The organism is Methylotenera sp. (assembly GCF_036401095.1).
Taxonomy (GTDB): domain Bacteria; phylum Pseudomonadota; class Gammaproteobacteria; order Burkholderiales; family Methylophilaceae; genus Methylotenera.
Map to the genome: position 1 here is coordinate 115343 of NZ_DASWWA010000007.1, position 55369 is coordinate 170711.

Annotated in this window: 72 protein-coding genes, 1 tRNA gene and 1 pseudogene (2 of these 74 cut by a window edge); 55 read left to right on the forward strand and 19 right to left on the reverse strand. The window is 43.6% G+C overall.

All coding sequences use genetic code 11. The features are described from left to right. The 18 genes from VGD82_RS06315 to VGD82_RS06400 all read left to right on the forward strand — a co-directional run. Positions 1-145 carry the final stretch of an NADH-quinone oxidoreductase subunit C gene (locus tag VGD82_RS06315; RefSeq protein ID WP_331019593.1) on the forward strand. The gene continues 452 nt to the left of window position 1, outside the view, so only the last 145 of its 597 coding nucleotides appear in the window; its start codon lies off the left edge, out of view; it ends in the stop codon at positions 143-145. Beyond that, positions 138-1391 carry an NADH-quinone oxidoreductase subunit D gene (locus VGD82_RS06320; RefSeq protein ID WP_331019594.1) on the forward strand — a complete coding sequence of 418 codons (1254 nt, stop codon included), beginning with the start codon at positions 138-140 and terminating at the stop codon, positions 1389-1391. Before VGD82_RS06315 ends, VGD82_RS06320 begins: the two co-directional genes overlap by 8 nt. 89 nt (positions 1392-1480) lie before the next feature. Continuing rightward, positions 1481-1954, forward strand: a complete 474-nt coding sequence (gene nuoE / locus VGD82_RS06325) for an NADH-quinone oxidoreductase subunit NuoE (RefSeq protein ID WP_331019595.1) — start codon at positions 1481-1483, stop codon at positions 1952-1954. Beyond that, positions 1954-3270: an NADH-quinone oxidoreductase subunit NuoF gene (gene nuoF, locus VGD82_RS06330; protein ID WP_331019596.1), complete on the forward strand. Its 1317-nt coding sequence runs from the start codon at positions 1954-1956 to the stop codon at positions 3268-3270. The genes nuoE and nuoF overlap by 1 nt, the downstream gene beginning before the upstream one ends. A gap of 24 nt (positions 3271-3294) precedes the next feature. Beyond that, positions 3295-5730 (forward strand): NADH-quinone oxidoreductase subunit NuoG, encoded by a 2436-nt coding sequence (gene nuoG / locus VGD82_RS06335; protein WP_331019597.1) that lies wholly within the window; start codon positions 3295-3297, stop codon positions 5728-5730. Further along, positions 5730-6758 (forward strand): NADH-quinone oxidoreductase subunit NuoH, encoded by a 1029-nt coding sequence (gene nuoH, locus VGD82_RS06340; RefSeq protein WP_331019598.1) that lies wholly within the window; start codon positions 5730-5732, stop codon positions 6756-6758. Before nuoG ends, nuoH begins: the two co-directional genes overlap by 1 nt. A 55-nt stretch (positions 6759-6813) precedes the next feature. Then, positions 6814-7305 carry an NADH-quinone oxidoreductase subunit NuoI gene (gene nuoI / locus VGD82_RS06345; RefSeq protein ID WP_331019599.1) on the forward strand — a complete coding sequence of 164 codons (492 nt, stop codon included), beginning with the start codon at positions 6814-6816 and terminating at the stop codon, positions 7303-7305. A gap of 103 nt (positions 7306-7408) precedes the next feature. Beyond that, positions 7409-8077 carry an NADH-quinone oxidoreductase subunit J gene (locus tag VGD82_RS06350; RefSeq protein WP_331019600.1) on the forward strand — a complete coding sequence of 223 codons (669 nt, stop codon included), beginning with the start codon at positions 7409-7411 and terminating at the stop codon, positions 8075-8077. Then, positions 8077-8382, forward strand: coding sequence for an NADH-quinone oxidoreductase subunit NuoK (nuoK, locus tag VGD82_RS06355; RefSeq protein WP_135278285.1), 306 nt, complete (start codon positions 8077-8079; stop codon positions 8380-8382). The genes VGD82_RS06350 and nuoK overlap by 1 nt, the downstream gene beginning before the upstream one ends. A 9-nt stretch (positions 8383-8391) precedes the next feature. Next, complete coding sequence (gene nuoL / locus VGD82_RS06360) at positions 8392-10437, forward strand: NADH-quinone oxidoreductase subunit L (RefSeq protein WP_331019601.1); 2046 nt, start codon at positions 8392-8394, stop codon at positions 10435-10437. A 21-nt stretch (positions 10438-10458) separates the two neighbouring features. Further along, complete coding sequence (locus VGD82_RS06365; protein WP_331019602.1) at positions 10459-11958, forward strand: NADH-quinone oxidoreductase subunit M; 1500 nt, start codon at positions 10459-10461, stop codon at positions 11956-11958. Between the two features lie 3 nt (positions 11959-11961). Next, complete coding sequence (gene nuoN / locus VGD82_RS06370; protein ID WP_331019603.1) at positions 11962-13410, forward strand: NADH-quinone oxidoreductase subunit NuoN; 1449 nt, start codon at positions 11962-11964, stop codon at positions 13408-13410. After that, positions 13411-13713, forward strand: coding sequence for a DUF2818 family protein (locus VGD82_RS06375; protein WP_331019604.1), 303 nt, complete (start codon positions 13411-13413; stop codon positions 13711-13713). 189 nt (positions 13714-13902) lie between these two features. Continuing rightward, on the forward strand, positions 13903-14445 hold the full coding sequence (locus VGD82_RS06380; RefSeq protein ID WP_331019605.1) for an NUDIX hydrolase: 543 nt from the start codon (positions 13903-13905) through the stop codon (positions 14443-14445). Continuing rightward, entirely contained in the window at positions 14438-15292 is an 855-nt protein-coding gene (locus tag VGD82_RS06385) for an SDR family oxidoreductase (protein WP_331019606.1), read from the forward strand. Before VGD82_RS06380 ends, VGD82_RS06385 begins: the two co-directional genes overlap by 8 nt. Beyond that, positions 15285-16598 (forward strand): lytic murein transglycosylase, encoded by a 1314-nt coding sequence (locus tag VGD82_RS06390; RefSeq protein ID WP_331019607.1) that lies wholly within the window; start codon positions 15285-15287, stop codon positions 16596-16598. Before VGD82_RS06385 ends, VGD82_RS06390 begins: the two co-directional genes overlap by 8 nt. 213 nt (positions 16599-16811) lie before the next feature. Continuing rightward, positions 16812-16888, forward strand: a tRNA-Val gene (locus VGD82_RS06395). 204 nt (positions 16889-17092) lie between these two features. Then, positions 17093-18274: a tyrosine-type recombinase/integrase gene (locus VGD82_RS06400; RefSeq protein WP_331019608.1), complete on the forward strand. Its 1182-nt coding sequence runs from the start codon at positions 17093-17095 to the stop codon at positions 18272-18274. Positions 18275-18411: 137 nt separating this feature from the next. Here the strand turns inward: VGD82_RS06400 and VGD82_RS06405 are convergent, their stop codons facing one another. The 19 genes and pseudogenes from VGD82_RS06405 to VGD82_RS06495 all read right to left on the reverse strand — a co-directional run bounded on the left by VGD82_RS06405 (position 18412) and on the right by VGD82_RS06495 (position 28306). Next, positions 18412-18564: a hypothetical protein gene (locus VGD82_RS06405; RefSeq protein ID WP_331019609.1), complete on the reverse strand. Its 153-nt coding sequence runs from the start codon at positions 18562-18564 to the stop codon at positions 18412-18414. Beyond that, positions 18561-19079: a hypothetical protein gene (locus VGD82_RS06410; protein ID WP_331019610.1), complete on the reverse strand. Its 519-nt coding sequence runs from the start codon at positions 19077-19079 to the stop codon at positions 18561-18563. The genes VGD82_RS06405 and VGD82_RS06410 overlap by 4 nt, the downstream gene beginning before the upstream one ends. Then, positions 19076-19471 (reverse strand): zinc-finger-containing protein, encoded by a 396-nt coding sequence (locus tag VGD82_RS06415; RefSeq protein ID WP_331019611.1) that lies wholly within the window; start codon positions 19469-19471, stop codon positions 19076-19078. Before VGD82_RS06415 ends, VGD82_RS06410 begins: the two co-directional genes overlap by 4 nt. Continuing rightward, complete coding sequence (locus tag VGD82_RS06420) at positions 19468-19917, reverse strand: hypothetical protein (RefSeq protein WP_331019612.1); 450 nt, start codon at positions 19915-19917, stop codon at positions 19468-19470. Before VGD82_RS06420 ends, VGD82_RS06415 begins: the two co-directional genes overlap by 4 nt. Then, the gene (locus tag VGD82_RS06425; protein ID WP_331019613.1) at positions 19914-20297 is read right to left on the reverse strand and encodes a hypothetical protein; all 384 of its coding nucleotides are present in this window, start codon (positions 20295-20297) and stop codon (positions 19914-19916) included. The genes VGD82_RS06420 and VGD82_RS06425 overlap by 4 nt, the downstream gene beginning before the upstream one ends. After that, positions 20281-20631 (reverse strand): hypothetical protein, encoded by a 351-nt coding sequence (locus VGD82_RS06430; RefSeq protein ID WP_331019614.1) that lies wholly within the window; start codon positions 20629-20631, stop codon positions 20281-20283. The genes VGD82_RS06425 and VGD82_RS06430 overlap by 17 nt, the downstream gene beginning before the upstream one ends. Position 20632: 1 nt before the next feature. Next, positions 20633-21163: a hypothetical protein gene (locus VGD82_RS06435; protein ID WP_331019615.1), complete on the reverse strand. Its 531-nt coding sequence runs from the start codon at positions 21161-21163 to the stop codon at positions 20633-20635. 1 nt (position 21164) lies between these two features. Continuing rightward, a complete protein-coding gene (locus VGD82_RS06440; protein ID WP_331019616.1) occupies positions 21165-21440 on the reverse strand; it encodes a hypothetical protein in 276 nt (91 codons plus the stop codon). 111 nt (positions 21441-21551) lie between these two features. Further along, positions 21552-22034 (reverse strand): hypothetical protein, encoded by a 483-nt coding sequence (locus VGD82_RS06445; protein ID WP_331019617.1) that lies wholly within the window; start codon positions 22032-22034, stop codon positions 21552-21554. Between the two features lie 73 nt (positions 22035-22107). Beyond that, on the reverse strand, positions 22108-22281 hold the full coding sequence (locus VGD82_RS06450) for a hypothetical protein (protein ID WP_331019618.1): 174 nt from the start codon (positions 22279-22281) through the stop codon (positions 22108-22110). 254 nt (positions 22282-22535) lie between these two features. Then, positions 22536-23237, reverse strand: a complete 702-nt coding sequence (locus tag VGD82_RS06455; RefSeq protein WP_331019619.1) for a hypothetical protein — start codon at positions 23235-23237, stop codon at positions 22536-22538. Between the two features lie 121 nt (positions 23238-23358). Then, a complete protein-coding gene (locus VGD82_RS06460) occupies positions 23359-25044 on the reverse strand; it encodes a YqaJ viral recombinase family protein (RefSeq protein ID WP_331019620.1) in 1686 nt (561 codons plus the stop codon). Positions 25045-25325: 281 nt separating this feature from the next. Continuing rightward, positions 25326-25931: pseudogene (gene bet / locus VGD82_RS06465) on the reverse strand (phage recombination protein Bet); the annotation flags it as partial. 106 nt (positions 25932-26037) lie between these two features. Next, entirely contained in the window at positions 26038-26166 is a 129-nt protein-coding gene (locus VGD82_RS06470) for a hypothetical protein (protein ID WP_331019621.1), read from the reverse strand. A gap of 2 nt (positions 26167-26168) precedes the next feature. Further along, entirely contained in the window at positions 26169-26360 is a 192-nt protein-coding gene (locus tag VGD82_RS06475; RefSeq protein WP_331019622.1) for a hypothetical protein, read from the reverse strand. Between the two features lie 2 nt (positions 26361-26362). Continuing rightward, entirely contained in the window at positions 26363-26536 is a 174-nt protein-coding gene (locus VGD82_RS06480) for a hypothetical protein (protein WP_331019623.1), read from the reverse strand. Positions 26537-26767: 231 nt separating this feature from the next. Then, positions 26768-27199, reverse strand: a complete 432-nt coding sequence (locus VGD82_RS06485) for a hypothetical protein (protein WP_331019624.1) — start codon at positions 27197-27199, stop codon at positions 26768-26770. Further along, positions 27196-27630 carry a hypothetical protein gene (locus VGD82_RS06490; protein ID WP_331019625.1) on the reverse strand — a complete coding sequence of 145 codons (435 nt, stop codon included), beginning with the start codon at positions 27628-27630 and terminating at the stop codon, positions 27196-27198. Before VGD82_RS06490 ends, VGD82_RS06485 begins: the two co-directional genes overlap by 4 nt. A 1-nt stretch (position 27631) precedes the next feature. Then, complete coding sequence (locus VGD82_RS06495; protein ID WP_331019626.1) at positions 27632-28306, reverse strand: LexA family transcriptional regulator; 675 nt, start codon at positions 28304-28306, stop codon at positions 27632-27634. A gap of 81 nt (positions 28307-28387) precedes the next feature. Between VGD82_RS06495 and VGD82_RS06500 the strand changes: the two genes are divergently transcribed. The 37 genes from VGD82_RS06500 to VGD82_RS06680 form a co-directional block, all read left to right on the forward strand. Next, on the forward strand, positions 28388-28615 hold the full coding sequence (locus VGD82_RS06500; RefSeq protein WP_331019627.1) for a transcriptional regulator: 228 nt from the start codon (positions 28388-28390) through the stop codon (positions 28613-28615). A gap of 25 nt (positions 28616-28640) precedes the next feature. After that, positions 28641-28895: a hypothetical protein gene (locus tag VGD82_RS06505; RefSeq protein ID WP_331019628.1), complete on the forward strand. Its 255-nt coding sequence runs from the start codon at positions 28641-28643 to the stop codon at positions 28893-28895. Further along, positions 28885-29160, forward strand: coding sequence for a hypothetical protein (locus VGD82_RS06510; RefSeq protein WP_331019629.1), 276 nt, complete (start codon positions 28885-28887; stop codon positions 29158-29160). Before VGD82_RS06505 ends, VGD82_RS06510 begins: the two co-directional genes overlap by 11 nt. Continuing rightward, positions 29161-29985 carry a helix-turn-helix domain-containing protein gene (locus VGD82_RS06515; RefSeq protein ID WP_331019630.1) on the forward strand — a complete coding sequence of 275 codons (825 nt, stop codon included), beginning with the start codon at positions 29161-29163 and terminating at the stop codon, positions 29983-29985. It abuts the gene before it with no gap. Then, a complete protein-coding gene (locus VGD82_RS06520) occupies positions 29966-30601 on the forward strand; it encodes a DUF6475 domain-containing protein (protein ID WP_331019631.1) in 636 nt (211 codons plus the stop codon). Before VGD82_RS06515 ends, VGD82_RS06520 begins: the two co-directional genes overlap by 20 nt. After that, positions 30598-30855: a hypothetical protein gene (locus VGD82_RS06525; protein WP_331019632.1), complete on the forward strand. Its 258-nt coding sequence runs from the start codon at positions 30598-30600 to the stop codon at positions 30853-30855. Before VGD82_RS06520 ends, VGD82_RS06525 begins: the two co-directional genes overlap by 4 nt. 69 nt (positions 30856-30924) lie before the next feature. Beyond that, on the forward strand, positions 30925-31455 hold the full coding sequence (locus VGD82_RS06530) for a hypothetical protein (protein ID WP_331019633.1): 531 nt from the start codon (positions 30925-30927) through the stop codon (positions 31453-31455). Next, positions 31452-31643 carry a hypothetical protein gene (locus tag VGD82_RS06535; RefSeq protein ID WP_331019634.1) on the forward strand — a complete coding sequence of 64 codons (192 nt, stop codon included), beginning with the start codon at positions 31452-31454 and terminating at the stop codon, positions 31641-31643. The genes VGD82_RS06530 and VGD82_RS06535 overlap by 4 nt, the downstream gene beginning before the upstream one ends. Positions 31644-31645: 2 nt before the next feature. Beyond that, entirely contained in the window at positions 31646-31951 is a 306-nt protein-coding gene (locus VGD82_RS06540) for a hypothetical protein (RefSeq protein ID WP_331019635.1), read from the forward strand. 2 nt (positions 31952-31953) lie between these two features. After that, positions 31954-32160 (forward strand): hypothetical protein, encoded by a 207-nt coding sequence (locus VGD82_RS06545; protein WP_331019636.1) that lies wholly within the window; start codon positions 31954-31956, stop codon positions 32158-32160. Positions 32161-32162: 2 nt separating this feature from the next. Further along, entirely contained in the window at positions 32163-32399 is a 237-nt protein-coding gene (locus tag VGD82_RS06550) for a hypothetical protein (RefSeq protein WP_331019637.1), read from the forward strand. Then, positions 32396-32887, forward strand: a complete 492-nt coding sequence (locus VGD82_RS06555) for a DUF1367 family protein (RefSeq protein WP_331019638.1) — start codon at positions 32396-32398, stop codon at positions 32885-32887. Before VGD82_RS06550 ends, VGD82_RS06555 begins: the two co-directional genes overlap by 4 nt. Next, entirely contained in the window at positions 32884-33174 is a 291-nt protein-coding gene (locus VGD82_RS06560) for a DUF1364 domain-containing protein (protein WP_331019639.1), read from the forward strand. Before VGD82_RS06555 ends, VGD82_RS06560 begins: the two co-directional genes overlap by 4 nt. Then, positions 33171-33548, forward strand: a complete 378-nt coding sequence (locus VGD82_RS06565; protein ID WP_331019640.1) for a hypothetical protein — start codon at positions 33171-33173, stop codon at positions 33546-33548. Before VGD82_RS06560 ends, VGD82_RS06565 begins: the two co-directional genes overlap by 4 nt. Before the next feature lie 29 nt (positions 33549-33577). Continuing rightward, positions 33578-33982, forward strand: coding sequence for a hypothetical protein (locus VGD82_RS06570; protein WP_331019641.1), 405 nt, complete (start codon positions 33578-33580; stop codon positions 33980-33982). Next, the gene (locus VGD82_RS06575) at positions 33983-34195 is read left to right on the forward strand and encodes a hypothetical protein (protein ID WP_331019642.1); all 213 of its coding nucleotides are present in this window, start codon (positions 33983-33985) and stop codon (positions 34193-34195) included. Between the two features lies 1 nt (position 34196). After that, positions 34197-34376 carry a hypothetical protein gene (locus VGD82_RS06580; protein WP_331019643.1) on the forward strand — a complete coding sequence of 60 codons (180 nt, stop codon included), beginning with the start codon at positions 34197-34199 and terminating at the stop codon, positions 34374-34376. 11 nt (positions 34377-34387) lie between these two features. Further along, a complete protein-coding gene (locus tag VGD82_RS06585) occupies positions 34388-34720 on the forward strand; it encodes a hypothetical protein (RefSeq protein WP_331019644.1) in 333 nt (110 codons plus the stop codon). 41 nt (positions 34721-34761) lie between these two features. Then, complete coding sequence (locus tag VGD82_RS06590) at positions 34762-35154, forward strand: terminase small subunit (RefSeq protein ID WP_331019645.1); 393 nt, start codon at positions 34762-34764, stop codon at positions 35152-35154. After that, positions 35144-36664 carry a terminase gene (locus VGD82_RS06595; RefSeq protein ID WP_331019646.1) on the forward strand — a complete coding sequence of 507 codons (1521 nt, stop codon included), beginning with the start codon at positions 35144-35146 and terminating at the stop codon, positions 36662-36664. The genes VGD82_RS06590 and VGD82_RS06595 overlap by 11 nt, the downstream gene beginning before the upstream one ends. A 61-nt stretch (positions 36665-36725) precedes the next feature. Continuing rightward, complete coding sequence (locus VGD82_RS06600; protein ID WP_331019647.1) at positions 36726-36938, forward strand: hypothetical protein; 213 nt, start codon at positions 36726-36728, stop codon at positions 36936-36938. Between the two features lie 2 nt (positions 36939-36940). Further along, positions 36941-37516 (forward strand): hypothetical protein, encoded by a 576-nt coding sequence (locus VGD82_RS06605; RefSeq protein ID WP_331019648.1) that lies wholly within the window; start codon positions 36941-36943, stop codon positions 37514-37516. Continuing rightward, positions 37516-39189, forward strand: coding sequence for a portal protein (locus VGD82_RS06610; RefSeq protein WP_331019649.1), 1674 nt, complete (start codon positions 37516-37518; stop codon positions 39187-39189). The genes VGD82_RS06605 and VGD82_RS06610 overlap by 1 nt, the downstream gene beginning before the upstream one ends. A gap of 14 nt (positions 39190-39203) precedes the next feature. After that, positions 39204-39458, forward strand: a complete 255-nt coding sequence (locus VGD82_RS06615; RefSeq protein WP_331019650.1) for a hypothetical protein — start codon at positions 39204-39206, stop codon at positions 39456-39458. 93 nt (positions 39459-39551) lie between these two features. Beyond that, complete coding sequence (locus VGD82_RS06620; RefSeq protein ID WP_331019651.1) at positions 39552-39860, forward strand: hypothetical protein; 309 nt, start codon at positions 39552-39554, stop codon at positions 39858-39860. After that, positions 39850-40467 (forward strand): hypothetical protein, encoded by a 618-nt coding sequence (locus VGD82_RS06625; RefSeq protein WP_331019652.1) that lies wholly within the window; start codon positions 39850-39852, stop codon positions 40465-40467. Before VGD82_RS06620 ends, VGD82_RS06625 begins: the two co-directional genes overlap by 11 nt. Positions 40468-40482: 15 nt before the next feature. Then, complete coding sequence (locus VGD82_RS06630) at positions 40483-41478, forward strand: major capsid protein (RefSeq protein WP_331019653.1); 996 nt, start codon at positions 40483-40485, stop codon at positions 41476-41478. A 27-nt stretch (positions 41479-41505) separates the two neighbouring features. Then, positions 41506-41973: a Bbp16 family capsid cement protein gene (locus VGD82_RS06635; RefSeq protein ID WP_331019654.1), complete on the forward strand. Its 468-nt coding sequence runs from the start codon at positions 41506-41508 to the stop codon at positions 41971-41973. Positions 41974-41980: 7 nt separating this feature from the next. Further along, positions 41981-42295, forward strand: a complete 315-nt coding sequence (locus tag VGD82_RS06640; protein ID WP_331019655.1) for a hypothetical protein — start codon at positions 41981-41983, stop codon at positions 42293-42295. A gap of 82 nt (positions 42296-42377) precedes the next feature. Continuing rightward, positions 42378-42626: a hypothetical protein gene (locus VGD82_RS06645; RefSeq protein WP_331019656.1), complete on the forward strand. Its 249-nt coding sequence runs from the start codon at positions 42378-42380 to the stop codon at positions 42624-42626. A gap of 8 nt (positions 42627-42634) precedes the next feature. Then, on the forward strand, positions 42635-43303 hold the full coding sequence (locus tag VGD82_RS06650; protein ID WP_331019657.1) for a hypothetical protein: 669 nt from the start codon (positions 42635-42637) through the stop codon (positions 43301-43303). A gap of 2 nt (positions 43304-43305) precedes the next feature. After that, positions 43306-43632, forward strand: a complete 327-nt coding sequence (locus VGD82_RS06655; RefSeq protein ID WP_331019658.1) for a hypothetical protein — start codon at positions 43306-43308, stop codon at positions 43630-43632. Then, positions 43632-45914: a hypothetical protein gene (locus VGD82_RS06660; protein WP_331019659.1), complete on the forward strand. Its 2283-nt coding sequence runs from the start codon at positions 43632-43634 to the stop codon at positions 45912-45914. Before VGD82_RS06655 ends, VGD82_RS06660 begins: the two co-directional genes overlap by 1 nt. Beyond that, positions 45907-46377, forward strand: coding sequence for a phage protein Gp13 family protein (locus VGD82_RS06665; protein WP_331019660.1), 471 nt, complete (start codon positions 45907-45909; stop codon positions 46375-46377). The genes VGD82_RS06660 and VGD82_RS06665 overlap by 8 nt, the downstream gene beginning before the upstream one ends. A 2-nt stretch (positions 46378-46379) precedes the next feature. After that, complete coding sequence (locus VGD82_RS06670) at positions 46380-46946, forward strand: virion core protein, T7 gp14 family (RefSeq protein ID WP_331019661.1); 567 nt, start codon at positions 46380-46382, stop codon at positions 46944-46946. Next, on the forward strand, positions 46946-48607 hold the full coding sequence (locus VGD82_RS06675) for a hypothetical protein (RefSeq protein WP_331019662.1): 1662 nt from the start codon (positions 46946-46948) through the stop codon (positions 48605-48607). Before VGD82_RS06670 ends, VGD82_RS06675 begins: the two co-directional genes overlap by 1 nt. Before the next feature lie 3 nt (positions 48608-48610). Continuing rightward, positions 48611-55369, forward strand: the 5' portion of a protein-coding gene (locus VGD82_RS06680; RefSeq protein ID WP_331019663.1) for a hypothetical protein. It continues 183 nt past the right edge of the window; only the first 6759 of its 6942 coding nucleotides appear in the window; it begins with the start codon at positions 48611-48613; its stop codon lies off the right edge, out of view.

The window sequence follows — 55369 nt, forward strand, 5'->3', positions numbered from 1 at the left end:
GTTCCGTAAAGATTTCCCTATGATAGGTAACGTCGAGATGCGTTATGACCCTGAGCAGCAGCGTGTAATTTATCAGCCAGTTTCTATTGAGTTGCGCAATAACGTACCGCGCGTGATTCGTAGCGAAGGAGCGCACCGTGGCTGAGATTAGAAATTACACCATGAACTTTGGTCCGCAGCACCCGGCAGCGCACGGTGTGTTGCGCTTGGTGCTGGAGTTGGACGGTGAAGTGATTCAACGTGCTGACCCGCATATTGGTTTGTTACATCGCGGTACTGAAAAGTTAGCTGAAAATCGTACTTACTTACAAAGCGTGCCCTATATGGACAGGTTGGATTATGTGTCCATGATGTCCAATGAGCATGCATATGTAATGGCGATTGAAAAAATGCTGGGGTTGGAAGTTCCGTTGCGCGCACAATATATTCGTGTGATGTTCGATGAAATTACCCGTGTGCTAAACCATTTGCTGTGGCTGGGTGCACATGCGCTGGATGTGGGCGCAATGACGGTGTTCTTGTATGCGTTCCGCGAGCGTGAAGATTTGTTTGATGTGTATGAGGCGGTTTCTGGTGCGCGTATGCATGCTGCTTACTATCGTCCAGGTGGCGTTTATCGCGACTTGCCGAACTCAATGCCGCAATATCAAGTGTCATCCATGCGCAATGCTAAAACAGTTAAAGCGCAAAATGAGAACCGCCAAGGTTCACTTTTAGATTTTATTGAAGATTTCACCAACCGTTTCCCTACTTATATCGATGAGTATGAAACATTGCTGACCGATAATCGTATCTGGAAGCAACGTACCGTTGGTATCGGTGTGGTAAGCCCAGAACGTGCGTTAGCGCTTGGTATGACTGGCCCTATGTTGCGTGGCTCGGGTATTGAGTGGGATTTGCGTAAGAAGCAGCCTTATGAAGTCTATGCAAATTTAGATTTTGATATCCCAGTAGGCGTGAATGGCGATTGTTACGATCGTTACTTGGTGCGTATGGAAGAGTTTAGGCAATCTAACCGCATCATCAAGCAATGTGTGGATTGGTTACGTAAAAATCCAGGCCCGGTGATTACTTCAGATAATAAAGTAGCACCTCCAAACCGTGAAGGTATGAAAACCAACATGGAAGACCTGATTCACCACTTTAAACTTTTCACTGAAGGCTTTCATGTGCCAGTCGGCGAAGCGTATGCTGCGGTTGAGCATCCTAAGGGCGAATTTGGTATTTATATGGTGTCAGATGGTGCCAATAAGCCATACCGCTTGAAAATCCGTGCACCAGGGTTCCCGCATTTGGCAGCATTGGATGAAATGACCAAAGGTCATATGATTGCCGACTTGGTTGCGATTATCGGTACCCAAGATATCGTTTTCGGGGAAATTGACCGATGAGTGCAGTCTGTAATACTTCTTCGTTGTTATTAGTGTTTTCGTCATTGCCATGTGCGCTGTTGCGCTGCTTGGAGTAGGAATTAATTAGTATGTTAAGCCCAGAAGCAACCACAAAAATAGATTATGAGTTGACCAAGTATCCTGCTGATCAAAGGCAGGCTGCGGTGATGAGTGCGTTACGTATCGTGCAAACTGAACGTGGCTGGTTGTCAAAAGAAAGTATTACAGAGGTGGCGCAATATTTAGGCATGCCTGAAATTGCAGCGATGGAAGTGGCAACTTTTTACAATATGTATGACTTGTCGCCAGTAGGTAAATATAAGGTAACGATCTGTACTAATATTTCATGCATGCTACGCGGCTCCGATGAAATTGTCAGCCATTTGCAGGGCAAGCTTGGTGTAGGCTTTAATGAAGTTACTCCAGATGGTAAGTTTTGTTTAAAAGAAGGTGAGTGCATGGGCTGTTGCGGTGGTGCGCCTTTGATGCACGTTAATAACACAGAAATGCATGAGTTCTTAACGACAGATAAAGTGGATGCAATTATAGAGGGGCTTAAATAATGGTCGCTTCTAGCAAGCCAGTTGTGAAAACAGATTTGGCTGGACAAACTTTGGTTACGCTACGTACGCTGACCGAGGAAAATCCAGCATCATTAGAAACCTATCTCAAGTTGGGTGGTTATGCCGCATTAAAGCGTGTGGTGACTGAAAAGGTTAAGCCTACCGATATTATTACTGAGGTTAAAACCTCAGGTCTACGTGGTCGCGGTGGTGCGGGTTTCCCTACCGGTCTTAAGTGGAGCTTTATGCCGCGCTATTTTGATGGCGTGAAATATCTGGTTTGTAATACTGACGAAGGCGAGCCAGGTACGTTTAAAGACCGGGATATCATTCGCTACAATCCGCATCAATTGATTGAAGGTATGGCAATTGCAGCTTATACCTTAGGTGCGCGTGTAGGCTATAACTATATCCACGGTGAAATCTGGCAAGATTATGAAATTTTTGAGGCTGCATTGCATGAGGCAAAAGCCGCCGGTTATCTAGGTGAAAATCTATTCGGTACAAATTTCAGTTTCGATCTATACGCAGTACATGGTTACGGTGCCTATATTTGCGGTGAAGAAACTGCGCTGATTGAATCAATCGAAGGCAAAAAAGGCCAGCCTCGCTTTAAGCCACCGTTCCCGGCAAGTTATGGTGTGTTTGGTAAACCTACCAATGTCAATAATACTGAAAGCTACACTAGCATCCCTTGGATTATGCAAAATGGCGGTCAGGCATTTGCTGATTTAGGTGTTGCCAACTCTGGCGGTACTAAGCTGTTCTCTATTTCCGGCCATGTAGAAAAACCAGGCAACTATGAAGTTAAAATGGGGATGCCATTCACCGAGTTATTAGCTTTGGCCGGTGGTATTTGGAAAGGCCGCCAATTGAAGGCAGTGATTCCCGGCGGGCCATCTACTGCGGTAATGCCTGCATCCGCAATTCTGGGCGCAACCATGGATTACGACGGTTTAAGTAAAGCCAGGTCTAGTCTGGGTGCCGGCTCGATGATTGTGATGGATGATACAACTTGCATGGTGAAAGCCTTGCATCGTTTGGCTTATTTCTTCTATGAGGAAAGCTGTGGCCAATGTACGCCTTGTCGTGAAGGTACGGGCTGGGTTTATCGTGTGATTGACCGTATCGTTAAAGGTCAGGGCAAGATGGAAGATTTAGATTTGCTCACGGATGTAAGTAACAATATCGCAGGTCGTACGATATGTGCGCTTGGTGAGGCGGCGGCAACGCCAGTGTTAAGTTTTATTAAGCATTTCAGGCCTGAGTTTGAATACTATATTCAGCACGGCAAGAGCATGGTTGACGGTAAATAACTGTAAAGACGGTAAAAATACATAATGTTGAATATTGAAATAGATGGTAAATCGATAGAAGTCGAACACGGCAGCACCATTATTGATGCGGCTGACAAGGTCGGTATTGCGATTCCACGTTTTTGCTACCACCCTAAATTATCCGTGGCGGCAAACTGCCGCATGTGTCTGGTGCAGGTAGAGAAATTTAACAAGCCATTGCCAGCATGTGCAACCCCAGTTGCTGACGGCATGAAGATATTCACACGCTCAAAATCTGCGATTGAAGCGCAGCAAAGTGTGATGGAGTTTTTACTGATTAATCACCCGTTAGATTGCCCAATTTGCGATCAGGGTGGTGAGTGCGATTTACAAGATGTGGCGGTAGCTTACGGTGTGAGCGGCTCTCGCTACACTGAAGAAAAGCGCGTGGTATTTAACAAAAACATTGGTCCGTTAGTATCAACGGACATGACTCGCTGTATTCAATGTACGCGTTGTGTGCGCTTCTTGAAAGAAGTAGGCGGCATGCAAGAGTTAGGCATGATTGGCCGTGGCGAGCATGCTGAAATTACAGCTTACGTAGATAAGAGCGTTAACTCTGAGCTATCTGGCAACATTATTGACTTATGTCCAGTTGGCGCGTTAACCAGCAAACCGTTCAGATATTCAGCGCGTAGCTGGGAGTTAACTCGCAGACCAAGCATCGCAGCGCATGATAGCTTAGGCTCGCATATCGAAGTGCACGTGAAAGATAATAAAGTCATGCGCGTGTTGCCGCGTGAAAAAGAAAGCATCAATGAATGCTGGTTGTCAGACCGCGATCGTTTCTCATACGAAGGTCTTAACAGTCCAGACCGCCTTAAAGTACCAATGATTAAGCACAATGGTGCTTGGGTAGAAACCGATTGGAAAACTGCGCTTGAGTTCGCGGCTGGTCAGTTGAAAGACATCACTAACGAATACGGCGGTGAGGCATTAGGCGTGCTTGTTTCTCCAAACAGCACGATGGAAGAAGGCTACCTAGCTAAAAAATTGGCAAATGGTTTAAACAGCGGCAACGTAGATTATCGTTTACGCCAAACTGATTTCAGATTAGACGGTAAGCGTTTAGGTACGCCATGGATGGGTTGTAATATCCATGAAATTGAAGAGTTAGACCGTATCATTGTGATTGGCTCTAATTTGCGTAACGAGCACCCATTGTTGGCACAGCGCTTCCGTAGAGCCGTGGCGAATGGTGCCGAGTTATCTGTGGTGAGCCCATTGGATAATGATCCACTGATGGACATTGCACATAAAGTGATTGTGCGTCCAAACGACATGGTCAATGTGCTTGGTCAAATCTTAAAAGCGATGTCTGGCTTGCAACGTTTGTCACTATGCTTACCGCCATCGCTTACAGCGCTATTGGATGACATTAAAGTACGCCCAAACACACAGGCCATCGCGGAAAGTTTGGCGGGTCATGGTAAAGACTATGACTTGATCGCGCCAAAAGTTGGTATTTTCTTGGGTAACATGGCATTAAGTGACCCACGCTTTACCGAAATGTACAGTATGGCAGAGGCTATTGGTGGTATCACTGGTGCTAAAGGCGGTATCTTGCCAGCTGCAGCAAATAGCACTGGTATGCATATGATGGGTGTAATGCCATCAAGTACCGGTATGCATGCGCGTGCAATGCTAGAAGTGCCACGCAAAGCTTATCTGTTATTAAATATTGAGCCTGAGCTTGATTGCCAGCATGCTGCATTGGCAAAAGCTGCGATGGAGAAAGCTGAGTGTGTGGTTGCGCTGACGGCTTATAAGTCACAAGCATTAGACAACGCGGATATTTTATTGCCTATCACCCCGTTCACAGAAACCTCTGGTACGTTCATGAGCATGGAAGGCCGTGTGCAGAGCTTCGCTGCGGCAGTTAGACCGTTAGGTGAATCTCGTCCAGCATGGAAAGTGTTGCGCGTGTTAGCGAATACCTTAGGCTTAGCTGGCTTTGATTTTGAATCTAGCGAGCAAGTTAAAGATGCGATTTTTGCAGGTGAGAAACCATCTGCTGTGGTTTGGCGTAGTTTGAATAACAACTTGAGAGAACTCGTTGAGATTCAAGTGAATATCAAACATGATGGTCTGCAACGTATTGGTGAAGTGCCGCAATACGAGTCTGACCCGATTGTTAGACGCTCACCACCATTACAAAAAACCAAATACAACATTAAACCAATGGCACGTATGTGCGGCCGCCAGTTAGCAGCTTTAGACTTGGCTGAAGGTGACCATGTATTGGTGAAACAAGATAAGGGTAGTGCTGTATTAACCGTACGTTTGGATGATCATGTGGCAATGGGTTGTGTCCGTGTGGCAGCTGCACACGAGGCGACCGTTGGCCTTGGTGATTTGATGGGCGATATCACGATAGAGAAGCTATCTCTACAGCAGTTACAAGATATTAATAAAAACATTACGGAAGCGCGTGCCTAATGGAATGGTTATCAAATCTATTTGGTAGTTACTGGCCAGCAGTTGAAACCACTGGCTGGACCTTAATTAAAATTGTTGCAATCGTGTTGCCGCTAATGGGTGCGGTGGCTTACCTAACATTAGCTGAGCGTAAAGTAATCGGCTATATGCAGGTGCGTATCGGCCCTAACCGCGTTGGTTACTTCGGTTTGCTGCAGCCGCTAGCCGATGGCATCAAGCTACTGTTTAAAGAAGTGATTCTGCCTACCGCTTCTAATAAGGCATTGTTCCTATTAGGTCCAGTGTTAGCAATTGCTCCAGCATTTGCTGCTTGGGCTGTTGTGCCGTTTGATTTGAACATGGTACTCGCGGATGTGGATGCAGGTTTGCTTTATATCCTGGCCATGACTTCTGTGGCGGTATATGGCGTGATCATCGCGGGTTGGGCGTCTAACTCTAAATATGCATTCTTGGGCAGCTTGCGTTCAGCCGCACAAATCGTTTCATACGAAATTGCGATGGGTTTTGCATTAGTAGGTGTGTTGATGTGTGCAAACAGCTTAAACCTAGGCAAGATTGTTTTAGGGCAAGAGGGCGGCTTCTGGCATTGGTACTTCATTCCATTATTCCCTTTGTTTATTGTTTACTTTATCAGTGCGGTTGCTGAAACAAACCGTGCGCCGTTTGACGTAGCCGAAGGCGAGTCTGAGATCGTTGCAGGTTTCCACGTTGAATACTCAGGCATGGCATTTGCAGTGTTCTTCTTGGCCGAGTATGCCAACATGATTTTAGTGTCAATGCTTGCTGCATTGATGTTCTTAGGTGGCTGGTTATCACCTGTGCCGTTTATTCCTGACAGTTTCTTATGGCTGCTGGCTAAGGTTGGCTTCCTTTTATTCTTGTTCTTATGGTTTAGGGCAACCTTCCCGCGCTATCGCTATGACCAGATCATGCGTTTGGGCTGGAAAGTGTTTATTCCAATTACTATTGTGTGGATCGTGTTTGTAGGTGGCATGATGCAAACTCCTTGGGCTCATTTGTTTCACTAAGTTTTTTTCACTAGGTTTTTTTCGCTAAGTTTAGTGATTAGGTTTTGAGTAAATTATGATTAAATCGATTAAACAAACATTAGGTAGCTTAATGTTATGGGAGTTGCTAAAAGGCATGGCGCTTACAGGCCGTTACTTTTTTGCACCTAAAATTACGGTTCAATACCCAGAGGAAAATACACCTCAATCAAATCGATTCCGTGGTTTGCATGCATTACGCCGTTACCCAAATGGTGAAGAGCGTTGTATTGCATGTAAGTTGTGTGAGGCCGTGTGCCCTGCGATGGCGATTACGATTGAGTCTGAGCAGCGTGAAGACAATACACGCCGCACTACGCGTTACGATATTGACCTGACTAAATGTATATTCTGCGGTTTGTGTGAGGAATCTTGCCCTGTGGACTCTATTGTAGAGACTCGTGTGTTTGATTATCACGGTGAGCAGCGTGGCGACTTGATCTATACCAAAGAGATGCTATTAGCGGTAGGTGATAAGCACGAGAAACAAATTGCAGCTGATAGAGCGCAAGATAAGCAATTTAGGTAAACAATTTAGATAAGTAATAATAAGGTTAAGCATCTGCTTAATGATTAACAGTAAAGCCTTCATACATCGTTTAAGTACTTTTAACAGATAACCATTTAAAAATATGACATTTTTTGGCTTGCATTTTCAAGACATCGTTTTTTACACGCTCGCAACCATTTTGCTGATTGCAGGCCTACGGGTGATTACCACACGTAATCCTGTTTATGCAGCACTGTATCTAGTATTGGCGTTTTTTACCGCTGCAGGCATCTGGCTGCTGCTAGAGGCTGAGTTCCTGGCAATCGCGTTGGTATTGGTGTACGTGGGTGCGGTGATGGTGCTTTTTTTGTTTGTGGTGATGATGCTGGATATCAATCTAGATAAATTGCGTGAAGGTTTCTGGAAAGCATTGCCGGTTGCTTTACCTGTCGGCGGTTTGATGGCTGTAGAAATGGTGATGATTGTAGGGGCACGCAATTTTGGCGCTGATGTAGTTGCGGCGCCAGCTGCACATCCTGCTGATTACAGCAATACGGCGGAGCTGGGTCGCGTGTTATATACCGACTACTTGCTGCCTTTTGAGTTGGCATCAGTGGTATTGCTGGTAGCTATTGTGGCGGCAATTGCATTGACCTTACGTGATCGTAAAGACAGTAAGTCTATGGACCCAGCGAAACAAGTGCTGGTTAAAAAAGCAGACCGTCTAAGAATTGTAAAAATGGAAGCTGAAGTGGAAAAAAATGATGCGGTAGATACATCAGCGCAGGCTGATGATAAAGGGGCTAAATAATGGTCGGTTTATCTCATTATCTGATTTTAGGCTCATTGCTATTTGCGATTAGCGTGGTGGGTATTTTTCTCAACCGCAAAAACGTCATTATTTTATTGATGGCAATTGAGTTAATGCTGTTGGCAGTTAACCTTAACTTCATTGCTTTCTCACATTATCTGAATGATATTGCCGGGCAAGTTTTTGTATTTTTCATTTTAACGGTAGCTGCTGCAGAGTCTGCTATCGGTTTAGCGATATTGGTCGTGCTGTTCAGAAATTTACGCACCATTAACGTTGACGATTTAGACAGTTTGAAAGGCTAAGTGTTTAGCATGAGTATGCAACAAATCTATCTTGCAATTCCTTTGCTTCCATTATTGGCCGCAATTATCATTGGTCTGTTTGGCAAGTATCTGCCTAGAGGCGCAGCGCACGTGGTGACCATTGCTGGCGTGGCGATTTCTTTTGCCTTGTCAGTGTATGTGCTAAACGATGCCATGGTTAGCCAGCCTTATAATGAGACTGTATATTCTTGGTTAAAAAGCGGAAATTTCTCATTTGAAATCGGCTTCTTAATCGACCGACTCAGTGCCATGATGATGGTAGTGGTGACCTTTGTTTCATTAATGGTCCATATTTACACTATCGGCTATATGCACGAAGATAAAGGCTACGCACGTTTCTTTAGCTATATCTCGCTGTTCACCTTCTCCATGCTGATGTTGGTGATGAGCAATAACTTCATGCAACTATTCTTTGGTTGGGAAGCTGTAGGTTTGGTTTCTTATTTATTGATTGGCTTCTGGTACACACGCCCAACAGCAATCTATGCCAACTTAAAAGCATTCTTAGTGAACCGTGTAGGTGACTTTGGCTTCCTGCTTGGCATAGGCTTAGTGCTATATCATTTCGGCAGCCTTGATTACGCTGCAGTGTTTTCAGTCGCGCCGGCCATGGCAGATACCAAAATCAACCTGATTGGCAATGCATCTTGGTCGTTGATGACCGTGACATGTATTTTGCTGTTTATTGGCGCAATGGGTAAATCTGCACAAGTGCCATTACACGTATGGTTGCCTGACTCAATGGAAGGTCCAACTCCAATTTCAGCGCTGATCCATGCTGCAACTATGGTTACCGCAGGTATCTTTATGGTGGCGCGTATGTCACCACTATTTGAGCTGTCATCCACTGCATTATCGTTTGTGATTGTTATCGGTAGCATCACTGCATTGTTTATGGGTTTCTTGGGTATTATCCAGAACGATATCAAACGTGTAGTGGCTTACTCTACATTGTCGCAGTTAGGTTATATGACTGTGGCATTAGGTGCATCAGCGTACTCAGTTGCTATTTTTCACTTGATGACCCATGCGTTCTTTAAGGCATTGCTATTCTTAGGTGCTGGCTCTGTGATTATGGGCATGCATCATGATCAAGATATTCGCAATATGGGTAATCTTAAAAAGTACATGCCGATTACATGGGTTACATCTCTGATTGGCTCATTAGCATTAATTGGTACACCGTTGTTATCAGGTTTCTACTCTAAAGACAGCATTATTGAGGCCGCTAAGTTCTCTACAGTAGCTGGCAGCGGTTTTGCTTACTTTGCAGTGTTAACTGGTGTGTTTGTAACGGCTTTTTATAGTTTCCGTATGTACTTCTTGGTGTTCCACGGTAAAGAGAAGTGGCGCGAAGTTAAGCATGATGCGCATCATGACGCACATCACCAGGATGACGATCATCACGATGAAGAGCACCATCATGGTTTAAGCCCAACGGATGATCCTCATGAGCCGGGCTGGGTGGTTAAATTGCCATTGATTCTGTTAGCAGTTCCATCGTTAGCTATTGGTTATTTTGCAATTGAACCGATGCTGTTTGGTGACTTCTTTAAAGGCGTCATTTTTGTAGACTCACATGCTCACCCAGCAATGCATGAGCTTGCGCATCATTGGCACACTATCTTCCATTCGCCTGTAGGTATGGCACTACATGGATTGATGACGTTGCCGTTTGCCTTGGCTGCATCTGGTGTGGTGCTGGCATGGTTCTTTTACATGAAGCGTCCGGATATCCCTGCGGCGATTCAGGCTAAATTCAGCATGATTAATCAGGTTTTAGAAAATAAATACGGATTTGATAGTTTTAATGATCGTTTCTTTGCTGCAGGCTCAAGGTTTATTGGTAATAAACTCTGGCAAATCGGTGATGTTAAACTTATTGATGGTGCGATGGTGAATGGTACGGCTAATCTGATTGGCAAGTTATCTGGTGTGGTGCGCAAGCTTCAGACTGGTTTGATTTATCACTATGCATTCGCGATGATTATTGGCGTGTTTTTAATGCTATCTCTTGGTCTTTTAAAGATTTAATTCTTTTCTAAAGTATAAAAAATGCTTGAATATTTTTTGCAACATATCCTTAGTTTTTCCATCTGGCTGCCAGTGTTGGCGGGCGTGTTGGTGCTCTTTACTGCGAATGACAGCAAACCTAACCTCACACGTTGGTTAGCCTTGTTTGGCAGTGTTGTGAGCTTCTTAGTTACCATCCCGCTGTATACACACTTTAACTTTGCAGATGGCGGCTTTCAGTTCCAAGAGCGCTTTTTGTGGATTATGTCTTTCAATATCCATTACCACTTAGGTGCTGATGGTATTGCGATTCCACTAATCTTACTCACTAGCTTTACTACTGTGATTGTTGTGATTTCTGCATGGGAAGTAATCGAGAAGCGTGTTGCGCAATATATGGCCTCATTCTTGATCATGAGCGGTCTCATGATTGGTGTATTTAGTACTTTAGATGCGATTCTCTACTATGTATTCTGGGAGGCGATGCTTATCCCAATGTTCCTAGTGATTGGTATTTGGGGTGGCCCTAACCGTGTATATGCAACGGTTAAGTTCTTCCTGTACACACTACTTGGCTCACTGCTGATGTTGGTTGCGTTTATCTATATGTTCCATCAAACCGGTAGCTTCGCGATTACAGATTACTACCAATTGCCGATGCCTTTAAACGTGCAAGTGCTTATTTTCTTGGCGTTCTTTGCAGCATTTGCGGTAAAAATTCCTATGTGGCCAGTACATACATGGTTGCCGGACGCTCACGTTGAAGCGCCAACTGGCGGTTCTGTAGTATTGGCGGCAATTGCCCTGAAATTAGGTGGTTACAGTTTCTTACGTTTTGCTATGCCTATTGCACCTGATGCTGCTCATTACTTATCAGGCTTCATGATTACCTTGTCGCTGATTGCAATTGTATATATTGCATTAGTAGCACTGGTGCAGAAAGACATGAAAAAACTGATTGCTTATTCTTCAATTTCACACATGGGCTTTGTTACATTAGGTTTCTTTATTTTCAATAACTTAGGGCTAGAAGGCGCTGTGGTGCAAATGATTTCTCACGGCTTTATTTCTTCTGCTATGTTCTTGTGTGTAGGTGTGCTGTACGACCGTGTGCACAGCCGTCAGATTGACGCTTATGGTGGCGTAGCTAACACCATGCCAGCATTTGCAGCATTTGCGGTATTGTTTGCAATGGCTAATAGTGGATTGCCTGGAACTTCCGGTTTTGTCGGTGAGTTTATGGTGATTTTGGGCGCGATCCAGGTTAACTTCTGGTATGCGTTCTTGGCTTCATTTACGCTAATCTTCGGTGCCGCTTATACTTTATGGATGGTTAAGCGTGTATTTTACGGTGAGGTTGCCAACGCCAATGTACAAGCACTTAAAGATCTAAATAAACGTGAGTTTTTAATATTGGCGATATTGGCAATATTAGTGCTGGGCGTAGGTATCTACCCACAGCCACTTACAGATATGACCAATGCAACGGTTACTCAACTTCTTTCACATCTAGCAAATAGCAAGCTGCCAGCAGGCTTATAAGTCATGGAAAATATACGTTACGACCTCATTACCGCCTTACCTGAAATCATCCTGTTAGGGATGGCGATGCTAGTATTGATTACAGATTTGTTTTTAAAACAGTCTAATCGAATTGCTATATATGGACTTTCTCAGCTGGGCTTGCTGCTAGCTGCTTATTTCACAGTGACCACGCATGTGCCTAGTGTTGGCTACGCATTTACTGGCGCATTTGTAGATGACGCTATGTCTGATGTGCTTAAGCTAATGATTTACATCGGTACTTCATTGATCTTTGTTTATACCAGACAATACATACAGTTACGCAATATGTTCCGTGGTGAATTTTATGCGCTAGTGTTGTTCTCCGTTGTGGGTATGATGATCATGGTGTCCGGCCAAAGCATGCTTACGCTATATGTGGGCTTAGAACTGCTATCACTGAGCCTATACGCTTTGGTTGCTCTTGATCGTGATAACCGTTTTGCCACCGAAGCCGCGATGAAGTATTTCGTGTTAGGTGCTTTGGCATCTGGCATGCTGCTTTACGGTATGAGTATGATTTACGGTATGACTGGTAGCCTGAATATATCTGATATTAATCATGTGTTGATGAATGGCAGTGGTATCCATGCTGTGTTGGTATTAGGCTTGGTGTTTATTGTGGCTGGCTTGGCATTTAAGTTAGGTGCAGTGCCGTTCCAGATGTGGGTGCCGGATGTTTACGAAGGCTCACCAACAGCTATGACCATGTTGATTAGCTCAGTGCCAAAATTAGCTGCTTTTGCTTTTGTGATTCGCCTTCTGGCACAGTCACTACAGACTATGGCTGTAGATTGGCAGCAAATGTTACTTATCATGGCAGTGCTGTCCATTGTGTTGGGTAACGTAACGGCGATTGCCCAAACTAACCTTAAACGTATGTTGGCATACTCTACAATTTCTCACGTGGGCTTTGTGTTGCTGGGCTTGATGAGTGCGAGTGGCAATGGCTATATCTCTGCTTTGTTCTATATCGCGAGCTATGTAGTAATGACCCTAGCCGGTTTCGGTATTATTCTGTTGCTATCACGCAAAGGCTTTGAAGCACAAAACCTAAGTGATTTAAAAGGTCTGAATCAGCGTAGTCCTTGGGTTGCATTTCTAATGTTAATCGTGATGTTTAGCATGGCAGGTATTCCGCCTACATTGGGCTTCTATGCTAAGTTCGCTGTATTGCAAGCGGCATTGCAGGCAGGTTTCTTGTGGGTAGTGGTGTTTGCAGTATTAATGGCAGTGATAGGTGCGTTTTACTACCTACGCGTTATCAAGTTAATGTACTTTGATGAGCCAGAGGATAGTAGCCCGATTACTGCGCCATTTGATATGCGCGTAATCTTAAGCATAAATGCTTTAGCTTTATTGGCGATTGGTATTATGCCGCAAGGGTTAATGACTATCTGTTTTTATGCTATCAGCAGAAGTTTAAGTTAAATGACTATTTGGGTATTGTTAGGCATTATGTTCTTGGCTGCGAACCTGCCTTGGTTTTCAGACAAGTTGTTTTATATCGTTCCGCTGAAGGCGGCAACTGGGACCAAAAATATAGCCTGGTGCTTGCTTGAGCTTATCATCCTCTACTTCTTGGTGGGTGTGTTAGCGCGATATGCAGAGCGTGAAACCTTTGGTCAGTCTGCACCGCAGGACTGGGAGTTCTACGCTGTCACCAGCTTTTTGTTCTTGGTTTTTGCATTCCCGGGCTTTGTGTATAAAGTGCTGTGGAAAAAAACAATCTAAGCATTCCAATTAATCGCTGCGCTAGTATCTACTGATGCTAGTGTTAGCGACTCATAGTCTGTTAATCATCAGCCTTACTTGAAGTTTTAGTCTTCTGCTATTATCTTCTATCACTGATTGCTTATATCAAACCCGCTAAAGGTACGATGGCACATCACGATTCCTACATCAGTAATTAAAAGGGTTTTCATGGACTTGACTGAGCATTGCATTAGTACGGAGGATTTAGCTCAAGGCGACTTTCTTTGTGTTAAGCGAGATCAAGTACGCTTACCTAATGGCAATGTCAGCCAGCGCGAGTATGTGACACACCCGGGGGCGGTGGTTGTTGTTGCCGTATTAGCTAACGGCAATATCGTATTTGAACGTCAGTTTAGGTACCCATTGCATCAGGTCTTTATTGAACTGCCAGCAGGCAAGATAGATGCAAATGAAGCGACATCACAGACTGGCCAGCGAGAGCTGTTGGAAGAGACAGGATATGTTGCTAGTGCTTGGGTAAAGCTCGGTGAGCAGCACCCATGTATTGGTTACTCTAATGAAGTGATACATATCTACTTAGCACAGGGTTTGACTGCCGGCACTAGCCAATGCGATGAGGATGAAGCGTTAGAGGTGTTTGATCTATCGTTAGCAGATGCGATGCAGTTAGTGCTACAAGGTAAAATTACCGATAGCAAGACTATCGTTGCGCTATTTCTTGCCGAAAGGTATCTGAAGCAATATGCATAATATGCCGCCATCAAAAGTATTAATCGTAGGTTATGGTGACCTAGGCAGCGCGATAGCCAAACGCCTAACTGATTCCGGCGCAGAAGTTTACGCTGTTGCCAGAACGCTAAGGGAAGCTGCAGAGGCGCAAATGATTCAAGCCGATGTAACGATGCCTGCTTCGTTAGATCCTTTATGTATGATTCAACCCGACATCCTAGTGTATTGCGTAGCTGCCAGTGGTCAGACCGATGCGGAATATCAGCAGGCTTATGTTGATGGGCTGCGCAATGTATTGTTAACGCAGCGTGATAACGCGCAATTGAAACATGTATTTTTTGTATCAAGTACGCGCGTTTATGGCCAGCAAACAGACGAGCTGCTGAATGAAATGATCGCAGCCGTACCAGCCGATTTTGGTGGTGAACGATTACTACAGGCTGAGGCTTTGTTAAGTACGCTAACGTGTGGCACTACAGCACTCAGACTATCTGGAATTTATGGTCCGGGGCGTCTGCGCATGATCAATCTGGCAAAAGCACCAGAGCGTTGGCCAGCTAACGACGGCTGGACTAACCGCATCCACCGCGATGATGCTGCGAATTTCGTGGTGTATTTATTGCAGCAGGTTTTTGCAGGTCAGCAGATTAAGCCTTGTTATATTGTGACCGACTCGCAACCTGTCCGGCAGTATGATGTTCTCAACTGGATTGCCGCGCAATTAAAATTAAAGTCATTTGTTGCACCCACAGTTGGCGGTGGCAAGCGCTTAAGTAACCAAGCGATGCTAGCAACTGGCTTTGCGCTGCAATACCCTGATTATCAAGCTGGCTATCAAGCGCTGTTATCGGAGCTGGCACATGATTAAAAGCCTGACCATACTGCAACATTTACAATGGGTGTTAATGGGCTTTACCTTGCTGTTTACTAGTAATGTGGTGGCAAAAGAGGATTTTTATACTTGGCTTGAAAATATAAGATATGAAGCCAAGGCGCTAGGTATGGCAGATGAAACTACACTTAACTTTGTAAACCGTACCGCGTATTTACCGAACGTGATTAAGTTGGATAGGGCGCAGCCTGAGTTTATCAGTCCATTTTTAGATTACTTTACTCTACGTGTAGACGACAGAAAAATACAAAAAGGCCGCGCCTTGTTGCTTAAGCATCAAACGCTGTTGGCACAGATTGAAGCTCAGTATGGTGTGCCTAAGCAGATACTGATTGCATTTTGGGGTATGGAAACACAATACGGCAATGTGCAAGGCAATATTGATGTTCTGTCTGCATTAGCTACGCTAGCATATGAAGGGCGCCGTGCGGATTTCTTTAAAGCACAATTGCTAGATGCATTGCTGATGGTAGACCTTGGTTATGTTGATGCTGAAAATTTTAAAGGCTCTTGGGCTGGTGCTTTTGGCAATATGCAATTTATGCCGACTACCTTTATGCTTTACGCCGTGGATGGTGATGCGGATGGGTTGATTGATGTGACCAGTTCGCTGCCAGATGCTTTTGCCTCTGCTGCACATTATCTTGCGAGCATAGGCTGGCAAGCACGCGCGCCTGTAATATTAGAGGTCAAGTTACCAGCGAGCTTTGATTGGCAAAGTGCACAGCTAGCTATCAGGAAAACGCCGCAAGATTGGGCTAAATTAGGCGTTCAAGCTTACCCACTTACAAGTAATGAAGAGTCTGCACCTACAAGCATTGATGATGTAGTTGAGCAAGTAACCCAAGCAGCATCACAGTCGCCGGTGAGTAATGCACAAGCGCAAATCGCTGATATATTGTCGAATGCTACCGCGACGGCCTCTATTCTATTGCCGCAGGGCTGGCAAGGCCCTGCATTTATGGTGTTTGATAATTTTGACATTATTATGCAGTGGAATCGCTCGGTTAACTACGCACTATCAGTTGCACAGTTGGCTAAACTATTAAACCAAGAGCCAGTAATCATGGGCGGAGATTTTGCTGAGGGCGGGGCACTTAGTTATCAGCAAATGCTAGATTTGCAGAATCAATTGAATGCCCGTGGTTTTGATGCCGGAGTGGCAGATGGTTTGCCTGGCTTACAGACGCAAGCTGCGGTACGCGCCTACCAACTTCAGCAACAAATGCCAGCAGACGGTTACCCAAGCCCTAGTTTGTACCAAAATTTGCTATTGCACTAATTAATCTATATTAGGGGTGTCTATAGTTGTTAGTCTTAAACTTAGTATTCGAAGTTTCTTGGTAAATACTGCGGTTATTCTGATTGTTTTGCCTAGCGGCCGTTATTTCTGTTTGCGCGCGATGCTGCAATCGGCTAAAATCGTGCCCTGTTTAGAATTGCCAAGCAAACAAGAGCAACGCGTGCTTTTGCTACGTAGTGCAATATCAAATATAGGCGGTTAGCTCAGTTGGTTAGAGCGCTTGGTCGACATCCAAGAGGTCAGCAGTTCGAATCTGCTACTGCCTACCAGTTATTCTTTTTCAAGTTTATTCATAGTTCGTCAATCTTCGTCAAAGTTCACCACAAAATAAACTGAAAGCATTATACTGACTGCCTTTGTCATTATTCATGTGCTTTCATAATGCATCATAATTCGTCATGTCTAATCAAGCCTAGCCAAAATATTTTAGGGTATCGCGTAAGGTATCATAAAAATCAGTTTAGGGTATCGGCATGCTAACCATTAAGCAGATAGATTCTCTAAAGCCAAAAGAGCAGCAATATAAGGTTGCTGATATGGCAGGCCTTTACCTGGTGGTTACGCCTCGAAATATAAAATCATGGCGGTACAACTACAAAGATTCACAAGACAAATACAAAACTAAAACCTATGGCCTTTACCCTGAGATTAGTTTAGCTAAGGCTAGATTATTAAATTCAGAGTTTAAAGATGAGCAGGCGAGATTGAAACTACATGGCCTAACTGAAAGCCGTGTGATGACATTTAAGCAGTTCGTTGAAGAGAAATGGTACAAGCATCATCTGCCTGATCTGAAAAGCGCAAAGCATAAGGCCATTATTCAGGCGAGTATGGACCAGTATGTTTTTGATAAGATTGGTGATAAGCCACTAGATAAGATTACGCGCAAAGAGTTGGTAGAGTTGGTGCAGGGCATTCAAGGCAAAGGTGTTGTTGAAACTGCCAATAGAATTGCCAGCAGGCTAGGGCAGGTATTTACGCATGCCGTTAACACGGATGAAATACAACTGCATCCAGCGACTAACTTATGCAGCGTGCTGAGAACGCCTGTGCGCACGCATATGCCTTGTATTGATGTGAGTGCAGCTAAAGACCTGTTTCAAGCAATTAAAAGCTATGATGAGCCTGTTACTAGGCTTGGCTTAATGTTGCTGGCATTAACCTTTGTGCGGACCACTGAGCTAAGGTATTTCGAGCGTAAAGAAATTAAAGACGGTAATTTTTGGGTAATACCAGGTGAGCGCATGAAAACGGTTACTGGAAAAACGCCTAGACCGCATGTAGTGCCTTTGACTAAGTTCACTTTAAGTATCATCAAAGAGCTTGAACAATATACAGGCGATGATAAGTATGTACTTGGATCGCTTAAGCGGCCTAATCATCCGATCAGTGAGAATACCCTATTATTTGCCCTATATCGTTTAGGGTATCGCGGCAAGATGACAGGTCACGGCTTTAGGGCATTAGCCTCTACCGTGCTCAATAATGAAACGATTGATGGCCGTAGGCGCTTTGATAAAGATTGGATTGAGCGCCAACTCGCACACAATGAAATTGATGATGTGCGAGCTTCATATAATCGTGCTGAGTATCTTGAACATAGAATCTCTATGATGCAATTCTATTCTGATTGGATTGAAGCCCAGTTGTCATAGGGCTATTATTCCAACGAGGACGAGGATCTGTATGGTCTGGTTTTGGTATTAGCCCAGATTTGATATAGCGCGATACTGTTGCTCTGCTTGCGCCTAAAAATTCCATCCAATCCTTAATTTCGTAAATGTTTTTCATCTTATTTCCCTTCCAACTTATCTTGTTTGTACTTAATCTTAATTTCAGGTTCAAGGCCTTGCTTGAACAGGTCGCTTGCTAACTGCGATGCCTGAGAAAACCCTTTTGCTTCTTTGGTGCCGTCAGGCCATATAACGGTGAACTCTCTAGTCATGGCGTTACTTTCAGTGCGCGTATGGCTTTAGATGCACATTTTGCAAGCATTGCTTCAGTTGACTTATCTGTTAAGAAGTTTCCGTTTTCAATCACTTTCGCACATCTCTCAATCACTTCATTATCATGCAGCGCTAGTGATTGGGTAGGGGTTGAGGATATGGCTTCTTTGGCAATGGTTGATAGCATATTTCCATTTACCATTTTCCCATGATTGTTTGCACAATTAACTTCAATGAACTCCCGTAATTGATTGTTAGATTCGGTTAGTTCTGAAATATCAATATTCTTATGGTCAATAGCTAATTGCATTAACATAATTTCTTTTTCATTGCCAGAAATAATTGATGCTTGATTCTTGATTGTTTCCTCCAACTCCTGTATGCGTTGCTCGCTGGCTTTGATATGGGACTTACTTTCTTGCCAGTACTTGTACTTTTGTTCTTGTGTTACAAATGGCTGATTGATGTCAAACTCATCCTGATTTGTAAGCGTAGTGTCTTGGTTAGTGTTCATGGGTTAGTCCTTATCTTATGCTTTAGCTGATTCAGTTTTTTAATCACTAAACTTGCTTCTGTTGCATTTCTTATATCAGCCGTGTGATATTCGCGCCCGATTACTTCTGTTAATCGCGCATAGATGTATTTTCGTGAGTGCTTGCCATCCATCCATAACGGGTCAAGATTTGCATGAATCTGTTTGCGCAGCTCTTTAACCTCTGCTGATGGAATGCAACCTAGCGGCTTATTAGGCTCTGATGTTTTATGGTGGCAACCTACAAAATTGCGGCAAGCGTCACACTTCCAAAATGGCAAATCATACAAATCCTCACGGTGCGGGTACGTTTCCATACCATCGGTTAACCGAGCTTCAACATCTATATCGCATTGGCAGCAAAATAATCTCATTCCCCCACCTCCGTATTGGTTGGTGCTGGCGGTATTGGCATCCAGTGAGTAGGCATATCTTCTGGAAAGAAAATAAAAGTATCTGTTCCACTACCAAACCCACCAAGAAATGGAACAACTACGTGCCAACCCTCACCGACAAATGGTTTATCATCATAAAATGCGGTTGCAACTCTTCCGCCAGAGCACTTGATGATTACTTGCGTCCCATCCTTAGGCGCCTTTTCAATAGGCTGCCACCCATCTGGTATCGCTTGCTTAGGGGGTGAGGTGAGCAAGGTTTGCTTTTCACCATTGCTCATTACCTCCGCAATCATTTTTCCAAGTTGCTTTAAAAACTCATGGTTATTCTCTGCTTTTGGTAACGGGCCGTAAGTTTTAGGTTGACAATTACAGCAATCACAGTGGCATTTTTTAGGCGGATGCATTAAATTTTCTACGCTCATATAATTCCCAATCGTTTTTTAAGTGCCACTACCGTTTCAACATCTGTCCATAAAACAGATAGTGGCTTGCCATTGCTATCAAACTTTATTTTTGCAATTCCGTATTCATAGCCTTCCTCATCAATCGCACCGTGAGTTTTTAAGAATTTCAATAAATCTTCACTGGTCGCCACCTCTTGATGTTCGTTCTGCGATATTGGTGATTTCGCCAACTCTTTTATTGCATTAACAGCGCAGCCCATAGCTGGCAAGTTTGAATCTAACCAGTTAGGCTTTACTTCATTAAGAACATGAAATACAGCTAGCCAAGCTTCTGATTGTTGCTTTAATGCAATATCATTTAATTCAATTACCTCGCGCTCATTATTTGTTTGTGTCATGTTTAACCTCACTAAGTTTGTCGTAGGTGGCTAGGGTTTCTGTGATTTTATTTAGAACACCTCTACCTCTAACACTTATATTTGCGGCACTCTCCCCTAAGCATCCATTTAGCTCATATGTGCTTTCAGATATATATGGCTCAATTTCACCCTCTAAAAGTATTGCACTTTTAACAATAGCCTCCGCACCACGCAAAGCCTCCACCAACACCTCTACTTTGGCGCGTAGGGTTTGGATTTCCTCAATTAAACTATCAATTGTTATTTGAGGATTACAGTGTTGGCAGCCATCACCAACTAATTTTGTCCTCAAGTCACATTTACAAATATCCATATCATTCTCCTTCCTTTGGTTGGATAGTTCCCATTCCATCACAACCATTGCAAATTGTTGTTGGTGATTCTTCAATGCCTGTTTCTGTATAACCTCTACCATTGCACCATTTACATTCTTTTGGCTTTGCATTACGCTTGATAAGGGCGCGGATGGCTTGAATAGTCTGCTGTGTTGCATATTTAAGACTTTCATAATCCTTATGCGCATCTACGTTTATCTGCAAAGTATTAGCCGCCTCTTCCAGTGCATCAGCAACTTTCTCAGCCACATAATCTTTAGAGTAATCTATGCCAACAAATAACGGTTTAGGTTGTTGTGGGGTGGTCGCATCAATTGGATAAACCTCATTCATTCCAGTATATGTGCGATATTTTTTGTATTCTTTATGTGAATCATGACTAGGAAACCATCCGTCATGTATTCCCATACTTTGCCCACTTGGAACAATCCAGCCACACTTTCTGCAAGTGACTTCATCCCATCCAGTTATCTTTTCCCCATCATGTTGACATTTCATAGCTTGTGTCATGTTAGTTATCCAATTCTTTGACTGAGTAGAGATTTGTAATAATCGTGTCTTTAGTAACGTCAAGCTCATTTCTTGACAATTCAACACGTGACCATCCATCAAACTCTGTTGGTATGTGATACTCATAAGCAACCACATCACCAATCGCCGTCTCTACTGCTAGGTTCATGGCATCCTTTAATTTTTGAAGGTAATAGTCAGTTAGATGCTCAAAGGGCAAGTCTGCTTTATTTGCAATATCTTTAAATTGTTCAGCACTAAAATAATTCTTAGCCATTTTTCATGTCCTTTTGGAATATCCACACCCACATCATTACCGCTGCTATAAATCCGCTTCCATAGCAGAACCCATCAAGCACTCTTATTGCAACTACTGGCCAGTTAATACTCATGCCGCTAACCTTTCACTTTCACCCTTGTAATAATTACCGCCTCTAATTGCATTCGCCCGGGCATTCATGAACTGCAAAACCTCCGAGCCTGTTACGTGATCCATCATTTGATCGTGAATTGCTACGATTTCGGCAACCGCTTTGTAACCTACGCCATCGAATCCAAATGTGCCGTGCTTATGGAATCTGTCTTTTAGCCTAAACATAGCTTGTCTAGCTGCATCAATTTCACTCTGGTAGGCATCGTTAAACAGATTCATGGCCATCATGAAAACTACATCTACCGTAGAGGCTAAAACATCAAAGTGCTCTGGTGTTCCTACGCCTCTAGTTATTGCGGATAGTGCTGCGTTTGTTTGTCTTTTTAACTCGACCTTTGCTTCATCGCTTACTGGCTTAGCTAGGCGTACCGTTTGATACATGGCATTAACTACTACGCGGTGCTTGTTAGGGTTGTATTTTTTGTTACGTTTTTTCATAGCCATTTCCATTTGTCTTGGTCTTTAGTTCTACGTGACTTCTTAATTGATCTCTTAGATTGCTTTGCCATGGCTACAACTCCTCTATCGTCACCGTGCTACGGATTGCTTCTAAGTCGTAAGTGCTAAGAGGTGAGTTGCTCATTCCACCGATTGCACCTAGCTCAAAATTTACCCACTCTAAAGCTTCTTCATAGTTAGCATCTGCTGGTAAATTTGCTTCAAAAGTTACCCTTATTCTTGCCATGATCTACCTTTCATAAAATTGGTGCGGGCTACTTAGTATCATCGGCGATGGCATTAGCACTGTTCTGCAACAATGTTCAGCTTACCGTAGCGTTCTGCCTTAACTACTTGGTAGCCACCTCTTTACTAAACGTTTTTACCTAACCTTTCACCACACGGCTGGCGACTGTGACGCTATATTCTCTACAATGGTTATAGCCAAACCTTAAACAATCGCCATGCGTGTGGTGGCTCGTTACGTGAGCCAGCCGTGGACTAATCAAATTCTTTTAGTGTTAAATCGCAGTAATCTGGGTCGAAATCTTCAATGCCGGTAACTGTAGTACCAGCCGCATAAAGCTTAAAAATGAAGGCTTCATGCTCATGAAAGCAAGTAGGGTTGTACGTTTGTTTATGACTGATGCGAATAACACCATTGATAAAGAAAAGCTCTAAATCTGGGCTATTAGTTCTATGCGAGATAGAATGACAAACTTCTTTTTGCTTCCACATTTTTAATGTGTGGCTTTTGTCGCTATGTTCAAATTTTCTTATTTCAACAGTCGCGTATTGGTCTAAATCGTCTGCATCCCAAGGTTCGTCTGTTTTCCATGATTTAACTACCGTTTCAACGAGGTCTTTAATTGACAATTCTTTAGGCACTGGCGCAAGTGTCTTGTCAATTTCAGATAAGAACCTTTCAGCAGCTAGGCCATGAAACATATTGCCTAGTTTGGCTTTAACGGCTACAAGCATTTGTTGGTTATAGGTTTCAAATGGCAGTTCTTGAGTGTTTATTTGTAAGCCATCTTTTAAAGCATCTTCAATCTGTTTTGTAATACTTCCGTAGCTTTTAAATTGGCTTTCAATGGCAGAAGTAATTGCTTTCTGGATGTTTTCGTTAATTGAATTTACGATTGAACCGTCCTCAATCATTTCATTTACTTTTTTATTTACTATGGCTTGGATTTCTTGCATTTTTGATTCCTTTAATTAAATAAGGTGGGCTACTTTTCTATCCTTGTTCCGTATGTACGGCTCTAGCTCCTGCCCGACTATTTACGTAGCGCGACTAGATAGTGAATTTCGCCCATAACTTTTAAGCTGCCTTCAACTCGCCAAACGATTGAGCCAACCAGCGATTAGCCGTAGCTGTATCAACGTTGTATGTCTTTGCTACCAGGTTAATAATTGATTGGGCAGTAGGGCGCACACTTCCGACTTGAACTGCAGGTTGCTCTTTAACTCCAAATACGTTGTTAAAGTCGGCTTGGTTAATGGTGTCGTTGGTGATTGCGTCACCGTCTGGGATCTGTTTGCCGGCGCTGGCAATATGATCTTGCGCTTGATTCTCTGCTGCGGACTTAGTTGCAGCATCAGCTTGAGCTTTCGCGGCGGCAATTTCAGCAGCTTCTTTAGCTTTGGCTTCGGCTTCAATTTTGGCGCGTGCATCTGCTTCGGCCTGCTCTTTGATTGCGGCTTCATGCTTAGCCTTGCGCACGTCCTCAGCATCTTTCACTGATTGAATGTGTAGCTTGATGTAGTCAATGTTGCTAAACACGATTGCATCAATCTTGAACAAGTGCTCATAGCCTTTGATTGATTCTTCGATGAAGGCAATTTTTGTTTTAACGTCATTAGCTAAGGTGGTGGCTTCAACCTTGCCGTTAGCTAATGCGCTATTGATACGTGATTGCATTGTTTCCAGCGTCTTAACGCCTTTGATTGCAGCTGCAAAGTCTGGGCATACCAATTGTGTTGAAAGCACAACTGAAATATCTTTGTTTAATGCAGTAACAAAGTCCGCATACTCAAGCTTAGCCTTCATGATCGCTTGTGTTTTGAGTGTTTCTTTCTGCTCTTTAACAGCTTTCTCTAAGCGTAGGCCAACTTTGTTAAATGCCTCTTTATAGTTACCAAGCACGCCGTTGGCTTCGTTAACTGTCACCATTTGACCGATGATGTTTTCTTGCAAGGCTTCAATGCGCTTTGCCATTTCACGGCAGTTTTTGGCGTTGGCTTCAGCATCTGCAAAGTCTTGGTCTGTGCTTAACTCTGTTTTGATGCTTTCTAGGTAAGTATCAAACTGAGGCGTGATTTCAGTTAGGTTTGATGCGGTGATTTCACCACGTACAACAACGCTAGGCACTGGTAGCGCTTTGATTGTTTCAGCCTCTACTTTTTCCACCTTAACGGTAGGCACATGGGTTTCTAGCTCTTTGTGGAATTGGTGCCAGCCGTTAACTAAGGCAGTAGCTTTGCCGTCTGTTGTTTCGTACCACATAAACACGCATTTATCGCGTGTGCCATTTGAAACCATGAATAAACACTTAGCGGCACCAGATGCTAGTAACTCTTGGTCCATCTGGATTGTGTAGTGCTCTTCTAATTCACCAGCTGAAACTTGCTGTGCTAGTGATTCATTCCAAAGTTTGTGCTCAAAAATCACATCATCGCCAAACGTAATGCCGTCTAAGCTTGCCATCAGTCTTAAGCCGTCAACTTCAACCATGTATGTTGTAGGTGATAACTCTTCGCCAATAATCTCTTCTGCAATCTTACGAGCTGATGCCTCTGCTTCATGGCCTTTATCAAAGATTGCTTGAGTAGCGCTAGTAACTTCTTTGCTTAGGCCTGTTTTGCGTTGGTCTAGTAGCTCTAGGCGAGTTTGGTATTTAGATTTGCCAAACATAGCTGGCGCTTCTGATGCTGTGCCATCACTGTTAGCGCGTGCTGCCAACCATTCAGGTGTGCCTTGCTGTAAATTCAATACGGTGCGTTTCATTATGCATTCTCGCTTTCTGTTTGTTCATAAGCTTTGGTAAAGTCATCATCTACCGCTGTAGCTTCACCTTCTACAACGTCTGGCTTTCTAACTGCCCAGCTAGCAACTTCTGCCTTCTGGCTATCGGTCATATCAGCACCTTTAGATTCAACCCAAGCAACAAATCCTTCTACAGTTTTTTTGCCGATTTCTACCGCCTCTCGGTACTTGTCAGCGATTGTTTTAAAGGTGGCATCTTCTAGGATTGGCCGCTTGTCATCTTTGTTTTTAGCATTAGGGTTCGTTTCATCATTTAGCGGTGTAATGTCTTTTTCCATGATGCGCTCTGCTTCATCTTCATCGTAGATACCAGCAAAACCGAACGCGATACGTGCTCCTTGAATTTCTGCTTTGTGTCTATGCATACGTTTTGGGTGAGTGTCCCAAGGTGTAGCAAAACTCGCATTACGTACAACTTCATCAAAGTATTCACGCACAACGATTGGTTTGCTGCGGTCTTTACGTGTGATGATGCATTCAATCCAATCGTGTACTAACTTACCTTTGTGTTGTGTTGTTTCCGGTGAGTAACGAAACTCGATACCATCCATTTGCGTATGGTCATTCATGATTCTTGACCAGCCATCAACGCCAACTACTGGCACAATGCCGTTAGATTTGTCTGGATAGGCGTAAATCTCTTTAACAAAAGGATTTAGTCCGTACTGATCTGCAACAATTAGCAGAGCCATCATTTGATCATCTGATGGCGGTTTCCCATCGCGTTGTTTGAAAGCAGTGGACTTCAAAATGTCCATTACCTTTTTTTCATCCACATTGAACTTATCGGCAAATTTACCGATAAGATTGTTTTTCTTTGGCATTAACGCCACGTTAGTTGCAGACATTTCGCACTCCTAAAAATTAACCTTAATTGACCTTACAAAACTCTCTAACCTGCCTCTACCTTGTTCTCGTAGGTGCTTGTAGTAACTTCTAAAACTTAAATCTTGCTTACCTTGATTCATATTTCGCGTGCTCTTTGTTAACTGCCTCTTGCTCAACATAAGCAACCAGTGAGAGCAGGGCGAAGAAGGCTAGTGATCCAATGACTACCCATAATGTTGTGTATGCTGTTTTCATCGTTAAAACCTCACTGGCTGGCGGTTATCAAGTGCAAACAAACTGGTTAAGCCTAAGCTTTTAATGCTGTCTGCTTCGTAGCCTGATTCGTGATGGCTGTTGTATAACTCACGGCATTTACCACCATCTAATCTATGTGGCCATGTGTAAGCTTCACAGCGGCATGTAACTTGTTTGCGCTTGATGTTGGCCATGACTAAGCCGCCTCTGGTGATGTATGCGCCATCATCTGGCGGCGATCTTCTAATGACACTACGTTTGTATTAACTGAATCAGGGCGATGCACTACACGCAAGCCCAATGCGATTGCTTCATTAATCATTGTTTGCACTGTGCTAACGTCTGTGTTTTCTGCAATCTGTAAATTCATGTTCATTCACCTAAAAAAATGCGAGCGGTACTCTTTATAAAATTTCCCACTCGCTAACCTGGGAGAAAGTATCGAAACGGTGTTTTGTGCCGATGTGTGAATTCTACACTTGTAGATTTAATAATGTCAACACTTGTTGATAATTTATTTCTACAAATGCAGATTAATTTTTAAAAGTGTATTTTTAGGCGAAAAAAAACCTGCCGAAGCAGGTTGATTTATTGTTTTGATTTAGTATGTGGTGCATAAAGTTTGTCCGCCAGATGATGTGCAGTTTGTTGTTCTTGGTGGAGTATATGCAGGTGGGTATGGGTAATTAAATATAGAATCTTCTTTTGTTAATTGATTGTCACTTTCCAGTTGTTGCAATCTTCCTCGTGCATCGCGTCTTTTAGATTCAAACTTATCTTTATTGATCGTGCCGGCTTCGTATTCTTTTGCGGCATCAATAAGCTCATTAAATATAATCAACTCATTTCCAGTATTTTTGTTTGATTCCAAGCGCAACTTATCGTAATAACCTAAGTAATAGTCAGACCATTTAATTCTTCCAGATTCAGCCAGTGGCATATTTGATTGGCCGTATTGTTTTGATGGTGAAATGATTGCTTGATTAGTTGCACACCCTGAAATGACTAAAGCTGCTATAAGTAATTTTTTCATGATTTATCAGAGCTTATAAAATTTAATTTTAATTTCTTAGCTAAAAAATATGCAATAAAAATAAAAAATGGTACGCTTATTGTTAATAAAACTACTACATGAGGCTCATCAAAACCATATCTATCAAATTCATTTATAAAAATTGCCAGCACTGGTATTAATATAATCCACAAAACTGATATAAAAAATATTAATCTTATTTGATGTGATTGCGTCTGCAAGTAAGTTAAGAGTTTTTTAGCAATTGTAAAAGCAAAAAACAAAGTAATAAGTCCAACAATTATTATTCCTATTCCAGCAATAAGCTCTTTATTGTTTTTATTTTGTTCATATTCTTGTGTAGGCGTTGCGTAAAATTCTTTGTACTTTAATTTTTCTTGTGCAATTTTTTCAGCTTCAGCATCCTCTATAGCAATGTCTAATTTATCCATTCTAAAACTCTTCGCTTTTCCATACCTTCAAAACGCGGCCAAACACTTCAAAGTCCATATCTTTAGTAATGGTCCATGTTTCATATTTCTTATTCTCAGAAATTACCCTGATGCCTTCACCTGGTATTCTTTGTAATGTTTTAATGAAACCTTCATCACCGATTCTAAAAAAATAAACACCGTCATACTCTAAATTTTTAACGCCAGCATCCACTAGCAACGGATCGCCAGAGTTAAACATTCCCCTCATTGAATCACCGAAGCCTGTAACTATTGCCAAATTCTTATTGCCTGTATTAGTTGGTACATTTTTATGTAACCACTCAGGCGTTACTTTCCATCCTGTTATTTGCCCAGATTCACCCCGAAGCACTAAGCCATTTCCCATAGCGCCCCTTACATCGTGATATTGATTTATAGTAAATTCATCTTGATTATTTTTTTTGTTATTGACATTTATATTTGTTAAATCCCAATCATCAGGCGATATAGAAAGCTGCTCTAAGGTTAACCCCAAGCCTTGGGCAATTTTTTGAAAGTGATCTGACTTACTGCTATCTCTTACCTCTAGTGCGCTAATAGTTCCTCTATCAACGCCTGATTCAGTCTCAAGCCGCTCTAAAGTCCAGCCTAACCGCACTTTTCTGTGAAATCTTATGTTTTTACCGATAGCCATATTTCTATATTAAACACTTGTTGAAAAAATATTAAATACAGTTGTTGATTTATAATATCTACAAGTGTAGAATTTTAAACTATGAACAAATTTAATGAAGTTATTGAGAGATTTAAAACCCCAACTGAAACAGCTTCGGCGATTGGAGTTTCTGTTCAAGCAGTTTGTTTCTGGCGTGACGGTTTGCGCGAGATAAACCCCAAGGCCTGCGTGACCATTGAAAGAATTACCAATGGTGATGTTACTCGCAAAGACCTGCGCCCTAATGATTGGCAAGAGATTTGGCCTGAGCTTGTAAAAGCCGCCTAACGAAGAAATATCACAAGGAACCAATATGGCTAAGCACGACGTAATCGTTAAAACAGGACTAACGGCCGACCAATTCATTGCATTTCGCAATGATGCAGAAGCACTAGGGCTAAGTGATTCAGGATGCCTTCGTGTCTTGGTAACTAAGTTTATTAGAGATAACGCCATGAGGAAATTATCAAGCAATAGCCTAGATGACGAAAGTACCAAATCGGTACTTTTTCAGGACTTGGTGGATGGTGAAATATTAGATGGTGGAAAGGTTGGCGATGAAAACTAACGTGAGAGAAAGCAGTTTAGATGCTTATTTTGATGTTAAGCAAGCATCCACCTTACAGGACCAGCAACGCAAGATTATCAGCGTTATGCAACCTGAAACAATCTATACACGCAGACAGTTGGCAATGCTATCAGGCGTTGAAATTTCAACCGTATCCGCTCGTGTTAATTCAATGATTGATGTGGTTATTGAGATCGCTGGCAAGGTGAAAGACCCACTCACAAATAAGACAGTTGAAGCTTTGAAGTTAAAGGCGGCAGCTTAAATGAGCTTAGACGCTACACGCTGGGCATGGCAGCAGAAAGTGACTGCTACGCAAAAGCTTGTATTACTTTCATTAGCTGATCGTGCTGATGAAAACCATCACTGCTACCCATCTACAGCAAGATTGGTAAACGATACTGGTTTGTATCGTGAAACAATTTTCAAGGCCATAGATGACTTGGAAAACCTAAACCTACTATCAGTAAAAAGAGAGCTAGGAAAAGGCAACAAATTTACATTATTAGGTGTAAATGAACGCCACGAAACCAGTAGTGATTTGCCGACAGGTAAGCATGAAAAAACCAGTAGCAATAAACCGACTGGTAGTGGAATGCCGACAAGTAGGAAAAAGCCGACACCTACCAGTAGTGATTTGCCGACTACCCAGTCGGTAAATGCCGACACCTACCAGTCGGTAAATGCCGACACTGAATCTACCATTGAATCTACCAATAACCTATCAATTGAATCTACCAGTAAAAAAGCACAGAAGAAAATTGAATTTTTTATTGGCGTAAATCCACAAGTTGTTAGTGATTATCTTGCTGTACGAAAAGCAAAAAAAGCACCTGCCGTATCTCAAACGGTATTTGATGGATTAGTTAGGGAGGCACATAAAGCTGGCTACACGCTAGAGCAGGCGCTTATCACTTGCTGTGAGCGTAATTGGGTTGGTTTTAACTCAGCTTGGGTGCAGGAAAAAAACTTAACACGCAATCAATCAATCGCAGAACAAAACAAAATCACTACCGAATTGGCGCGTAAGAAGCTGTTTGGCATTCAATCTAAAGAAAAGGACATTACCCATGAAGCAAGAACACTTTGATGACTTTTGTGAGTTGCTTGGTGTTGTGTCTGAGCAATACGGAAAGCCAATCAGCGAAGGTGCAAAAGTTTTGTACTGGCAAGGTTTGATTGATTTCGATTTTCCTGCAGTACAGCAAGCGCTATTCCGCCACGTTAGGAATCCTGACAACGGTATGTTCATGCCGAAAATAGCCGACATTGTGAAAATGCTGCAAGGCTCAACGCAAGACAGCGCATTAAACGCATGGGCAAAGGTTGATAAAGCGGTTAGACAGGTGGGCACAGGCTCAACCGTCGTGTTTGATGATCCAATCATTCACAGAGTTTTGCAGGATATGGGTGGGTGGTTAGGTTTAGGCCGTAGATCGGAAGATGAATGGCCTTTTGTGGCGAAAGAGTTTGAGAATCGCTACCGAGGATTTAAAGCCAGAGGCGAGAAGCCTGATTATCCAAAAACCCTGATAGGTATTTATGACGCACACAATTTACCAAACGGATTTAAACCTACACAACCAGTATTTATCGGGAATAAACAACAGGCAGAAATCGTAATGCTAGGTGGCACAGATAAACCATCGCTTGAGTTTAGCTCTGTTGCTGAAAACTTAACTACGAAAGTGGCGATAGCAGCATGAGCACCGAGCAAACAGTAAAAGCAATAAACGATTACATGGCTAATAACCCAAGAGCTAACCGCACAGAGATTGCCAAGGGGGTTGGTATATCAAACTACATGCTTGAGAAAGTCAACAAGCAAGGCTTAGTGAAATTGCCTGCGCCATTGAGCTTCAAGCAATCGGCACAGGTTAGCAAGGCAAAACGTAAGCCAGAGGCGGTTAAGTTTGTGATTAATCCGAATAAGAAACAGGTTTGGCAGGTGGGGGCATGAGAGTTTTAGTCGCCTGCGAATATTCAGGAATTGTGCGCGATGCATTCATTAGGGGGGGGGCATGATGCTATGAGTTGTGACCTTTTGCCAACTGACGCGCCTGGCCCACATTACCAAGGCGATGTATTTGATGTAATTGATGGGTGTTGGGATTTGATGATAGCTCATCCACCTTGCACGGATTTAGCAGTAAGTGGCGCGGCATGGTTTAAAGAAAAGCGTATGGATGGCAGGCAAGCGGCTTCAATTAGTTTTTTTATGAAGTTGATCAAATCTGATATTCCAATGATCGCAATAGAAAACCCTGTTTGCATCATGAGCAGTTTATACAGGAAGCCAGACCAGATTATTCAGCCGTACATGTTTGGCCACACTGAAACTAAAGCAACTTGTTTATGGCTTAAAGGATTGCCGGCGCTAAAGCCAACTGATGATGTAAAGATAAAAACAATGGCACTTCCAGAGAAAGAGCGCATGCGGTTGCATTACTTACCGCCCAGTGCGAACAGATGGAAAGAAAGAAGTAAAACCTTTCAAGGTATAGCTGATGCTATGGCTGATCAGTGGGGTGGTAGTTCACAAATGAGATTGATTGCATGACCGATAAAACCTGCAATCAATTCATCAATGAAATGCATGCGGCAGGTTTTAGCTTCACCTACCGCGCAACAAATGGAACGCAAGTATTCACTGGTGAAAAGAAAGCTAACGGGGAGAGTGAAGTGAAGGCAGTAAAGACGGTAGCTCAATCAAGGGCTGAGATTAAACAACTTTTTAAACAAGGCTAGTGATGATTACACCAATCATTTTATTAACCGCGATGCGCAAAAACATCAAACAAGCAGATGTGATGTTTACACAGGGCAAATGCTATCAGCTTTACCTAATGCTATCTGATTTATACCCACAAGCTGTTGCGTGGTATGACCCAGTGATCGGCCATGTATTCACTGAGATAGACGGTAAGTATTACGACATTAACGGTGAGCATGAATCGCTACCAGAGCGTAGTCATCTATTTGACGAAAACTTACTCAGCTCTTTGAAAAATGCGCGTGAGTGGGATTATCAACCAACATTAACGGAGTTAGTTTAAGTATGAAGCCAGCACCAATCAACAGTTACGAAAATTGCCGTGGACAATCACCAGTAGGCACACACGTATGCGCAGACCGTGAGTTTTGCAAGCGTTTCGAGCCTAACCCTGTTCGCGCTAACTTCAAAGACTTTTGGCTGGCTAAGGCTTGCCCTAAGTTTGAGGCAAAAGAGCGTGCTGTAGAAGAACCTGCAAAGTTGGGGTGGTAGGGATGAAGCTAGACCAAGCCATCAAAACACTAGAAGCCCATAACCAATGGCGCAGAGGGCGTTTAATGCCTCAACACAACCCTACCGAAATAGGTATGGCAATTGATGTTGTTCTACGTGCAGCCAAAGAGCATCAAACGCTATCAATGGTCATGAACCAGATTGCAGATAAGCCACGTAAGACCAAAGAGCAGAGATTGGCTAAGTCTTGTGTAATGTTTTTGGAGAGTATGGGATGACCACTATCACCCTAGTAAAGCTACCAGACGGCTCACTTCGCGGAATGAGTGAAGCCGATCAGGTTGCTTACAAAAACTTCAAGACGCGCTTAAGCAGACTTGAAGAGGGTGAGTTGTGTTCTATCGAAGCAAAGTTACCACGCAATAGCCGCCATCACCGCAAGTTTTTCGCAATGTTGAACCTAGGCTTTGATGCATGGGAACCTCAACGCAAGCATAAAAGCTACAAAGGCCGCGAAGTCCAAAAGAACTTTGAAATATTCCGCGCTGATGTGCTGATTGCAGCAGGGTTCTATGAGCAGACATTCGGGCTTGATGGCCGCTTAAGGCTAGAGCCTAAGTCAATTAGCTTCGCAAGGATGGAGCAGCCAGAGTTTGAAGAAGTTTATAACCGCTGCCTTGATGTATTGCTTGCTGATGTTCTGAGCACATACGCAGGCCGCGAAGAGGTTAATAACGTAGTTGAGAAGATGTTGAGGTTTGCATGAGCGAGATAACAAAAAGCGCTCGTGGTGAAGATTGCACCATCCGTTTAGGTGGCGTTTGCAACCGCAACCCTGAAACAGTTGTATTTGCACATTTGAATGGTGTTCGTTTTGGGCATGGCGTAGGAATCAAGGTGGAAGATCAGTTCGGCGCTTACGCTTGTTCATGTTGCCATGACGCAGTGGACGGAAGAGTTAAGACAAATTACAGCAAAACAGAATTAAAACTCGCGCACCTAGAAGGCGTGATCGAAACACAGATTAAGTTAAAAGAAAAAGGATTGATGTGATTATTGAGCTGGCCTATCCAGATATGTCACTAATGCCTAACCGTAAAAACGGCAGACATTGGGGCGCAACCAAAGGTGCAAAAGACAGTGCATTCAGCGAAGCGTTTTATCGAACAAAAATGGCAATGACCGGGCAAAAGTTCCGTGATGACAAGATAGCGCTAACTATAACCTTTGTGCAAAACGATAAGCGCCATCGTGACCTAGACAACTTACTGGCATGCGTAAAGAGCAAGATTGATGGCGTATCGCGTGCAATCGGCGTTGATGACAAGCTATTTGAGCCAATCACAATCAAGCGCGGCTATAACAAATCACAAAGTGCAACAGTAATTGAACTGAGCCAAGAAAAACAAGAGAGGTTAGCAGCGTAATGGGGTACATCAAAGGCAAAGGTATTAGATTGCAAGAAGAAATTGCTAAAGAGGTAACGGAGTATCGCCAGAGGATGCTCGACTTCTTTAAACGTGAGGGTGGTGCGACATTTGGACAAATGCACTTAGCCATTGATCAAGATGTTTCAGTGCCAAGAATCAATTATCACTTTTATGAATTGAAAGATAACGGCTATCTGCAAGAAGCAGGACTTTACAAGAAGCCAGGAACGAGATCTTGTAAGTTATGGAAAGCGATCAAGGATGTTTACGTTTATCCAGAAGCTAAAGTGATTAAGAATAAAAGCACGGATAAGACAGAGGTGAAACCTGCTTATGTAAGAGGTGTGATGGTTGTGCCAATGCGCCATGTACCAAGAGCGCCAACTAGAACAGGCAAGGTGCATATCGCGTCAACCATGGGGATGTTTTAGATGAATAAACAGCTAGAAGCCATTTTCAATAATAAAACATCAAGCTGGACAGATTCAGAAGTCATCGTCGTTAATGGAATTAAGTGTTGCTACACAGTGATTAAGAATCAAGGCTATCTAGTGCATCTGCCTGGTGGTGCAAAGAAGTTTGCGCATGAAATGGTTTTTAGTGGTGACGAGGTAATTTTGCCTGATAGGTTAAGGAGTGAATAGCATGAAAAATTCAAGATACGGTGAATCACATCACAAACACAAATTAACTTCAAATCAGGTGGATATGCTTAGGCATCTACATGAGGTGTTTCAGTGGGGTTACAAGAGACTATCCAAGCTTGCTAAGGTGAGCATTAGAACGGTACGTGATATATTAAGTTATCGCACTTGGTGCAATTAAAAAGGATTTATATGAAGCGAGAAAAAATATTTGAGTTGGCGTTACTTCACGGCATTGCTGATAAAGACCTAAGCAAAGATGATTGTCTTGTCTCAGATTATGGTGGTTGCACAGATAACGTTATTAACTTCACCAATGCAATCATTGAATATCTTTTAACTCAAGAAAATAAGACTGAATCACAGCAGCATACTTTTCTTTACAAAAAAACAATTCAAGATTACCAAGAGTCCGGTGAGGTTATCACTTACATGGGTACGCCAATTCAAGAGCTTTCGCCATTAGGTTTGTTGGCTGCCGCTATTGATGCAAATAAGAATATGAAAAAGCGCTGGCAAATATGAGCGGTGCGCTAATGATTGATTGGATGGGGTAGGGTGTAGTCATGGGTAAGTTAAGGCCTAATCATAAAATATTTGCAGATGAATGGTTAATAGACCGCAACGGTAAACGTGCGGCTATTGCTGCTGGATTCTCGCATAAGACTGCTGAACAACAAGCATCCAGGCTGTTAACAAGTGTTAAGGTGAAGTCTTATATTGATGAACGCTTAAAAGACGCTCAAAAGCGCAGAGAAGAAACGCTAGATGATATTCTTAATGAGCTTGATGAAAATAGAAAGGCTGCTTTATGCGCTGAAACCGTGCAAGCTGGTGCGGCTAATCAAGCAACAATGTCAAAGGCTAAGTTGCTTGGTTTTGTTACAGAGAAAGTTGAGATTACTGGCGAAATCAGTTTAGCTAACGAGATAGCGAAAGCGAGAGCGCGTGTTCAGTAAGGCAGATGTTGATTTAGCGCGTGAGATAGGCAAGTATTATGACGATGCATTAGGCTACGTTATATTTGCATTTCCTTGGGATAGTAACCCTGCATTGCAATTGGTTGAGCTTGAAGAACCATACAAATCGAGATTCAAGTGTAAATATGGACCTGATGTATGGGCGTGTGAGTTTCTTGATAACATCAGCAAGCAAGTTAAAGCAAATGGCTTTGATGGTGTTAATGCCGTTGATGCGATTCGTGAGGCGGTAAGCTCTGGCCACGGTATTGGTAAATCTGCAATGACTGGTTGGTTAGTATCATGGATTATGTCAACCAGACCCTATGCGCAAGGCACTGTGACTGCAAACACTGGCGCACAGCTTGAAACTAAAACATGGGCACAGATTCAAAAGTGGGTAAAGCTATCCATCACTGCTCATTGGTTTGAAATAAACACCACTAAGCTTTATCACAAAGAAGCGCCTGAATCATGGTTTTGCTCTGCGCAAACTTGCCGTGAAGAAAACTCAGAATCATTTGCTGGACAGCACGCGGCTAACTCTACCTCGTTTTATATCTTCGATGAAGCTTCTGCCGTGCCTGATGTGATTTGGGAAGTGGCAGAGGGTGGTTTAACCGATGGTGAGCCAATGGTATTTGCTTTCGGTAACCCAACACGTAACAGCGGCAAGTTTCATAGTTGCTTTAATGGACAGCGCACCCGATGGAATACGCGCCAAGTAGATTCACGTACAGTAAAGCTTACCAATAAGAAGCTGATTGCTGAATGGGTGGAAGATTATGGCGAGAATAGCGACTTTGTAAAGGTGCGCGTGCGCGGTATGTTCCCTTCACTATCACTCAAGCAATTCATTTCAACCAATGATGTTGATAATGCCTTCAATAAGCACTTACGCAAAGACCAATACGATTTTGCACCGCGCATTATTACCTGTGATCCTGCGTGGGAAGGTGACGATGCGCTTGTTATATCAATGCGGCAAGGGTTGAAGTTTGAAATACTCAGGACTATGCCTAAGAACGATAATGATATTTATGTCGCTAACATCATTGCTCAGCTAGAAGATGAGCATCAGGCCGATGCCGTGTTTGTGGATGGTGGCTATGGTACTGGCATTATCTCAGCAGGCAGAACGATGGGAAGATCATGGCAAATTGTGTGGTTTAGTGGTGAATCAGGTGATGCAGGATGCTTGAATAAGCGTGCTGAAATGTGGAAGCTCGCACGTGATTGGCTGAAAGAAGGTGGCGCAATACCAAATGACCAAGAGCTTTACCGCGAGTTGATTGGCCCTGAAACAGTGCCCAGATTAGACGGTAAAATTCAGATTGAATCTAAGAAAGATATGAAGAAGCGAGGGCAGCCATCACCAAACAAGGCCGATTCTCTAGTATTAAGCTTTGCTATGCCAGTAGTGAAGAAACCACGTAGCGCTATTGAGAAGTTCGCACATGGCGCAGTCAATAATAACAATCGAGAGTACGACCCACTCGCCAACTATTAGGGTGCGTTAGCATTTCCTAGTCAGCCATAAAATCCACACATAACGTCATAGGAGTTTTGCCATGTGTGGATTAGGAAGTACACCAAAAATACCAGCAGCACCGCCGCCAATTGTGCCACCTCAAGCAGAGAAAGCGCCGGAGCAGGAAACATTCAAACGTAAAAACATTGCTAGCTCTCGCGGAGCAACAAACTCAGGCACCATTTTAACTGGCTCAAGCGGTGATGCAGTGCCACAAGGTCAATTGGGCGCTAGCACCTTGCTAGGTGGTTAATCATGGCCTACAAATGGGATCAGAACGGATTGATTGCCGCTGATGGTTTACCAAATGGCGCTAAGGTTGACGTTAATCAATATCAAGGCCTGATGCAACAATTCCAAGCAAATCAAAAACAGCGCATGAGCAATTACATGTACGGATCAATGTCACCTGATGTTCGCCTATCCGATTCAATCAGCAAGTTCGTTTATAAAAATGGCAAGGTTCAAGGCTTTATCCCAGAGATAGAGCGCAAGAAAGTTGGCTATTCCAACGATTACGAAGATGTGGTTGCTAGGGATGCCGGCGTAATGAATCAGCCAGGCGCAGAGCGTGGTTATTACATTGATGTAGGTGGCATTGTTTTTGATGGAGCCAGCAAATCAGGTGACATTCCTGATGGGTCTGAGGTTGTGTTCAGTACAAATCAAGGTGCGCCACTTGCTGAATTTAGAAATGGCACGCGCACAGAAGGCTATATGCGTCTAGCCACTCAGCAAGCCAAGCTCGCTGACAAGTTAAGGTTAGGCAATGAATCTGGCACTACATCAGCAAGTATTCGCCAAAACGCACAGAGAAGGACATTGCTATAATGGAAGAGCTGAAACGAGAGCGATACCTCAAGCGTAAACAGGCTTTATGGAATGAGCGCAGTAGCTACCTAACCCACTGGCGCGAGATTAGCGACCACATCATGCCTCGCACTGGTCGCTTCTTTGAATCAGACCGCAATAACGGCAAAAAGAAACACAACAACATCATCAACTCAAAAGCGACACGCGCATTAAACACGTTGGCTTCTGGCATGATGGCCGGCATGACTTCACCAGCTAGGCCGTGGTTTAGATTAGCCACGCCTGATACCGACTTGATGGAGTTTGAACCAGTTAGGGTATGGCTTGATAAGACCTCACGCATCATGCGCGAGATATTTGCGCGTTCAAATACCTACAATTCACTGCATCAAATGTATTTAGAGCTTGGTGCGTATGGCACAGCGTTTACCTTTGTTTCACCTAATTTTGATGATGTGTTGCGCCACTTCCCGATGACCGTAGGCGAGTACGCATTAGCCATTGATTCTAATCAGCAGGTTAAAACCGTTTATCGTGAAATACCGATGACAGTTAGCCAAGTGATTCAAGAGTTTGGCAAAGAGAATGTCAGCACCAACATTATCAACAAGTATGATGCAGGCAACCTAGATCAATGGGTGACAGTGATTCATCTGGTCGAGCCACGTTATGATCGTGAGTATGGCAAGAAAGATGCTAAGAACAAAGCATTCAAGTCTGTTTACTTTGAAGCCGCAGCCGATGGTAGCAAGTTATTACGTGAATCAGGTTTCGATGAGTTCCCAGGCTTAGCACCTCGCTGGATGGTGTTGCAAGGCGATGTGTATGGCAGTTCACCAGGCATGGAAGCATTGGGTGATGTGAAGTCACTGCAACATAAAGAGCTTCGTAATGCGCAGTGTATTGACTATCAGACTAAGCCGCCTATTCAGATACCAATCAACATGAAAGGGCAAGAGATCAATAGCTTACCTGGCGGTGTTGCATACTACGATTCAAGCTCACAGAATAGCGGCATCAAAACGCAGTTTGAGGTCAATTTAAATCAGCAATACCTGATGATGGACATTGACAGAACAGAACGCAGAATTGACCAAGCGTTCTATGCTGACTTGTTCTTAATGCTTGCCAACGACAACAGGTCAGGCATTACGGCTACCGAAGTAGCAGAGCGCCACGAAGAGAAGATGCTGATGGTTGGGCCAGTGTTAGAGCGTTTACATAATGAAATGCTTAACCCACTCATTGATATTACCTTTGCGCGAATGGTGCAAGCAGGAATCTTACCGCCGGCACCGCAAGAGTTATCAGGCCAGAACCTACAAGTAGATTTTGTATCAACATTGGCACAGGCTCAGCAATTAGTAGGCTTAGGTTCGCTTGACCGCTATGCCATGACAATAGGCTCAATTGCGCAAATGAAACCAGATGTGCTTGATAAGTTTGATGCTGACCAGTTTGCCGATGTGTATGCACAGCGATTAGGTGTTGATCCAAGCGTACTGGTTGCCGATGACAAGGTGGCAATCATTCGTAAGAGCAGGCAAGAGCAAATGGCACAACAGCAACAAATGGCAATGATGCAACCGATGGCTGATGCTGCCGCAAAGATTGGAAGCATTGAAACTGAAGCAGGTAACAGCAACGCTTTAGCCGATGTCATGCAAGGCCTTACTGGCTATACAACATAACGAGGAGTAATAAAATGTCTTTATCAACTAATTTAACAGCGACAGGTGACATTTCTACTGCTCACTCTGAACTGATTGGCTTTTATGTGAATAGCACAACATCAGGCACTATTGTATTAAAAAGCGGCGGTTCAAGTGGTGATGCTTTAGGTGGCACTATTACACCAGCAGTCTGCTTTCATACATTCCCTGCCAATGGAGTAAATGGTTTACATGCCACGATTGGCGGCACATTAAACGTTACGTTCTTCTATCGAAAACTTGTTTAGTACAAGTTAGATTAAATCAAGCTCACTTCGGTGGGCTTTTTTTACGCCTGTAGGGGTGCGTTTACCTTTTTTTATTGGCTTTATTCTTTAGTCATGAGCAAGCAAGACTACGACCCATTAAGCGCTGACATATCCACTGATGCCAGCAAAGAGCAAAAGAACAAGCGATTAAAAGAGCTTGAAGATTTGCGTTTTGTATTGAGCGATCAGCGAGGGCGTAGAGTGATTAACAGGCTGCTTGCTAAAACAGGCGTATATCGCAACCCATTCACTGGCAACAGTGAAACGTATTTTCGGTGCGGTGAAATGAATGTTGGGCAATACGTGATTGCAGAAGTGCAAGCGGTATCACCTGACAGCTACGCTAATTTACTAAAGGAGTTTAAAGAAGATGGCAACTGAAGATACAGCAACAGCTCAGGGTGACACCAACGCTGAAGCTAGTGCAGACGCTACAACCTTGCAGACCACAGAAGCACAAGCCGAAACATCCACTGCAACTACCGACACGCAGGCAGATGGTTCAAAGAGTGAAGATTCAACGGCTGAGAACCAGCCAAATGATGTTGATTACGACTTCACTTTACCTGAGGGCTTTACCGCAAATGAGGAACTGGCTGGTGAATTAAAGGCACTTGCGAAAGAGAACGGTTTAAGCAAAGACGCTGCGCAGAAATTCGCTGATTTGGGCGTGAAGATGCAACAGCAACAAGCAGACCAATGGCAGACGCAAGTAGATCAATGGGCAGAGGATGTGAAAGCAGATAAAGAGTTAGGCGGTGAAAAGTTTGATGAAAACATTGCACTGGCTAAACAGGCGCTTGACAAGTTTGGCGGTCAAGACCTGAAAGATTTACTGCAATCAACAGGCTTTGGAAACCACCCGGCGATCGTGAAGGCTTTTTACAACATTGGTAAGTCGGTAAGTAATGACGTGCTTGTGGTTAGCAACGGTTCATCTAAAGAAACAAAAGATGCCGCAAGCGTTATGTTCCCAAATATGAAATAAAGAGAGGTAATAATCATGGCTGCATTAAGCACAATTCACCCAACGCTTCTAGACTTTACAAAACGTTTAGATCCTGACGATAAAATTGCAACGATTGTCGAAATTCTTAACCAGCAAAACCCTATCCTAGACGACATGGTGTGGCAAGAAGGTAACTTACCTACAGGCCATCGCACAACTATTCGTACAGGCTTGCCGGCACCTACATGGCGTAAATTGTACGGCGGCGTGCAACCTACCAAATCAACAACCGTACAAGTAACAGATGCTTGCGGCATGCTGGAAGCTTACGCTGAGGTAGATAAAGCCTTGGCTGACCTAAACGGCAATACCGCATCATTCCGTATGTCGGAAGATTTGGCGCACATTGAAGGCATGAACCAAGAGTTCGCTTCTACGCTAATTTACGGTGACGCAAACGCCCCGGAAGAGTTCGTTGGTTTAGCTGCGCGCTATAACAGCAAGTCAGCTCAGAACGGTGAAAACATCTTAGGTGATGTGACTACACCGGACGGTACTGACAACTCATCGATCTGGTTGGTCGGCTGGGGTGCTAACACTGTTCACGGCATTTTCCCTAAAGGCTCAAAAGCTGGCTTGCAAATGCAAGACTTAGGCGAAGTAACTATCGAAAACGTGGATGGCAACGGCGGCCGCATGCAGGGCTACCGTTCTCACTATCGTTGGGATTGCGGCTTATCTGTACGTGACTGGCGCTACGTGGTTCGCATTAACTTCAATGCCGAAGATTTGACCAAGAATGCATCAGCAGGCCCTGACTTGATTGATCTGCTATCACAAGCAACTGAGTTGTTGCCATCATTGAACGGTTGTCGCCCAGTGTTCTATGGCAATCGCAACACAATGAGCTTCTTGAAGCGCCAAATCGCTAACAAGGTAGCAGCATCAACCTTGACGATGGAAACAGTAGGTGGCAAACACGTGACCATGTTTGAAGGCATCCCATTCCGCCGTTGCGATGCGATCACTAACACAGAAGCTGGCGTTTAATCGCAAGCTAAATAGAGAGGATTTATCATGATTTTAGACCAAAGAACAGAGATTGCTGATGCAGTCAGCCTTAACACTGGCGCACCAGGTACTTACCTAATCGGCAATCAGATTGATTTGTCAGTGGCGCGTGATATTGGCAACGGTCAGCCATTGTATCTAGTTATCTCAGTTGATACTGGCATTGAGGCTGGCTCTGCAGGTACGGTGCAGTTTGTCGTGGCTTCTGACGCGCAAGCGGCAATTGCTACTGACGGCTCGGCAACAGTGCATAACACTTCGCCTGCATTCCCTACCAGCTTAACCACAGACACTACAACACTGATTCCAGGTGTGACGCTGTTTGCGGTGCCATTAGCGCTAGAAGGTAACGCTTACGAGCGTTACTTAGGCATCTTGCAGGTAACAGGTACGGCAGCTATCACAGCCGGTAAGATTAATGCGTTCCTAACCACTGATGTTCAAAAGTGGAAGTCATACGCTAACGCTATTTAAGGGGTAGATGATGCCTAAAAAAGTAGAAGCATTAACGCAAGGGTTTTACGATGGCGTGCGCCGCCGTGCAGGTTCTGTTTTCGTTATCCCTGACAACATTAAAGTTGGTAAGTGGATGAAGGTGCTGAAAGATGTGCCGGCAAAAACCGAAGCATCTGGTGGTGACGAATCAGAATTGAAAGATGCCTTAATCGCAGAAGCAAAAGAGCTGGGTATTGAAGGTGTGTCACGTAATTGGGGCATTCCAAAACTAGAAGGCGCTATTGCAGAAGCAAAAGCATCGCAAGGTGCATCTGGTGGTGACGAATCAGCAGGTAGCTAAATAAAGAAGGGCTTTCATTAGCCCTTCTTGCAAGGGGATTTCATAGAGATTCTCTTGCAAGAATATCAACGAGAGGCATGCAATGAATATCAATTATATCAATGGCGTTGTAATCGGCTACTTTTTAGTTAATTGGGCCTTGTTATTAAATCTATTTTCAATCAACAAGGTTGGCGTTGCGTTGGCGATTATCAGCATGGCTTCTGCTTACGTTCTTGAATCAATCCGATGTGGCACAGATGGCGAATTAGTCCCATTGGCAAATAAGATACTTGGCGCGGTCATGGTGATTAGCGTATTTCTATCTTATTTTTCTTGGTTTTTTGTTTAAGGGTAGTCATGGCCTCAGTTGTTGACATTGTAAATCTCTCGCTAGGTAAGCTAGGCGATTCTGCTACTGTTACCAGCATAGACCCACCTGAGGGTTCTGCGCAGGCAGAGCAGGCAAAACGCTTTTATCCTATTGCACGCGATACACTGCTTGAATTGCACCCGTGGAACTTCGCTACAAAACGTATTTCACTAGCAGAAACATCTGATGTAGCGCCTGATGCGTGGGCTTTTGCCTATGCGATTCCGTCTAACTACATTCGCGCCTTGTCTATCTATCCTGAACAATCTACGAGCGAAGCAGATCAGCAACCATTCATTATTGAAACCAACGAGGCCGGGCAGTTAATCCTATTCACAAATATTGAAAACGCAACGCTTAAATACATTGCGCTGATAACTGACACCACCAAGTACACGCCGCTATTTATCAATACGCTATCCTATCTGCTGGCTAGCTTCTTGGCTGGTCCATTAATTAAAGGTGACACTGGCTTAAAAATCGCTGATGCCATGTATAACAAAGCTATGCAGATGATGAACGTTGCAGCAGGTAAAGATGCGGCAGCGCGCAACTATGACGCACAGAAGTCACACGTACCATCTTGGGTGCAATCCTATGGCGTATCAGACCAGCGCAGTGTTTACGATGCGAATGGTCGCATTTTAAGAGACTAGCTATGGAATTAGAAAAATTCTACGAAAACACCAACTTCGGCAATAGGGTTGATGGCACAAAGAAGGGTAAAGGATTCCTTGGTGTGTTGAAGCGGCCTGATGGCAATATATCAACAGAAATATCAATAGGTGTTGATTTTGGTAAAGGTGAAACAGAAATACCTTTGCTAGTTCCAACATTATCAAAAAAGCAAATTGACGTTCTTTTGTCTTTACCAGATGGTGAAGCTCCACCTGATGACATAATTGACGTAGCAGTAAATCATGCAAAGAAGCGTCTTAAAGATGGTAAAAGCCCATTTGCAGATGAATCGGAATCGCCAAAATAATGCCATCAACCAAAACCATACAACGTAGTTTTGTTGGCGGTGAGATTGCACCTGAATTATTTGGGCGTATTGACCTAGACAAATATCAATCTGGCTTAGCTGAGTGCTTAAACTTTGTTGTGCTACCACATGGCCCGGCACAGAATCGCTCAGGCTTTAGCTACATTCTGCAAACCAAGTTTCAGGATAAGAAAGCCAATCTCATTGAATTTGCATTCAGCACTGAGCAAACCTACATATTAGAGTTTGGCAATCAGTACATTCGTTTTCATACGAATGGCGGTACTCTACTTAAAACTGGTCAGAATATCAGTGCAATTACGCAAGCAGCCGAAGGCGTATTGACCTACTCAGGCGCCGACCCTGCAAATGGCACATGGTTTTATTTGTCTGGTATTACAGGCATGGTGGAATTAAATGGTCGTTATGTCGTGGTTTCTGATGTAGATGCAGGCGCAAATACATTCAAGCTTAAAGACCTGCGTGGGAATTACATCAATACAACAGGATTCACGCCTTATGTATCAGGCGGCACGATTGCTGAGGTTTATGAAATAGCATCACCTTACCTTGAAGCTGACTTGTTCAATATTCATTACGTGCAATCGGCTGACACGTTAACTTTAGTGCATCCTAGTTATCCACCTGCTGAGCTTGATAGAACCACATCAACCACGTTTACACTGACTAATATTAGTTTCGTTCCTAGCATTAGTGTGCCAACTGGTGTGGCAGCAGTGGCAACCACCGGCACTGGAAGTGTTGTTTATAACTACGTGGTAACTGCAGTGTCTGATGAATCGCTTGAAGAATCAGTAGCATCAACAGCGCACTCTGCGTCTAACAATCTTGCAACAGCAGGCAATAAAAACACAATCTCATGGACTGCGGTCACTGGTGCGATTCGATACAACGTTTACAAAGAAAAGAACGGTCTATTTGGTTACATTGGGCAAGCGTCTGGTACTAGCTTTGTAGATGACAATATTATTTCTGATGTGACACGCACGCCACCTGAAGCTGAAAACCCATTTAGCGGTGCAAATAATTACCCTGGCGCAGTATCTTATTTTGAGCAACGCAGATGTTTTGGCGGCACGAATAATAAGCCACAAAACCTATGGATGACGCGCTCAGCCACAGAATCAAACCTAAACTACTCGATTCCTACGCAAGATGATGATGCAATTGCACTGCGTATTGTTTCACGTGAAGTGCAGCGCATTAGAAATATTGTGCCATTAACCGAATTGCTCATACTAACTAGTGGCGGTGAATGGAAGATTAGCACGCAAAACAGTGATGCATTAACGCCATCATCCGTGACCGTGCGCCCTCAGTCTTACAATGGTTGCACCGATGTTCAGCCAGTCGTGGTGAACAATAGTGGCATTTATGTGCGTGCGCAGTCTGGGCGCTTGCATGATTTAGCCTATAACTTTGAAGCTAACGGCTTTAAATCTAACGACCTATCGTTGATTGCACCGCATTTATTCGATGGCTATACCATAGTAGATATGTGCTTGACCAGAACACCAGTGCCTATTGTATGGGTGGTGCGTGATGATGGTAAATTGCTTGGCATTACTTACATGCCTGAGCAAAAGGTATTTGCATGGCATCAACATGAAACCGATGGGCTATTTGAATCTATTGCTGCAGTCAATGAAAATGGGCGTGATGTGCTTTATGCGTCAATTAAACGGACCATTGATAATGAAGTGGTGCGCTATATCGAGCGTTTATCAGATAGGCTAGTTGATACCCTAGAGGAAAGCTTTATCGTAGATTCTGGCTTAACTTATAGCGGATCTGCGGCTACTGTGATTAAGGGCTTGCATCACTTGGAAGGTAAAACCGTAGTGGCCTTATCAAATGGTGCGGTGGTCAAAAACTTAACGGTAGAGAATGGGCAAATCACCTTACCGCAATCAGCCACATTGGTCCACGTTGGCTTATCCATCATCTCACGGATTAAAACATTGCCGGTAAGCTTTGAAGGTCCTGCGCTTGGTCAAGGCATGGTGAAGAACGTCAATGAAACTTGCTTGCGCGTCTATCGCACAAGTGGCCTGATGGTCGGCTACGACACTGATAATCTAGTGCAATTTAAGCAAAGAACAATTGAGCCTTACGGATCACCGCCAAACTGGATCACAGACGAGCTTGATATACCAATCAAGCCGAATTGGAACAGTAGCGGTCAAGTGGTGATTCAGCAAACAGACCCTTTGCCAGTGACAATTTTAAGCATGGTGATGGAAGTGGCGCTAGGTGGCTAAAGATTCGGTGCAGGTTGAGCTTAGAGTGCCTACGCAAGTTGATGTTGATTTACTCATTGCCAACATTCGCCATGATGATAAGCAAGAGCTTGAAGCTTCACATGGCGACTATCAAAAAGCGATTCAGCTTTCTTACAACAAATCAAAGTACAAGTGGGCCATCTATGCAGATGGTGAATTTGTGTGCCTATTTGGGATGCATCCACTTGGTTTGTTATCTGATACCTCACTGATATGGATGCTAGGCACAGACCTAATCGCCAAAAACAAGGGTGCGTTTATCAGGCATAGCCAAGAGTATATTAAAGCTATGTTAAGTGTATCGCCTGTGCTAACCAACTGGTGTGATGTTCGCAATAAGAAAACCATCAGATGGCTTAAGTTAATGGGCTTTACCTTTTTTAAGGCTGAGCCATATGGCATTAAAGGCTATCCGTTTTATAGATTTGAATTAAGGGCGTAATTATGTGTGATTTAGTAACAGCGATGGCCGTAGGTAGTGTGGCTTTTGGTGCTATGGGCGCATATCAGCAAAGTGCTTCTGCGAAAGCTTCAATGGAGTATCAATCTCAGGTAGCTCAAAACAATGCCATTACTGCTGAATATCAAGCGCAAGATGCTATTAAGCGTGGTCAAGTAGCGGAAGAACAGCAAAGACGCAAAACAGCCATGATGAAAGGTAGCCAAACAGCTAGATTGGCGGCTAATGGACTAGACATTTCAGAAGGTTCGGCCCTACAGATTCTATCTGATACTGATTGGATGGGTGAGCAGGATGCTTTAACTGTACGTGATAACGCAAACAGAGAAGCATGGGGCTATCGCGTGCAAGGTCAAAATGCATCTTCAAATTCTAATATGCTCAAAGCGACCGCTGACGCTCAAAATCCTTTGTTATCTGGCGCAACATCTATTATGACCAATCCAGCCACAGGAGTTGTTGCTAGCAAGTGGTATGCAATGAGCGCACCTAAAGCGTCATCATTTACCACTAACAATAGCGCTGGTGTATCTAGTTCGGTGTTTGCCTAATGCCTACCGTTCCTACCTACGATAATAACGTTCAACAAACACGTGCATTGCCTAATGCGCAGCAATCATCTATTGCCTCGCCTGAATTATTTGCTGGAATGACGCAAGCAGGCAACATGAATAAAGTTGCACAAGGCTTAAATAACTTTGGCGCAATCATACAAAAGCGTGAAGAAGAACTGGACACAGCAACAGCCTTAAATGCAGAAGTAGCGACACGCGAAGCCTATATGCAGTTTCAGACTGAGGCGAGAACGCGCAGAGGTTTGGCGGCTGATGGCTTAGCTAAAGATGCTGAAAAGTGGTGGGAAGAAACAGCACGTAAAGCCACTGAGAAGATGACACCAAATCAACAAAGACTGTACGTTGAGCGTTTGCGTGGTGTTAGGCTTTCAACCTTAGATTCACTATCACAATACCAAGATGCTCAAGTACGCGCAGCTAAACAAGAGGGCGCACTTGCTTCGATTGATTCCTCTATCAAACTAGCACTTGATGATCCAAATAATGCAGGGCTTGCATCAGAAGCGATGCGCACCATTCAAATTACAGTCAGTAAGTTAGCGGCTGAAAATGGTGATGCCCCTGAAAAAGCACAGATGGATATGCTGAAATACACCAGCCAATACCATTCTGGCATGTTGCAAAACATGATTGATGGCAATCCAGAACGTGCACGCGAGTACATGAATAAATATGGCGCTCAGATGCTACCTGCTGCGCGTGGTCAGTTCGATAAAAGCCTTGAAGTGGCAGAGCGTAACGTCAAAGTGTTTGGTGAAGTATCAACGGCAATGGGTACGGCTAAGTCTGAAACAGAAGCCTTATCTATGGTGCGAGAAAAGTTTGCAAATGATGCAGACGGTATGAAGTTAGCCGTCAATGAAGTGAAAACACGCTTCAAAGAGCAGGAAGATGCTCAACAGCAAGCGCAGAAGCAAGCGTTTGATAGGTCTTGGACCATTGCAGTAGAGCAAGGCAAAGGCAGGCGCGGTGTTGATGCACAAACATGGTCAATGCTGACGCCTCAGCAACGTGATTCTATTGATGATGAACTATATCAGCGCAACGAGCGTGTGCGTGTAGCCAATGACAGAGCAGAAACTAAGCGCGAAAAACAGAACACTGATGCGGCATGGGAAAACTACTATGCCATTCGTCAGCAAGCCAGAGATAACCCACAAGCATTCATGAATCGTGATTTGCGTGAAGATTTCAGATTGATTCCAAAAGAGAAGCGCGAAGAATTGATTGATTTGCAGGCTAAGAAGCCAGATGAATTGAAAGATGTGACCACGTTAGATGGGCAGATCAGCTTAACCGTTGGTGCTTTAGGCATTGAAAAAATAGAAAAATACAAGTTTGAAAGCGTTGTGCGTGATGCGGTGCTATCTGAGCAGAAAAAGCAAGGAAAGCCATTAAATCAAGAGGCAAGGCAAAAGATTATTGATCGTATGGTGATTGATGGTGAAGTGCCGGGTGGTGCATGGTACAGAAACGATAAAGAAGGCCGTGCTTTCGAGTTTTACGGCACGCCTGATGCGAATAAGTTTATCCCTAGCGATGACGCTATCAAACAGCGCTTTGAGAAGAATAAAGGCCGCGCACCAACATCAGAAGAATTGAAAGCAATTAAAGCAAATTTAGCAAATAAGGGGTAAAACGTGGCATTAGATGATTTAGATTCTGCAATCAACATAGCCTCAGGGGAAGTTACCAAAAACGATGACCCATTATCACGGCTAGATTCTGCGATTGATAACGTAGTCAGCACGCAGAAAAAGCGTGCGGCAACCGTTACAGGGATTGCTACCAAATTTAATCCAGACCAAATAGCACAATCCAGAGCATTAGGTCGTCAAGTTGGCTTGCCTGATGACATTTCAGAACGTAACCCTGATGAAGTAAGACGCAAATTCATTACGCAAAAGGTATCAGAGCTTTACGATACTTCACCAGTATTAGGCCGCAAGCTTTCTGATCCAGCCTTTGCAAAACTAAGCCATGACATTACCGATGAACTAGCAGGCCAAGAAAGTGCAATCAAGCAACTAGCATTAACGAAACAAGGCTTTCGTGAAGCCTCTGAGTTAAGCCGTGCCATGAGTGACCAGCAGTTTAGTAACATCATTGAGCGTGGTCGGGATAGAGTTGTAGAGCGCGGCATCGGTGATGTGGTTGGAAGTTTTGGCCGTTCTATTGCGGCAGGCTCTACAGGCAGAATCGGGCAAGGTGTTTATGGCGCATTAGCTTCACCGTTTGGGGTATTAGCACCTTTGCTAGAGCCATTAGTCGGCACAGTATTACCAGCTAACCCATTGCGCGTTGCTGAGCAAGGCTTACTCAATTTATCCAAGCAACAATCAAATATTGCTGATTCTATTGCTGGCGATAAGACTGATCAAGGCTTTGTTGAGCGCGCTGTCAATAGCGGCTTTGAATCACTTGGTATGAATTTGCCACCACTATTAGCAGGCGTGATAAGCAACAATCCATCATTAGCATTAAATGCCATGGTTTCATTAACTGGTGGTCAAGAGTTTGCCAAAGCGCGTGAGCAAGGTTTAGATGCTAATCAGGCATTAGTTTATGCAGGTTCGCAGGCGGCCGTTGAATGGGCTACTGAGAAAATTCCAGTGGACACCTTGTTTAAAGGTTTGCGTGGTGAAGATGGGTTTTTAAAAACTATTTTGCTAAGCAACGTGCAAGAGCAGTTTGGTGAGCAGGCGGCTACGGTACTGCAAGACTTAAACGAATGGGCCACACTGCAAAAAGATAAACCGTTTAGTGAATACCTTGCTGAACGGCCTGAAGCCGCATTGCAAACTGCCATCGCTACCATAGTCGGCACAACAGGACAGGTGGCAATTGCCAAGTCTATTGAAGTGGCTGGCAACTACGTTTCAACCGAACAAGAGAAGCTGCAGTATCAAAGCGATGTCGCCAATAGCTCAATGCAAGCCTTTGCTAATATCCAGCAACTAGCAGAACAGTCAAAACTCAAGCAACGTTCAGCACAAGACTTTGCTACGTTCTTGCAAGAGGCAGGTGGTGAGAATGGTTTAGATGAAGTTTACATTGATGCACGCATCTTTGTAGAAGAAGCAGAAAAGCAAGGCGTTGACCTAAATACTTTGATGCAATCATCACCAGTGATTAACCAGCAATTGCAAGAGGCAATCGCGCAAGGTGTTGACTTGGTTATACCAGTGGGTGAGTTTGGTGCGTCTATCGCTGGCACTGAATTTGGTGGTGCGATACTTCAACACTTACGCGCATATGAAAACGGCATTAGTGCATTTGAAGCGCAAACTCAATTAGATGGCGCAGTAGAAGAGTTGCAGCGTCAGGCTGAGCAAGTAGCACAACAATACCAAGATAACGAAGCATGGACACAATCGATTGCTGAGGTGAGCGATAACCTCCTAGGCCAATTAAACGCAGTTGGTAGATTTACACCGCAAAACAATCAAGCCTATGTCAATGGCTTGGTTGCACCGTGGTATTCGACACTAGCAAGCAACTTAGGCATCACGCCTGCTGAAGCTTACGCACGCTATCCATTGCAAGTAAGCGGCAATGTAACTGCTGATGGTTTTGAACAGAATGATATAGTTGGCAAGAATGAAGCATTGAGCAGTTTATCCAAGTTGTCACAAGTGGTTTACGATGAAACGTACACGCCGCAAGATGCATATGATGCATTGTATGAGGCGGCCAATCTTAAACAAAAAACAGTATTACGTGCCTTATCAAAAGAGCAGATGCTAGGCTTTGAATACCCACATCAAGCGCTAGATGAATTAAGGCGCAATCCTGAAGCTTATCAAACATCACCAGCGTTCAAAGGCATATTAACTAAGGCAGGAAATAATCAGTTTAATCAATCTGCATCACAAATTGATACGCCTGAGTTTAAAGCTTGGTTTGGTGATAGCAAGGTAGTTGATGCTAATGGTAAGCCGTTGGTTGTTTATCATGGCACAACTGCTGATTTTACAGAGTTCGATATTAACCAGTTTGGCAAAACAGATGAAGGGTATGTTGGAAAAGGGTTTTACTTTACAAATAATGCAGAAATATCTAGTGATTATGCAACGGATAGCATTTGGAGTAGCCGTCAGAAATTGGTGATAGGCGGCAATGTAAAGCCAGTTTTTCTTAGCTTAAAGAATCCATATATTACCGAAGTTTACAATGTAAGCACCGAACCTAAAGACGGTTATATAACTACAGATGAGCTTATAAGCCGTGGTCATGATGGCGTTATTGTGACGGATGAGAGTGGAACAAATGAATATGTTGCTTTCAAACCTGAGCAAATAAAATCAGCGGTTGGCAACCGTGGCACATTCGACCCTAACGATGCCAACATTCTGAATCAACCAGCGGAGCAACAAGCTCGCGGTCAAATTTCATTCAGTAACGATATTACGCAAGGCGCAAACATTACCATGCTTAAAAATGCTGATGCTTCAACCTTTATCCATGAGCTTGGACACTTTTTCTTAGAAGTCTATTCAGATGTAGCTAGCAAGCCAGATGCGCCTCAAGTGATTGTAGATGATATGAACCAGTTATTTAATTGGTTTGGCATTGAATCTACTGAGCAACCGGCAATTGACGTATGGCGCAACATGAACATTGAGCAAAAGCGTTTCTACCATGAGAAGCTAGCGCGTGGGTTTGAGCAGTACGCAATGGAAGGCACAGCGCCTACGCTTGAATTAAGTCGAGTGTTTGCTAAGTTACGTTCGTTCATGCTGTCTGCTTACAAGTCACTCAAAAACTTCTTTGAGCGTAGCGGTGAGCCTGGCTTAACACCTGAAGTGCGCCAAGTGTTTGACCGTATGTTAGCTAGTGAGGATGCGATCAATAAAGCGCAGGCGGTACGTGGCATGATGCCGATGTTTGCTTCAATGGAAGATGCTGGCATGAGCGTAGATGAATACGCTGAATACCTGCAAAACCAGCAAGACGCTACCGATGAAGCCAAAACACAACTAACAGCACGTTCATTGCGTGATATGAAATGGTTGCAAGGTGCGCGTAGTCGTGTCTTACGTGATTTACAACGTCAAGCCGATGCAGAGCGCAGAGAAGTAAGAATGCAGGTTAGGCGTGAAGTAATGACGCAACCAGTCTATCAAGCCTATTCATGGTTGAAACAAATCCCTGATGAAACCAAAGCGCAACAAGCTGAGAAGGTAAAAGCAACCAAAGGCGTTGATGTTGAAAAAGATAGTTTATATACCGCGATTGCTAAACTAGGTGGTTTAAATCGTGAGCTTGCGGCTTCTGAATGGGGAATTGACCCTAAGGATAAATTCGATTCTGGCGTATTTGGTAAGCCTGTATTGCGTAAAGATGGTGGGTTGTCACCAGATGCAATGGCTGAAGCATTGGCGCAATATGAATATTTGACCGTAGATGAAAACGGCAAATGGGATTTACGCGAGTTTGAAGATAAGTTCTTTGAAGAGGCTAGAGGCGAACGTCAATACAGCTTATTTGCAGAAGGTGAGCAATACCGTAAGTGGCAGGAGTCAATCTATGACGAACAAGAGCGAGTCAGGCTTGATGCGTTTGGCAAAGGCAAGTTAGACCTTAATAGCATGAAGGCCATGTATGGTGATGAAGGTGATTGGCGCAACCTTGGCATAGGTCGCACTGGCATGGTGATGCAAACAGGCAATCCGCCAGATGCGGTAGCGGAACTATTCGGCTTTAACAGTGGCGATCATTTAGTGAAATCATTACTGGCGGCTGAGAATCCAAAAGAATTGGTTGAGCGATTAACGAATGAGCGCATGTTGGCTGAGTTTGGTGATTTGGTTGATGCTAAGAAAATGAATGAAGCGGCTGATAAGGCCGTGCATAACGAAGTGCGTGCGAGAGTATTAGCAACTGAGCTATCTGCGCAGAATAAAGCATTAGGAAATCGCAGAATATTAGAGGCGGCAGCGAAAGAGTATGCCAATCGTCAAATTGCTGGCACATTAGTGCGTGATTTGAAGTCATCTAAATTCACTAGGGCTGAATCTAAATCAGCAAAAATGGCAGATAAGGCAACGCGCAAAGGCGATACGCAGACTGCAGTGCAAGCTAAGCGCGATCAGTTATTGAATAACCGTGCAGCGAAAGCCACGCTAGATGCGAATGATAAGGTAGATGCTACGCTTAAATACCTTAAGAAGTTTGACAGCGATGGCGTGCGCAAAAACCTTGATATTGAATATATCGAGCAGATTGATGACATATTAACGAGGTTTGATTTACGCTCAGGCCAATCGTTACGTGCGCTTGATAAACGGAAATCGTTAGTGCAATGGGTAGAAGGCCAAAAAGAAATTGGCTTGTCACCAGTGATTGATGAAGATTTATTAAATGAAGCAAGGCGCACCAGTTATAAAGACCTGCCGTTTGAGCAATTCATGGCACTGGCTGATTCTATCCGCAACATTGAACACTTAGGCAGATTAAAGAAAACACTGCTAACGGCTAAAGACAAGCGTGAGTTTGCTGAGCGCATGGCAGAAGCGCGAGAATCAATCAATAATAATGGCAATCGCATTGTGCCAGAGCGTGCAACACCGAATGACTTTATTGGTAAAACGGCTAGATATGTCAGGGAGTTTTCTGCAGCGCACCGTAAATTCTCAAGCTTTATGCGTGAGTTGGATGGTGGTAAAGACTTAGGTGTGATGCAGGATATGCTTTTATATTCCATGTATGAAGCAGGAAGCCTTGAAACCGATTTACGTGCTAAGGCGACTGATGATATGCAACGTCTATTTGCTATGATTGAAGGCACACTAGATAAGGCGGTAGGTAACTTGTATGCAATTAAGCGCATAGTGCCTGGCACGAATATCAGCCTTACGCACGAACAGCGCATTATGTTTGCCATGAATTGGGGTAACGATGGCAACCGTCAACGTTTACTCGATGGTGGCTTAGAAGGTACGCGATCAATTAGCAATGAAGATGCATCAGCTATTTTAGATACCATTACTAAGGATGAATGGGATTTTATTCAAGGCACATGGGATTACATCGCTACATTCAAGCCGATGATTGCTGAACAAGAACGCAAACTCACAGGCCGTGAGCCAGTATGGATTGACCCTTCACCTGTGAATACCAAGTACGGCACTTATGCTGGTGGTTATTTCCCTGCTAAGTACGATGCGCAAATGTCCACACGATCAGAGAGCTTGGAAGCGGTGACTGATTTGCGGATGGCAATGAAAGGTGCGTTTAATAGCTCAGGCACGCGCGATGGCTATACGCAAGCTAGGGCTGAGGCAGTCAAAGGCAGACCAATACTATTAAGCTTTGATACCATTTCACGCCATATTCATGAAGTCACTCACAGACTAGCATGGCAGGAATGGCTAACTGATGCAACGCGCGTAGTGACTGCGCTTGATGGCAATATTCGTGAGCGATTAGGGGCTGAAGCCTTACAAGAAATCCATAAGCACATTCGCAATATTGCCGTAGGTGATGCGCCAGTTGCCGGCCCTATTGATGTTGCATTATCAAGAGTTAGAACAGGTACATCAATCGTAGGCATGGGTTATCGCGTGAGCACTGCATTACTGCAACCATCTGGCATATTCCAATCATGGGGCAGGTTGGGTATTAGAGCAGTATCAAATGGTGTTAAAACTGTTCTTACAAATCCAGTGAAAACGCATGAGTGGATAATGGAAAATTCACCAATGATGCGCAACCGTGCTAAAACATTAAATCGTGAGATAAATGAAATTGTGAATCAGGTGCGTGCTGGTAAAAACCTAACAACGTTGCAGGCTTCTTATTTCTACATGATTAGCAAAATGCAGATCATGATTGATATGCCTACTTATGTTGGCGCTTATGAAAAAGCACTTGCTGATCTTGAATATGAAAAAGCAGGCAGTGAAGATGAGCGTAAGGCGATTGAAGCTAAAGCCCATTCATTTGCAGGTCAGACAGTGATTGATACGCAAACAGGCGGTGAAATTAAAGACTTGGCAGGTGTTCAAAAAGGAGGGCAGTGGGGGAAGCTGTTTACTAACTTCTACTCTTACTTTTCAGCTTTATATAACCTGAATGTAGAAAACTTTAGAACTAAAAAATTAACTAATCCTGCTGAGTTTGCAGACTTTGTAGCGACCGCATTACTATTAAACGTGATGCCAGTGATTTACTCAGTCGCGTTAAAAAACCTACTAAAAGGTGAATGTGATTGGGATGATACTGAGTGCATACTTGGAAAATATAAGACTGAACAAATGAGTGCAATATTTGGGCAAATGATTTTAGCGCGTGATGCAGGTGTTGCGCTTGACGTTGCAACTGGCGGTGATGTTTATGGTTACAGTGGTCCACCATCATTGAAATTCTTTAGTGAGTTATATAAATTCGGTCAACAA

What these genes read in the sequence shown, in the direction of transcription:
- nuoE (WP_331019595.1), top strand. Translation starts at nt 1,481, where the DNA reads ATGTTAAGCCCAGAAGCAACCACAAAAATAGATTATGAGTTGACCAAG.
- nuoF (WP_331019596.1), top strand. Translation starts at nt 1,954, where the DNA reads ATGGTCGCTTCTAGCAAGCCAGTTGTGAAAACAGATTTGGCTGGACAA.
- nuoG (WP_331019597.1), top strand. Translation starts at nt 3,295, where the DNA reads ATGTTGAATATTGAAATAGATGGTAAATCGATAGAAGTCGAACACGGC.
- nuoH (WP_331019598.1), top strand. Translation starts at nt 5,730, where the DNA reads ATGGAATGGTTATCAAATCTATTTGGTAGTTACTGGCCAGCAGTTGAA.
- nuoI (WP_331019599.1), top strand. Translation starts at nt 6,814, where the DNA reads ATGATTAAATCGATTAAACAAACATTAGGTAGCTTAATGTTATGGGAG.
- VGD82_RS06350 (WP_331019600.1), top strand. Translation starts at nt 7,409, where the DNA reads ATGACATTTTTTGGCTTGCATTTTCAAGACATCGTTTTTTACACGCTC.
- nuoK (WP_135278285.1), top strand. Translation starts at nt 8,077, where the DNA reads ATGGTCGGTTTATCTCATTATCTGATTTTAGGCTCATTGCTATTTGCG.
- nuoL (WP_331019601.1), top strand. Translation starts at nt 8,392, where the DNA reads ATGAGTATGCAACAAATCTATCTTGCAATTCCTTTGCTTCCATTATTG.
- VGD82_RS06365 (WP_331019602.1), top strand. Translation starts at nt 10,459, where the DNA reads ATGCTTGAATATTTTTTGCAACATATCCTTAGTTTTTCCATCTGGCTG.
- nuoN (WP_331019603.1), top strand. Translation starts at nt 11,962, where the DNA reads ATGGAAAATATACGTTACGACCTCATTACCGCCTTACCTGAAATCATC.
- VGD82_RS06375 (WP_331019604.1), top strand. Translation starts at nt 13,411, where the DNA reads ATGACTATTTGGGTATTGTTAGGCATTATGTTCTTGGCTGCGAACCTG.
- VGD82_RS06380 (WP_331019605.1), top strand. Translation starts at nt 13,903, where the DNA reads ATGGACTTGACTGAGCATTGCATTAGTACGGAGGATTTAGCTCAAGGC.
- VGD82_RS06385 (WP_331019606.1), top strand. Translation starts at nt 14,438, where the DNA reads ATGCATAATATGCCGCCATCAAAAGTATTAATCGTAGGTTATGGTGAC.
- VGD82_RS06390 (WP_331019607.1), top strand. Translation starts at nt 15,285, where the DNA reads ATGATTAAAAGCCTGACCATACTGCAACATTTACAATGGGTGTTAATG.
- VGD82_RS06400 (WP_331019608.1), top strand. Translation starts at nt 17,093, where the DNA reads ATGCTAACCATTAAGCAGATAGATTCTCTAAAGCCAAAAGAGCAGCAA.
- VGD82_RS06405 (WP_331019609.1), bottom strand. Translation starts at nt 18,564, where the DNA reads ATGACTAGAGAGTTCACCGTTATATGGCCTGACGGCACCAAAGAAGCA.
- VGD82_RS06410 (WP_331019610.1), bottom strand. Translation starts at nt 19,079, where the DNA reads ATGAACACTAACCAAGACACTACGCTTACAAATCAGGATGAGTTTGAC.
- VGD82_RS06415 (WP_331019611.1), bottom strand. Translation starts at nt 19,471, where the DNA reads ATGAGATTATTTTGCTGCCAATGCGATATAGATGTTGAAGCTCGGTTA.
- VGD82_RS06420 (WP_331019612.1), bottom strand. Translation starts at nt 19,917, where the DNA reads ATGAGCGTAGAAAATTTAATGCATCCGCCTAAAAAATGCCACTGTGAT.
- VGD82_RS06425 (WP_331019613.1), bottom strand. Translation starts at nt 20,297, where the DNA reads ATGACACAAACAAATAATGAGCGCGAGGTAATTGAATTAAATGATATT.
- VGD82_RS06430 (WP_331019614.1), bottom strand. Translation starts at nt 20,631, where the DNA reads ATGGATATTTGTAAATGTGACTTGAGGACAAAATTAGTTGGTGATGGC.
- VGD82_RS06435 (WP_331019615.1), bottom strand. Translation starts at nt 21,163, where the DNA reads ATGACACAAGCTATGAAATGTCAACATGATGGGGAAAAGATAACTGGA.
- VGD82_RS06440 (WP_331019616.1), bottom strand. Translation starts at nt 21,440, where the DNA reads ATGGCTAAGAATTATTTTAGTGCTGAACAATTTAAAGATATTGCAAAT.
- VGD82_RS06445 (WP_331019617.1), bottom strand. Translation starts at nt 22,034, where the DNA reads ATGAAAAAACGTAACAAAAAATACAACCCTAACAAGCACCGCGTAGTA.
- VGD82_RS06450 (WP_331019618.1), bottom strand. Translation starts at nt 22,281, where the DNA reads ATGGCAAGAATAAGGGTAACTTTTGAAGCAAATTTACCAGCAGATGCT.
- VGD82_RS06455 (WP_331019619.1), bottom strand. Translation starts at nt 23,237, where the DNA reads ATGCAAGAAATCCAAGCCATAGTAAATAAAAAAGTAAATGAAATGATT.
- VGD82_RS06460 (WP_331019620.1), bottom strand. Translation starts at nt 25,044, where the DNA reads ATGAAACGCACCGTATTGAATTTACAGCAAGGCACACCTGAATGGTTG.
- VGD82_RS06470 (WP_331019621.1), bottom strand. Translation starts at nt 26,166, where the DNA reads ATGAAAACAGCATACACAACATTATGGGTAGTCATTGGATCACTAGCC.
- VGD82_RS06475 (WP_331019622.1), bottom strand. Translation starts at nt 26,360, where the DNA reads ATGGCCAACATCAAGCGCAAACAAGTTACATGCCGCTGTGAAGCTTAC.
- VGD82_RS06480 (WP_331019623.1), bottom strand. Translation starts at nt 26,536, where the DNA reads ATGAATTTACAGATTGCAGAAAACACAGACGTTAGCACAGTGCAAACA.
- VGD82_RS06485 (WP_331019624.1), bottom strand. Translation starts at nt 27,199, where the DNA reads ATGAAAAAATTACTTATAGCAGCTTTAGTCATTTCAGGGTGTGCAACT.
- VGD82_RS06490 (WP_331019625.1), bottom strand. Translation starts at nt 27,630, where the DNA reads ATGGATAAATTAGACATTGCTATAGAGGATGCTGAAGCTGAAAAAATT.
- VGD82_RS06495 (WP_331019626.1), bottom strand. Translation starts at nt 28,306, where the DNA reads ATGGCTATCGGTAAAAACATAAGATTTCACAGAAAAGTGCGGTTAGGC.
- VGD82_RS06500 (WP_331019627.1), top strand. Translation starts at nt 28,388, where the DNA reads ATGAACAAATTTAATGAAGTTATTGAGAGATTTAAAACCCCAACTGAA.
- VGD82_RS06505 (WP_331019628.1), top strand. Translation starts at nt 28,641, where the DNA reads ATGGCTAAGCACGACGTAATCGTTAAAACAGGACTAACGGCCGACCAA.
- VGD82_RS06510 (WP_331019629.1), top strand. Translation starts at nt 28,885, where the DNA reads ATGAAAACTAACGTGAGAGAAAGCAGTTTAGATGCTTATTTTGATGTT.
- VGD82_RS06515 (WP_331019630.1), top strand. Translation starts at nt 29,161, where the DNA reads ATGAGCTTAGACGCTACACGCTGGGCATGGCAGCAGAAAGTGACTGCT.
- VGD82_RS06520 (WP_331019631.1), top strand. Translation starts at nt 29,966, where the DNA reads ATGAAGCAAGAACACTTTGATGACTTTTGTGAGTTGCTTGGTGTTGTG.
- VGD82_RS06525 (WP_331019632.1), top strand. Translation starts at nt 30,598, where the DNA reads ATGAGCACCGAGCAAACAGTAAAAGCAATAAACGATTACATGGCTAAT.
- VGD82_RS06530 (WP_331019633.1), top strand. Translation starts at nt 30,925, where the DNA reads ATGAGTTGTGACCTTTTGCCAACTGACGCGCCTGGCCCACATTACCAA.
- VGD82_RS06535 (WP_331019634.1), top strand. Translation starts at nt 31,452, where the DNA reads ATGACCGATAAAACCTGCAATCAATTCATCAATGAAATGCATGCGGCA.
- VGD82_RS06540 (WP_331019635.1), top strand. Translation starts at nt 31,646, where the DNA reads ATGATTACACCAATCATTTTATTAACCGCGATGCGCAAAAACATCAAA.
- VGD82_RS06545 (WP_331019636.1), top strand. Translation starts at nt 31,954, where the DNA reads ATGAAGCCAGCACCAATCAACAGTTACGAAAATTGCCGTGGACAATCA.
- VGD82_RS06550 (WP_331019637.1), top strand. Translation starts at nt 32,163, where the DNA reads ATGAAGCTAGACCAAGCCATCAAAACACTAGAAGCCCATAACCAATGG.
- VGD82_RS06555 (WP_331019638.1), top strand. Translation starts at nt 32,396, where the DNA reads ATGACCACTATCACCCTAGTAAAGCTACCAGACGGCTCACTTCGCGGA.
- VGD82_RS06560 (WP_331019639.1), top strand. Translation starts at nt 32,884, where the DNA reads ATGAGCGAGATAACAAAAAGCGCTCGTGGTGAAGATTGCACCATCCGT.
- VGD82_RS06575 (WP_331019642.1), top strand. Translation starts at nt 33,983, where the DNA reads ATGAATAAACAGCTAGAAGCCATTTTCAATAATAAAACATCAAGCTGG.
- VGD82_RS06580 (WP_331019643.1), top strand. Translation starts at nt 34,197, where the DNA reads ATGAAAAATTCAAGATACGGTGAATCACATCACAAACACAAATTAACT.
- VGD82_RS06585 (WP_331019644.1), top strand. Translation starts at nt 34,388, where the DNA reads ATGAAGCGAGAAAAAATATTTGAGTTGGCGTTACTTCACGGCATTGCT.
- VGD82_RS06590 (WP_331019645.1), top strand. Translation starts at nt 34,762, where the DNA reads ATGGGTAAGTTAAGGCCTAATCATAAAATATTTGCAGATGAATGGTTA.
- VGD82_RS06600 (WP_331019647.1), top strand. Translation starts at nt 36,726, where the DNA reads ATGTGTGGATTAGGAAGTACACCAAAAATACCAGCAGCACCGCCGCCA.
- VGD82_RS06605 (WP_331019648.1), top strand. Translation starts at nt 36,941, where the DNA reads ATGGCCTACAAATGGGATCAGAACGGATTGATTGCCGCTGATGGTTTA.
- VGD82_RS06610 (WP_331019649.1), top strand. Translation starts at nt 37,516, where the DNA reads ATGGAAGAGCTGAAACGAGAGCGATACCTCAAGCGTAAACAGGCTTTA.
- VGD82_RS06615 (WP_331019650.1), top strand. Translation starts at nt 39,204, where the DNA reads ATGTCTTTATCAACTAATTTAACAGCGACAGGTGACATTTCTACTGCT.
- VGD82_RS06620 (WP_331019651.1), top strand. Translation starts at nt 39,552, where the DNA reads ATGAGCAAGCAAGACTACGACCCATTAAGCGCTGACATATCCACTGAT.
- VGD82_RS06625 (WP_331019652.1), top strand. Translation starts at nt 39,850, where the DNA reads ATGGCAACTGAAGATACAGCAACAGCTCAGGGTGACACCAACGCTGAA.
- VGD82_RS06630 (WP_331019653.1), top strand. Translation starts at nt 40,483, where the DNA reads ATGGCTGCATTAAGCACAATTCACCCAACGCTTCTAGACTTTACAAAA.
- VGD82_RS06635 (WP_331019654.1), top strand. Translation starts at nt 41,506, where the DNA reads ATGATTTTAGACCAAAGAACAGAGATTGCTGATGCAGTCAGCCTTAAC.
- VGD82_RS06640 (WP_331019655.1), top strand. Translation starts at nt 41,981, where the DNA reads ATGATGCCTAAAAAAGTAGAAGCATTAACGCAAGGGTTTTACGATGGC.
- VGD82_RS06645 (WP_331019656.1), top strand. Translation starts at nt 42,378, where the DNA reads ATGAATATCAATTATATCAATGGCGTTGTAATCGGCTACTTTTTAGTT.
- VGD82_RS06650 (WP_331019657.1), top strand. Translation starts at nt 42,635, where the DNA reads ATGGCCTCAGTTGTTGACATTGTAAATCTCTCGCTAGGTAAGCTAGGC.
- VGD82_RS06655 (WP_331019658.1), top strand. Translation starts at nt 43,306, where the DNA reads ATGGAATTAGAAAAATTCTACGAAAACACCAACTTCGGCAATAGGGTT.
- VGD82_RS06660 (WP_331019659.1), top strand. Translation starts at nt 43,632, where the DNA reads ATGCCATCAACCAAAACCATACAACGTAGTTTTGTTGGCGGTGAGATT.
- VGD82_RS06670 (WP_331019661.1), top strand. Translation starts at nt 46,380, where the DNA reads ATGTGTGATTTAGTAACAGCGATGGCCGTAGGTAGTGTGGCTTTTGGT.
- VGD82_RS06675 (WP_331019662.1), top strand. Translation starts at nt 46,946, where the DNA reads ATGCCTACCGTTCCTACCTACGATAATAACGTTCAACAAACACGTGCA.